Source organism: Caballeronia sp. RCC_10 (genome assembly GCF_041360715.1).
Taxonomy (GTDB): Bacteria; Pseudomonadota; Gammaproteobacteria; order Burkholderiales; family Burkholderiaceae; genus Caballeronia; species Caballeronia grimmiae.
The window spans coordinates 173,015-230,685 of sequence record NZ_JBFUPT010000008.1; the positions used below are offsets into that span (position 1 = coordinate 173,015).

General features: G+C 57.2%; 42 protein-coding genes and 5 pseudogenes (1 of these 47 cut by a window edge). 36 read left to right on the plus strand and 11 right to left on the minus strand.

Annotated elements, in window-relative coordinates:
* The 12 genes from AB6804_RS16640 to AB6804_RS16695 all read left to right on the plus strand — a co-directional run.
* Positions 1 to 149: the 3' portion of an oxaloacetate decarboxylase gene (locus tag AB6804_RS16640; protein ID WP_370887357.1), read on the plus strand. Its footprint begins 742 nt before the window's first position; the window shows 149 of its 891 coding nt (coding positions 743-891); its start codon lies off the left edge, out of view; its stop codon occupies positions 147 to 149.
* A gap of 104 nt (positions 150 to 253) precedes the next feature.
* Positions 254 to 1,717 (plus strand): aldehyde dehydrogenase, encoded by a 1,464-nt coding sequence (locus tag AB6804_RS16645; RefSeq protein ID WP_370887358.1) that lies wholly within the window; start codon positions 254 to 256, stop codon positions 1,715 to 1,717.
* A 153-nt stretch (positions 1,718 to 1,870) separates the two neighbouring features.
* Positions 1,871 to 2,656 (plus strand): SDR family NAD(P)-dependent oxidoreductase, encoded by a 786-nt coding sequence (locus AB6804_RS16650; protein ID WP_370887359.1) that lies wholly within the window; start codon positions 1,871 to 1,873, stop codon positions 2,654 to 2,656.
* 70 nt (positions 2,657 to 2,726) lie between these two features.
* On the plus strand, positions 2,727 to 4,154 hold the full coding sequence (locus AB6804_RS16655; protein ID WP_370887360.1) for an MmgE/PrpD family protein: 1,428 nt from the start codon (positions 2,727 to 2,729) through the stop codon (positions 4,152 to 4,154).
* A gap of 121 nt (positions 4,155 to 4,275) precedes the next feature.
* Positions 4,276 to 5,907, plus strand: coding sequence for a GMC family oxidoreductase (locus AB6804_RS16660; RefSeq protein WP_370887361.1), 1,632 nt, complete (start codon positions 4,276 to 4,278; stop codon positions 5,905 to 5,907).
* A gap of 548 nt (positions 5,908 to 6,455) precedes the next feature.
* A complete protein-coding gene (locus AB6804_RS16665; protein WP_370887362.1) occupies positions 6,456 to 8,468 on the plus strand; it encodes a flavin-containing monooxygenase in 2,013 nt (670 codons plus the stop codon).
* A 636-nt stretch (positions 8,469 to 9,104) separates the two neighbouring features.
* Positions 9,105 to 10,406 (plus strand): MFS transporter, encoded by a 1,302-nt coding sequence (locus tag AB6804_RS16670; protein ID WP_370887363.1) that lies wholly within the window; start codon positions 9,105 to 9,107, stop codon positions 10,404 to 10,406.
* Between the two features lie 63 nt (positions 10,407 to 10,469).
* Positions 10,470 to 11,948, plus strand: a complete 1,479-nt coding sequence (locus tag AB6804_RS16675) for a hypothetical protein (RefSeq protein ID WP_370887364.1) — start codon at positions 10,470 to 10,472, stop codon at positions 11,946 to 11,948.
* Positions 11,915 to 12,382, plus strand: a complete 468-nt coding sequence (locus AB6804_RS16680; protein WP_370887365.1) for a hypothetical protein — start codon at positions 11,915 to 11,917, stop codon at positions 12,380 to 12,382. The genes AB6804_RS16675 and AB6804_RS16680 overlap by 34 nt, the downstream gene beginning before the upstream one ends.
* 48 nt (positions 12,383 to 12,430) lie before the next feature.
* Entirely contained in the window at positions 12,431 to 14,056 is a 1,626-nt protein-coding gene (locus AB6804_RS16685) for an LVIVD repeat-containing protein (protein ID WP_370887366.1), read from the plus strand.
* Positions 14,057 to 14,199: 143 nt separating this feature from the next.
* The gene (locus AB6804_RS16690; protein ID WP_370887367.1) at positions 14,200 to 15,522 is read left to right on the plus strand and encodes a DUF6765 family protein; all 1,323 of its coding nucleotides are present in this window, start codon (positions 14,200 to 14,202) and stop codon (positions 15,520 to 15,522) included.
* Between the two features lie 131 nt (positions 15,523 to 15,653).
* Complete coding sequence (locus AB6804_RS16695) at positions 15,654 to 16,994, plus strand: MFS transporter (RefSeq protein ID WP_370887368.1); 1,341 nt, start codon at positions 15,654 to 15,656, stop codon at positions 16,992 to 16,994.
* A 381-nt stretch (positions 16,995 to 17,375) separates the two neighbouring features.
* On the opposite strand, the gene AB6804_RS16700 is transcribed toward AB6804_RS16695, so the two are convergent.
* Entirely contained in the window at positions 17,376 to 17,531 is a 156-nt protein-coding gene (locus tag AB6804_RS16700) for a hypothetical protein (protein ID WP_370887369.1), read from the minus strand.
* Between the two features lie 47 nt (positions 17,532 to 17,578).
* Between AB6804_RS16700 and AB6804_RS16705 the strand changes: the two genes are divergently transcribed.
* The 3 genes from AB6804_RS16705 (at position 17,579) to AB6804_RS16715 (ending at position 20,111) form a co-directional block, all read left to right on the plus strand.
* A complete protein-coding gene (locus AB6804_RS16705; RefSeq protein ID WP_370887370.1) occupies positions 17,579 to 18,643 on the plus strand; it encodes an NAD(P)-dependent alcohol dehydrogenase in 1,065 nt (354 codons plus the stop codon).
* 103 nt (positions 18,644 to 18,746) lie between these two features.
* On the plus strand, positions 18,747 to 19,388 hold the full coding sequence (locus AB6804_RS16710; RefSeq protein ID WP_370887371.1) for an NADPH-dependent F420 reductase: 642 nt from the start codon (positions 18,747 to 18,749) through the stop codon (positions 19,386 to 19,388).
* 327 nt (positions 19,389 to 19,715) lie between these two features.
* On the plus strand, positions 19,716 to 20,111 hold the full coding sequence (locus AB6804_RS16715) for a winged helix-turn-helix transcriptional regulator (RefSeq protein WP_370887372.1): 396 nt from the start codon (positions 19,716 to 19,718) through the stop codon (positions 20,109 to 20,111).
* Positions 20,112 to 20,808: 697 nt separating this feature from the next.
* Here the strand turns inward: AB6804_RS16715 and AB6804_RS16720 are convergent.
* Together AB6804_RS16720 and AB6804_RS16725 are read right to left on the minus strand one after the other, a co-directional pair.
* Complete coding sequence (locus AB6804_RS16720; RefSeq protein ID WP_370887373.1) at positions 20,809 to 21,390, minus strand: cupin domain-containing protein; 582 nt, start codon at positions 21,388 to 21,390, stop codon at positions 20,809 to 20,811.
* A 108-nt stretch (positions 21,391 to 21,498) separates the two neighbouring features.
* Entirely contained in the window at positions 21,499 to 22,590 is a 1,092-nt protein-coding gene (locus AB6804_RS16725; RefSeq protein WP_370887374.1) for a substrate-binding domain-containing protein, read from the minus strand.
* 715 nt (positions 22,591 to 23,305) lie between these two features.
* On the opposite strand from AB6804_RS16725, the gene AB6804_RS16730 reads away from it, so the two are divergent.
* The 11 genes and pseudogenes from AB6804_RS16730 to AB6804_RS16780 form a co-directional block, all read left to right on the plus strand.
* The gene (locus tag AB6804_RS16730; protein ID WP_370887431.1) at positions 23,306 to 24,055 is read left to right on the plus strand and encodes an SDR family oxidoreductase; all 750 of its coding nucleotides are present in this window, start codon (positions 23,306 to 23,308) and stop codon (positions 24,053 to 24,055) included.
* 113 nt (positions 24,056 to 24,168) lie between these two features.
* Complete coding sequence (locus AB6804_RS16735; protein ID WP_370887375.1) at positions 24,169 to 25,107, plus strand: AraC family transcriptional regulator N-terminal domain-containing protein; 939 nt, start codon at positions 24,169 to 24,171, stop codon at positions 25,105 to 25,107.
* Positions 25,108 to 25,661: 554 nt separating this feature from the next.
* The gene (locus tag AB6804_RS16740; RefSeq protein ID WP_232478093.1) at positions 25,662 to 26,087 is read left to right on the plus strand and encodes a transposase; all 426 of its coding nucleotides are present in this window, start codon (positions 25,662 to 25,664) and stop codon (positions 26,085 to 26,087) included.
* A complete protein-coding gene (gene tnpB / locus AB6804_RS16745; RefSeq protein WP_370887376.1) occupies positions 26,084 to 26,428 on the plus strand; it encodes an IS66 family insertion sequence element accessory protein TnpB in 345 nt (114 codons plus the stop codon). The genes AB6804_RS16740 and tnpB (AB6804_RS16745) overlap by 4 nt, the downstream gene beginning before the upstream one ends.
* Before the next feature lie 30 nt (positions 26,429 to 26,458).
* Positions 26,459 to 27,673 (plus strand): annotated as a pseudogene (locus AB6804_RS16750) (IS66 family transposase); the annotation flags it as partial.
* Between the two features lie 555 nt (positions 27,674 to 28,228).
* Positions 28,229 to 28,444 carry an IS3 family transposase gene (locus tag AB6804_RS16755; protein ID WP_370887377.1) on the plus strand — a complete coding sequence of 72 codons (216 nt, stop codon included), beginning with the start codon at positions 28,229 to 28,231 and terminating at the stop codon, positions 28,442 to 28,444.
* A 48-nt stretch (positions 28,445 to 28,492) separates the two neighbouring features.
* The gene (locus AB6804_RS16760) at positions 28,493 to 29,014 is read left to right on the plus strand and encodes a transposase (RefSeq protein WP_370887378.1); all 522 of its coding nucleotides are present in this window, start codon (positions 28,493 to 28,495) and stop codon (positions 29,012 to 29,014) included.
* Positions 28,990 to 29,343 carry an IS66 family insertion sequence element accessory protein TnpB gene (gene tnpB / locus AB6804_RS16765; protein ID WP_077162218.1) on the plus strand — a complete coding sequence of 118 codons (354 nt, stop codon included), beginning with the start codon at positions 28,990 to 28,992 and terminating at the stop codon, positions 29,341 to 29,343. The genes AB6804_RS16760 and tnpB (AB6804_RS16765) overlap by 25 nt, the downstream gene beginning before the upstream one ends.
* A gap of 31 nt (positions 29,344 to 29,374) precedes the next feature.
* On the plus strand, positions 29,375 to 30,955 hold the full coding sequence (locus AB6804_RS16770) for an IS66 family transposase (RefSeq protein WP_370887379.1): 1,581 nt from the start codon (positions 29,375 to 29,377) through the stop codon (positions 30,953 to 30,955).
* A 59-nt stretch (positions 30,956 to 31,014) separates the two neighbouring features.
* A pseudogene (locus AB6804_RS16775) lies at positions 31,015 to 31,296 on the plus strand (DDE-type integrase/transposase/recombinase); the annotation flags it as partial.
* A 48-nt stretch (positions 31,297 to 31,344) separates the two neighbouring features.
* Positions 31,345 to 32,635 (plus strand): annotated as a pseudogene (locus AB6804_RS16780) (IS30 family transposase); the annotation flags it as partial.
* A 1,351-nt stretch (positions 32,636 to 33,986) separates the two neighbouring features.
* Here AB6804_RS16780 and AB6804_RS16785 read toward each other — a convergent pair.
* The 5 genes from AB6804_RS16785 to AB6804_RS16805 form a co-directional block, all read right to left on the minus strand.
* Positions 33,987 to 35,372 carry a hypothetical protein gene (locus tag AB6804_RS16785; protein ID WP_370887380.1) on the minus strand — a complete coding sequence of 462 codons (1,386 nt, stop codon included), beginning with the start codon at positions 35,370 to 35,372 and terminating at the stop codon, positions 33,987 to 33,989.
* Positions 35,373 to 35,636: 264 nt separating this feature from the next.
* Positions 35,637 to 36,491, minus strand: a complete 855-nt coding sequence (locus AB6804_RS16790) for a D-alanyl-D-alanine carboxypeptidase family protein (protein ID WP_370887381.1) — start codon at positions 36,489 to 36,491, stop codon at positions 35,637 to 35,639.
* Positions 36,492 to 36,852: 361 nt separating this feature from the next.
* Positions 36,853 to 37,191, minus strand: a complete 339-nt coding sequence (locus AB6804_RS16795) for a VOC family protein (RefSeq protein WP_370887382.1) — start codon at positions 37,189 to 37,191, stop codon at positions 36,853 to 36,855.
* A 70-nt stretch (positions 37,192 to 37,261) separates the two neighbouring features.
* Positions 37,262 to 38,005 (minus strand): SDR family NAD(P)-dependent oxidoreductase, encoded by a 744-nt coding sequence (locus tag AB6804_RS16800; RefSeq protein WP_370887383.1) that lies wholly within the window; start codon positions 38,003 to 38,005, stop codon positions 37,262 to 37,264.
* A gap of 12 nt (positions 38,006 to 38,017) precedes the next feature.
* Entirely contained in the window at positions 38,018 to 38,428 is a 411-nt protein-coding gene (locus tag AB6804_RS16805; RefSeq protein WP_370887384.1) for a DoxX family protein, read from the minus strand.
* A 245-nt stretch (positions 38,429 to 38,673) separates the two neighbouring features.
* Between AB6804_RS16805 and AB6804_RS16810 the strand changes: the two genes are divergently transcribed.
* Positions 38,674 to 39,096, plus strand: a complete 423-nt coding sequence (locus AB6804_RS16810; RefSeq protein ID WP_370887385.1) for a winged helix-turn-helix transcriptional regulator — start codon at positions 38,674 to 38,676, stop codon at positions 39,094 to 39,096.
* Positions 39,097 to 39,466: 370 nt separating this feature from the next.
* On the opposite strand, the gene AB6804_RS16815 is transcribed toward AB6804_RS16810, so the two are convergent.
* Complete coding sequence (locus AB6804_RS16815) at positions 39,467 to 39,796, minus strand: hypothetical protein (RefSeq protein WP_370887386.1); 330 nt, start codon at positions 39,794 to 39,796, stop codon at positions 39,467 to 39,469.
* 309 nt (positions 39,797 to 40,105) lie between these two features.
* Between AB6804_RS16815 and AB6804_RS16820 the strand changes: the two are divergent.
* Positions 40,106 to 41,358, plus strand: a pseudogene (locus tag AB6804_RS16820) (xanthine dehydrogenase family protein molybdopterin-binding subunit).
* Positions 41,359 to 41,620: 262 nt separating this feature from the next.
* Here AB6804_RS16820 and AB6804_RS16825 read toward each other — a convergent pair.
* Complete coding sequence (locus tag AB6804_RS16825) at positions 41,621 to 42,514, minus strand: LysR family transcriptional regulator (protein ID WP_370887387.1); 894 nt, start codon at positions 42,512 to 42,514, stop codon at positions 41,621 to 41,623.
* Between the two features lie 544 nt (positions 42,515 to 43,058).
* On the opposite strand from AB6804_RS16825, the gene AB6804_RS16830 reads away from it, so the two are divergent.
* From AB6804_RS16830 to AB6804_RS16860, 7 genes are all read left to right on the plus strand, one after another.
* Complete coding sequence (locus tag AB6804_RS16830) at positions 43,059 to 44,195, plus strand: MFS transporter (RefSeq protein ID WP_370887432.1); 1,137 nt, start codon at positions 43,059 to 43,061, stop codon at positions 44,193 to 44,195.
* Between the two features lie 28 nt (positions 44,196 to 44,223).
* Positions 44,224 to 44,415: a fumarylacetoacetate hydrolase family protein gene (locus AB6804_RS16835; protein ID WP_370887388.1), complete on the plus strand. Its 192-nt coding sequence runs from the start codon at positions 44,224 to 44,226 to the stop codon at positions 44,413 to 44,415.
* Positions 44,416 to 44,966: 551 nt separating this feature from the next.
* Positions 44,967 to 45,662, plus strand: a complete 696-nt coding sequence (gene paoA, locus AB6804_RS16840; protein WP_370887389.1) for an aldehyde dehydrogenase iron-sulfur subunit PaoA — start codon at positions 44,967 to 44,969, stop codon at positions 45,660 to 45,662.
* Positions 45,659 to 46,606 (plus strand): xanthine dehydrogenase family protein subunit M, encoded by a 948-nt coding sequence (locus AB6804_RS16845; protein ID WP_370887390.1) that lies wholly within the window; start codon positions 45,659 to 45,661, stop codon positions 46,604 to 46,606. Before paoA ends, AB6804_RS16845 begins: the two co-directional genes overlap by 4 nt.
* Before the next feature lie 3 nt (positions 46,607 to 46,609).
* Complete coding sequence (paoC, locus tag AB6804_RS16850) at positions 46,610 to 48,811, plus strand: aldehyde oxidoreductase molybdenum-binding subunit PaoC (RefSeq protein WP_370887391.1); 2,202 nt, start codon at positions 46,610 to 46,612, stop codon at positions 48,809 to 48,811.
* A gap of 2,025 nt (positions 48,812 to 50,836) precedes the next feature.
* Complete coding sequence (locus AB6804_RS16855) at positions 50,837 to 51,511, plus strand: hypothetical protein (protein WP_370887392.1); 675 nt, start codon at positions 50,837 to 50,839, stop codon at positions 51,509 to 51,511.
* Positions 51,508 to 53,019 (plus strand): lysozyme inhibitor LprI family protein, encoded by a 1,512-nt coding sequence (locus tag AB6804_RS16860; protein WP_370887393.1) that lies wholly within the window; start codon positions 51,508 to 51,510, stop codon positions 53,017 to 53,019. Before AB6804_RS16855 ends, AB6804_RS16860 begins: the two co-directional genes overlap by 4 nt.
* Positions 53,020 to 54,276: 1,257 nt before the next feature.
* On the opposite strand, the pseudogene AB6804_RS16865 reads toward AB6804_RS16860, so the two are convergent.
* Positions 54,277 to 54,705: pseudogene (locus AB6804_RS16865) on the minus strand (HU family DNA-binding protein).
* 912 nt (positions 54,706 to 55,617) lie between these two features.
* On the opposite strand from AB6804_RS16865, the gene AB6804_RS16870 reads away from it, so the two are divergent.
* On the plus strand, positions 55,618 to 56,421 hold the full coding sequence (locus tag AB6804_RS16870) for an H-NS family nucleoid-associated regulatory protein (protein WP_370887394.1): 804 nt from the start codon (positions 55,618 to 55,620) through the stop codon (positions 56,419 to 56,421).
* The last annotated feature ends 1,250 nt before the right edge of the window (positions 56,422 to 57,671 follow it).

The following is a 57,671-nucleotide window of genomic DNA, read 5'->3' on the forward strand; positions in this document are numbered from 1 at the left end:
TGTCGGAGATCAGGCGCACCGGGTCGGTAGCGGGAATTCTTGAGCGCTGTGCTTCCTTCCAAGAGTACACATCGTTGGGCGGACTGGCAAAGTTCAACGAAGTCGAGAAGCGTTTTGCCACTCTCGATCCCTCGAGACAGGTGTCATAGGTTGCCTGACGCAGAGCGGCGATTGGTCACAGTCTCTATGCGACCCGCGCTCGCGTTTATCTAGCAACTGTTTGCAAGGAATTGGTAGCTTTAAGGAAAACACAATGAACTCGGTAACTAGTGAGAATCGTCTTTTTATAGGTGGTGAGTGGACGACTCCCGCCAGCGACGAACGCATCAACGTCATATCGCCGGTGACGGAGGAGGTCATTGCCTCGGTACCAGCAGGCACGCGCGAGGACATTGATCGCGCCGTCGCGGCAGCTCATCGGGCCCTCACATCTGGGCCTTGGCCTAGCATGACCCTGGAAGACCGCATCGGTATTCTCCGCAGACTTCGAGATCTCATGGTCGAGCAATCCGATCTCCTTGCAGATACGATTACGCAGGAAATGGGGTGTCCGATAAGTCAATCTCGGTCGATTCAAGTCGTCAACCCAGTACGTATCCTCGAAGCGTATCTCGAGATTGCTACCCAGTATCCGTTCCGATCTGTGCGTAGTTCCTCGTATGGACACGCTCTCATTTTGCGAGAACCGGTCGGCGTCGTTGCCGGTATCGTACCGTGGAATGTTCCCTTGTCGTTGACCATGCAGAAGCTCGTTCCTGCATTGCTTACCGGCTGTACGCTTGTTCTCAAACCGTCCCCTGAGACGCCTCTAGATGCGTATCTTGTTGCAAGGATGCTCGAAAAGGCGGGTTGCCCTCCTGGTGTAGTTAACATTGTCCCAGCAGGTCGGGAAGTCAGCGAATATCTCGTTTCTCACCCGGGCGTCAATAAGGTGACTTTTACAGGTTCTAGCGCGGCTGGCAGGCGAATCGCCGAGATTTGCGGGCGCGACTTGCGTCGTGTCACCCTTGAACTAGGGGGGAAATCGGCAGCAATTGTTCTCGAGGACGCAGACCTAGATCAAACTGTAGCCGCATTGCGGCTCGGCTCCTTCCGTAACAACGGCCAGATTTGCACGTTGAAGACGCGAATTCTGGTTCCCGTCGGTTTGCAGGAAGAGGTTGTAGATCGCATAGGTTCACTCATCGACTCGATGCAGATCGGCGATCCGCGGGATACCGCCACAGATATCGGACCGCTCGTAAGCGAGCGGCAACGGAATATAGTTGAAGGTTACATCGCGTCGGCGCTCGCAGACGGCGCTCGACTCACGAAGGGGGGCGGGCGGCCCGACATTGACCGCGGGTGGTTTGTTGAACCCACAGTATTCGCTGACGTAGGCCCCGATACCACGATTGCACAGCAAGAGATATTCGGACCGGTCATAGCCGTGATTCCGTACGGTAGCGAAGAGGAAGCGATTTCCATCGCGAATAATACACGCTATGGCCTCAACGGCTCGGTCTTCACGACAGACATCGACCGTGGTATCAGCGTTGCAAAACGCATGGAGACAGGAACCGTGGAATTGAACGGTAACTCCGCTGGATTCCTTGCCCCAATGGGAGGCGTTAAGCATAGCGGCCTCGGGAGGGAGTTCGGACCCGAAGGACTTGATCCATTCGTCGAATTGAAGTCAGTCGGGATTTCGGGCGAAGTCGCCGCCCGACTGCAATGAATACGAGACACACTGTCGGGGACAAGCTCCGCGGGGCCTGTTGCGGAAAAACGGAATCGAGCCATATCTCATCAGGTAACAGAAGAACTACTTGACACAGCGGAGCATGCTTGTCCGCTAAACAGAAAAGTCGAAATTCGGAGAGAGGTAGCTATGGTAACGGAATCGAAGGTGGGAGTAGTAATCGGAGGTGGCAACGGGATCGGAGCTGCTTGTTGCCGATTGATGGCGCAGCAAGGATGGCGAGTAGTCGTTGTTGATCTTAATAAAGAATCGGCCGAGGAGGTGGCGAAGGAACTTGGCGGATCTTCTTACCCCCTTGATATTAGTGACCTTGCTTCCGTAGAGCGTATCAGCGATCTTGTTGAAAAAGACGTTGGTCCGGTGAGCGGGTTGGTAGTTGCGGCTGCGGCGTTTCAGGATACAAAGTTCGCGCCGGATGAATTCCCTATGGATATGTGGCGCCGTATTGTCACAGTCAATCTGGAGGGTGCGTTCAACGCTAACCGGGTGTTTGCGGCGCGCATGGCGCGATCAGGTCGTGGAAGCATCGTCAACGTCGCTTCGATCGCAGGGCACGGTTCGTCGCCCCAGCACGCTTATGGTCCTACCAAGGCCGCAGTGATCAACATGACGCAAAATTTCGCAGCTCAATATGGCAAGAGTGGAGTACGTGTCAATTCGGTTTCCCCCGGTGCAGTGCTTGTGCCTCGTGTGAAGGCTCGGCCGCCGGGTCGATATGCCGCTGATATTGACGCACAAATGGCGTTGGGAAGGCGTATTGAGCCGGAGGAAATCGCCAGCGGAGTAGAATTTCTGCTCTCGGATCGTGCCTCAGCGATCACAGGCACTGATTTGCTTATCGATGCAGGCTGGGCGGTAGCCAATCCGTGGAGCATTTTCGGCGGAGTCCCGGGACCTGTCAGCCAACAGCAGTAAGTCGTGTGAGCGTCTCGGCCGTAGTTGTGCCGCTCTTTGAACGTTTTGAGTGTGAATCGCGAGATTAGATATGCAGACGAGCATCGCCGAACAATTAGCGCATTTCGTTTCGGGCACTGACTTTGGCGATCTGCCCGAAGACGTGATCTTGGAATCTAAGAGAATCTTATTGGATTCTTTAGGGTGCGCAATCGCGGGCGGGAACGATACGAAAGGTCGAATTGGCATCGAATACGGACGAATCCTCGGGGCAGGGCAACGAGACGCAACGATCTTTGGTGCAGGCCATCGGTCATCGATCTTCGGTGCCGCCTTCGCTAACGGTGAGCTTATCAATGCCTTGGATTTTGACGCCATCCTTCCTCCGGGGCACGTCTCACCGTATGTCCTGCCTGGCGCGCTAGCTGTTGCAGAGGTGGACGGTGTCACCGGGCAAGCACTAGTCAAGGCCATCGCCGTTGCTCACGAGATGTCAAATCGGTTCGGCAAGGCAATGGATTACATCAGGGATACTGTTGATGGCAAGTACACCATGCCTGCCGTCTTGGGATACAACAGCACTATCTTCGGTGCAACAGCGGCCATAATGCAGTTGCGCGAAGCAAGTCCGGACATGACCGCGCATGCCCTCTCAATTGCCGCAAGCATCACACCGGTCAACTCCCATCGGTCCTGGATTGAGCATACGCCAGTTTCAACCATTAAGTACACGATGGCGGGTCCAATCACACAGACCGCTTTGACCGCGGCTCATATGGCCTTGTTGGGTCACAGGGGCGATCCGCGCGTTTTTGACGACGCGGAGTTCGGCTATCGACGTTTTATCGGAAGCACCCGCTGGAGCCCAGAAGCGCTGACCGTCGATCTAGGAAAGAGCTGGAGGTTCCAACGTGAGAACTCGTTTAAGCTCTACCCGCACTGTCGTGCACCGCACGGCCTTATCGATCTCCTTGGGGGCATCCTTGACGAAAATGCGTTGAATGCAACGGAGATCGAAGCTATCCGTGCATGGGGTGAAGGGCACGTGGACCGGCCTTGCTGGACGGTAAGCGAGATCAACGATCCTGTAGAGGCGCAGTTCAGTACTGCGCACGGTCTAGCCGTCGCAGCCCAGCGGCTTCCATCTAGCAAAGTCTGGCAGTCGCGGGAAGTCGTATTTGCGCCGCAAGTACTAGACTTGATGCGCAAGGTTTCATATCAGATCCACCCCGACTGGGCATCCTCAATTGCTTCTGATCCGGCTGCCCGTCCGTCTCGCATCGAAGTCGACGCTCGTGGACGCACTTTTGTGGCTGAGCTTCGGTACCCCCGGGGAACCCCGGGCACCGCCGGCGGGATTGCTATGACGGATCAAGAGTTGACGGACAAGTTCCGGACCAACGCCGACGGAATAATTCCGCCGCATACTGTTGAAGACGCTATCTCGTCAATCATGAATCTGGAGTCCGTTGGCGACGTCTCTGAACTCCTCAAATCGCTCGGAGCGTCCGAACGCTGACCGACTGCGCGCGCGCTACCGGCGGCGACCTCCATGTGAGGCATGCAAGGATCTCCCGTCGGTCCTAAATATAGGCCGCTGAAAGGTCAAACCGTGGCATCTCGTCGATATCGAGCTACGCATGGAAACGTACGATTACATTGTCATCGGGGCGGGGTCAGCTGGCTGTGTCCTTGCGCGCTACCTCTCCGATGACCCAGCCAACAAAGTATTGCTTCTTGAAGCCGGTCCGCAATCGGACAAGTTTTGGGTAAATACACCGGCCGGTATGGCGAAGCTTTACTTCGACAAGAATTTGAATTGGAATTATTTCACGGAGCCGTCACCAACTCTTAGCGGACGCCGCGTGTATTGGCCGAGAGGCAAAGGGTTGGGCGGGTCGAGCTCCATAAATGGAATGATTTACATACGGGGGCATCGCAAGGACTTCGATTATTGGGAAAGTCTCGGAAACAGCGGATGGGGATACGACGATGTGCTTCCGTACTTCAAGGCGATCGAGCACAACGAGCGCGGAGCAGGTAAGTATCGTGGCGTCGACGGCCCTCTCTGGATCAGCGATCCCGCTGTCAAGATGCAGAGCTCATATGCGTTCATCAAATCTGCTCAGACAGTTGGAATTCCGGTTACAGAAGACCTGAACGGTGAACTCCATGAAGGCGTTGGATTCATGCAGCACACTATTCGCGCAGGTCGCCGGCAATCCGCGTACGTGGCTTTCCTGAAGCCCATTTTAGACCGACCGAATTTGACAATCAGAACTGATTGCCTCGTACAACGCATCGTTCTGGAAAACAAGCAGGCGTCAGGAGTTGAGGTCGTTGAGGCGGGGCAACGAAGGCAGATCGCGGCCTCTAGAGAGGTGATACTTTCTGCCGGTGCATTGAACTCCCCGCAGATCTTGATGTTGTCGGGTATCGGCCCTGCGGTCGAGCTCCAGAAGCATGGCATTGAGACAATTGTCGAGTCCCCTGGCGTAGGTTCGAATCTTCAAGATCACCTTGTCGTCCACACTGCATACCGCTCGGCAGAGGCGAGCTCATACAACCGCAACATCCGGGGCATCAGAAAGTACATTGAAGGAGCTCGATATCTGCTAACTAGTGGGGGATATCTTGCACTGGGAGCATCTCAAGTGGCGGCATTCGTTAAGAGTCGGCCCGAGGCAGAATACGCGGATCTGCAGATAAGCTTCAGGCCGATGACTTTTAAGTTTCACGCGAGCGGACACGTCGATGTAGATGCCGAGGCTGGCATTGGTGTTTCCACGTACCTGATGCGGCCGCGCGCTTCAGGGCGCGTGTTGCTTCGATCAGCTAATGCAATGGACGCGCCGAGTTTCACCGCTAATTACCTTGAGAACAAGGAAGACCTCGCCGATATCATTCAAGGCGTCAAGATTATACGGAGAATAATGGATGCGGAGCCCATCTCTTCGCATGTACTCAACGAGCAACTGCCGGGAAAGCACGTTGTAAGCGACGAAGAAATCCGAGCGTTCATCGCAGAGACTGGCAACACTGCTTCGCATCAGTCCGGTACGTGCAAGATGGGCCGAGATGCGATGTCGGTGGTCGACGACCGGCTTCGTGTAATTGGCGTTCAGCGACTTCGCGTTGTAGATGCGTCAATCATGCCGCGGGTGACGACTGGCAACACCAATGCGCCGTCGCTGATGATCGGCGCGAAAGGCGCAGATATGATAAGGAAGGATGCTCTTCCAAGGCGTGAGCTGCTCGAAAGCGCAATCTGAAGACAACTCGCCATTAATGAGTCGGATCGGCGTAGTGAAAGCCGGCTCCGCACGAAATCGCCGCAATCCTGTTACCTGCGTCGGCACCGTCAATCGTGCCAATCACTAAGTAAGGGTAGTTGCGTTGGCGCGGCCGTGAGCCGCCGCAGCAATGAAACTCGCTGAGCGCTGCCAGACGACACCGGAGGCGCATCATCTCTCAATGCTCGAAACAAAGGGCGAGTGTCATTAGATTTGCGCGTCCGACGGTACAAGGACTGCCCAACCCGCGAAGTTTGCAGACAGTGCAAAGATGCTTGGCGTAGCGCTTAATAGGCAGTCCCTCAAGTAGGGCGCAAACTTCACTTGCAGGTTGATGGTCGAGCCCCTCGCTCAGCCGCTGATATCTTCCCTCTAGCGGAGCTTCGCAATACACGCGACAGGGAGACGGTGAGTAAGCAATTGGGTTGAGAAAAGCAAGACTTCACCTACGAGTAAGACGTCTAACTATCCCTCAGTGGTGATGGATTGCACTCTTCATTGCCCTCCGCCGAAAGAGAAATTAAGCGATGACTAGCCCCGAAAACATTGACCCCGACAACTTTCGTCAGCGTTTGGCAGAAGCTCTGCCCTCTGCGAACATCCCCACGCTACTTTTGCTGCTTCACCAATTCACCGGCGAAGAGCGCTGGCTCCAGGCGCCCTACATTGTCGATCGCAGCCGCTGGGACGACAACGACTCCGGGGGGCTGCCCGATGCGATTCAGGACGAGGTCCGCGCGGCAGCACTGGACACAATCACTGCCTGGCGCGCCGGCAAGCCGATTGCCAAACCCGATCTCACGGCCGACGAACTGATTCGGATGATGTCGTTCTCGGAGTCTTCAAAGATTCCGCAGGAATACGCCGACCTGATGATGCACCGACTTAAGCGTTACTCCGGTGCTGCTCCCGAACCGGTCGCCGTGAAAAAAGGATTCCATGCGTTAATTATCGGGGCTGGAATGTCGGGCGTGGTCGCTGCTTTCCGGCTTCGCCAACTTGGAATCCCTTTTACCATCATCGAGAAGCAAGACCGCGCCGGTGGTGTATGGCACTCACATCATTACCCTGGCTGCGGCGTAGACACACCGGGCCATTTGTATTCGTATACGTTCGCGAGTGGCGACTGGTCGATGTATTTCCCGCTGCAAGAGGAAGTCGAGGGTTACTTCAACCGGGTCGCTAGACAGACTGGGGTTGAAGAACTGGTACGATTTGGGACCGAATGCGTCTCAACTCGTTACGACGAGGAAAGCCACACTTGGCATTCTCGCCTTCGACTACCGGACGGCAGCGAAGAAGTGCTGGTAACGAATGTGGTCATCTCGGCGGTCGGTGCTTTCACCACGCCAAAGTTTCCGCCCATTCCTGGCCTGCAAGAGTTCGACGGACCAATGGTTCACACGTCGAAGTGGGATCCGACGATCGACCTGCGCGACAAACGTGTAGCCGTGATCGGCAATGGTGCCAGCGCCATGCAACTTGTTCCTGCCATTGCTGACACCGTTAAGTCTCTTACCGTTTTCCAGCGCTCAAAGCAGTGGGCGGCCCCGTTTCCAAAGTTCCGAAAGAAGGTTCCTGAATCCGTCCGATTGCTCTTTCGTGAGGTGCCACATTATGAATGGTTGTATCGACTGCGTTTGAGCTGGATCTTCGACAGTCAGGTGCACGAGACTTTGCAGAAAGACCCGGAGTGGGCACACCCAGAACGTTCGATCAACGCAACGAACGACGGACACCGTGAGGTCTTTACCCGATACATTAAAGAGCAATTGGCGGATCGTCCAGACCTGCTTGAAAAGGTCACGCCGACGTTTCCTCCGTTCGGCAAGCGCATGTTGCTGGACAACGGGTGGTACAAAAGTTTGCTCAAGCCCCAGGTTGAGTTGATCGATGGACCGGTGAGCAAAGTTGAGGGCAAGACGGTCTATGGTCCTGACGGCGGAACGCGCGAAGTTGACGTACTTGTCGTTGCGACAGGATACGATGTTTCGCGTTTTCTTTCGCCCGTCGAGGTGATCGGTCGGCAAGGTGTCAGTATTCGAGAAGCGTGGGACGACGACGATTCACAAGCATATCTCGGTACCGTGGTTCCCAACTTTCCGAATTTTTTCATGCTGTATGGACCGAACACTGCGCTTGGACATGGCGGCAGCTTCATCTTTACAGTCGAGTGCCAAGTGGACTTCGTTTTAAGTATTTTGCGCCAAATGGGAGAATTTTCTCTCGTTGAGGTTGAATGCCGACAGGATGTGTACGACACCTATAACCAGCACATCCAAGCTATGCACCAGAAAATGATTTGGAGCCACCCTGGCATGTCAACGTATTTCCGTAACGCGCGCGGGCGAATCGTAACCAACAGCCCATGGCGTCTCGTTGATTACTGGAAGTTGACGCAGCAGGCTGATCTTGCGGATTTTTACACGGTACCCAAGGCTCCAAATAGCCAGCACCGTACTGAGAGCGTTCCGACTGAGTTCGAGTACACGGCCGATCCTGAGCCGTATCATTTCCAGCCCGGATCGACCTCAGCGTAAATCATGCAATGGTTGGCCCGAAGCGCCGTCTCCCGGCGGTTCGGCCTAATCGTTTGCGGCAGGGCCGGGAAATGAGGCTGTAGTGGGTCTAGGAAGCAAAGCTATTAGATAGCCGAGCGAGTCCTCGGCAGCCCACTCGATGACGTTGCCTGGTGTGAATCGACGGCGTGAAGCGGGCTCCGTACCACTACTGACACGCGCGGCGCGCAGAGCTGTGGAACGACCGTTCGTCGACGGGCATTCGATTTCGCATCTTCATCCGAATCTGCGCGCCCGCACACGTAATTCGGTGGTCGTCCCGTCAAGCTGGTTAAATCCCGGAGAGAGCGTCAGCACGCCCCCATCGCTGCTTCCGCTCTCATTCTTTGAGGAGCGCTCGCCAACAAGCCGCAAATCATAAGTAAAAAGCTCCGATTCACGCCAAAGATCGAGTAGGTACTACTCGTCAGTAAGCACATTCCACGCTTTGCTCCCAGAGCAACGCTCCTTGCCGTTCCGATAGCTGGCACGCACAGTTCCGGGCTCTTAGACTAATTCTAGCCTTCCCGATTCGACGCGAAGTCCAGAGATTGAATCGCATCTTGCAGCAGAAGACTTGCGGACGGAAACCGCGGGCGAAAACACATCGGAGACGACATGGACACGGTAGAACAACGTGCGATCAGACGCATTTCGAAGCGTCTTATCCCGCTGATTACGATCTCTTTTTTCATAAACTTTCTGGACAGGACGAACATTGGGATCGCTGCCCTGCAGATGAATAGGGACTTGGGTCTCACAGCATCGATGTTTGGGTTTGGAGCGGGGCTTTTTTTTGTTACCTACTGCATCTTCGAGGTGCCATCTAACTTGCTGCTGGAGAAGTTCGGTGCACGCCGTTGGATTGCTCGAATCATGCTAACTTGGGGAGTGATCGCCGGCGGAATGGCTTTTGTGCAGGGATCGACCAGTTTTTACATTCTGCGCGCTTTGCTCGGCGTCGCCGAGGCCGGATTTTTCCCAGGGATGATCTTCTACCTCACGATGTGGTTTCCAGAGGCGTATCGCGGACGGGCGATGAGCTATCTGGTCGTCGCCGCTCCTGTCTCATTTCTGGTTGGTGGCCCACTCTCTGGCTCATTGCTGAATCTTAACGGTCTGCTGAATCTGCGCGGCTGGCAGTGGCTGTTCATTGTTGAAGCTGCACCGGCGATCATCATGTCGGTCATTATTTTGACGATGTTGACCGATCGCCCGAGCGAAGCGAGATGGCTTGCGCAAGAAGAAAGAGACTGGTTGACAAAGCAGCTCAACGAGGAGCGTCGACTCGCCGATGGAGCTCGGAGCCATTCTGTCATTCGAGCGCTCACCTCGCCCAAAGTACTGATGCTCGCAGCCGCAAATTTCAGTGTCGTGCTGAACGTGTACGGCGTCGTGTTCTTCTTGCCTCAGATTGCTAAAGGATTTGGGGTGAGCGACCTACGAGCCGGGTGGATCACCGCGATTCCATTCATTGCGGCTACGTTCGGAATCCTTTGGGCGGGACGCCGGTCCGACATACAAGGAGAACGCCGCTTCCACACCGCAGTGCCCATCATTGCAATGGCCCTTGCAATGGTCGTTGCTGCTTCCGTTCAAAATCCGTATGTCAAGATGGTCGCTTTCAGCGTTGTGGCCTTCGGCGCCTACTGCTCGATTCCTCCGTTTTGGGCATTGCCGACGACACTTCTGTCGGGAGCTGCCGCGGCGGGAGGTATCGCGCTAATTAACTCTATCGGCAATCTCGGGGGGTTTGCCGGTCCTTGGATAATGGGCCTCGCAAAAGACATCACTGGCAATTTCTCAAGTGCTCTGCTCGCGATGGCCGTCATGGATGTAATAGCGGTCCTCATTGTGCTAAGTTTTCGGGCGCCACCGTCAACGATGAACCAGATCAAATTGCGACAAGTGTCGGAGTAGGTGTAAGGGAAGTGGTAGTTGATACCCTTGCCCGATGCTACAGAGAATCGGATAGGAGGCGAGATGTTGCAGGTTTCATCTGTATCGCGTGGATTGATACTTTTTACAGCCTGCTGCTCGATCGGTGCCAGTGAAGCAAAGGCGCACGCGTTTGCTGCGCCTTACACCCTCCCGGTACCGTTCTGGCTATATGCATACGGATCAATTGCAGCGCTCTTATTGTCGTTTCTTATCCTCGCTTTTTTCTCGTCGCCCCGTATTCCGCAACAGGGTGAAAGCGTTGCGGTAGCGCTAGTCGTAACGCATAAGAAAGGGCTCACGCTGCATTCGAAAGTAGAGGCAACGCTCAGATGCCTGAGCTTTGCCTCTATAACGATTTGCATCGTTAGCGGTCTTATCGGGTCGCCCAACCCGATGCTTAATTTCAATATGACTTGGTTCTGGATATTGTTTCTTTTGGTCCTGGTCTATCTCGCGTCTGTGATCGGCGATTTCTATCCAGTAGTTTCTCCATGGTCTTTGCCTTTGAGCTTCATACAGAAGATTTCGAAAGGAAGAAGAACCGAGTATCTGAACTACCCAAAGAAACTGGGGTACTTCCCGTCCGTAGGAATGTACTTTGTACTCGTTGCTCTTGAGCTATTTGGAAATGGAAGTCCGGCGACCTTGAGCTTTTTCCTCGCAGCGTACCTCGCCTGGATGCTTTTCGGATCATTGCTTTTTGGCCCCGCGATATGGTTAGAGTATGCCGACACTTTTAGGCTTATGTTTAAATTGATTGGCATGCTTGCACCTGTCGAATGGATTCACGAGGCCAGCCGGTGGCAAATTCGATTGAGGTGGCCGCTGGCAGGCTTGATGAAACGGACGCTAATGCCTTTTAGCCTCACGTTTTTCATATTGTTCATGATTTCCTCCACCGCTTTTGACGGAATTCACGACACGCTCTTGTGGAATTCGGGATATTGGAGAAGCGTGTCGCCGGTTCTTATGTCGGCCGTTGGGTCGGGTTCGTCAGACATCGACGCTGTCGCAGCTGATATTTACTACGGCTGGCAGTGGCTTTGTCTGTTGTTGTCTCCGTTTGTGTATTTGGTGGCTTATGCCTTTGTGCTTGGCATTGGAAAGTTTATTGTCGGTAGCCCTAGATCCGCTGGACAACTACTGTCGGATTTCGCACTTTCATTAGTGCCGATTGCCTTCTTCTACCACGTCACGCATTACTTTTCTGTCGCGCTTAGCCAAGCTCCCCAGATCTATAGGTTGATTTCCGATCCTTTCGGGTGGGGATGGAACTTATTCGGTACCGCGCAGGGCGCGCTTCGACCATTCATGATTGATGCTAGCGTCGTCTGGCATCTTCAGGTTGTGATGGTGCTGGTCGGGCACGTCTTGGCAGTTTATATCGCTCATGGGCAATCCTTCCACAGCTTTCGAAGCCGCTCTAAGGCGCTCATCAGTCAGATTCCGATGATGACGCTGATGATGGGGCTCACAGCAAGCGGGCTATGGATCCTCTCCTTGCCGATGAATTCGGGCTGAGCGTCAAGGCCCTGTTGGAGAACTTAATGAACGCTTTAGTCGCGGTAAAACGTAGGATGCCACTGCTCAAGCTAACCCTTGTCTGTGGCCTGATCGTGATCTTACTTTTAGGATATGAGTATGCAAAGCCGGTTCGAACCGTTCACGGGCATGGAACTCGTGAGTTCAATGTTACTGCCGTCCGAACGAGACCAGGCATGCAAATACCAGTATTGTCGGTGGCGCAAGGTGACTCGGTGATCGTCAACATTTCATCTAACGAGCCCGGGATGGTCATGGTCCACGGGGTAGACGAAATGCCAGAGGTGGAGCCAGGGCGTCCAGCTCAATTCCATATGACCGGCGAAAAGAGCGGTCGATTCTCGCTGCACCTGCATGCCGCGGACGGAACACAAATAGAAATAGCGACCATCGCGGTTTTGCCTCAAAACTAGTGTCAAGGTTGTATAGCCCGTGAAGGGCATTCTTTTGGAGGAGACGTCATGTATCAGTCAAACAGATTACTATGGCTTTTCGTCAGTGCAGCCGCGTTGGCGGTGGCAGGCTGCGGAGGAGGCGGCAATGACGTTAGTCCAGCGGGTAGTCCGCCTGCAGCGGTCGCCGCTTATGTCGTTCCGAAAGCGACCTGCGGATCGGGCGACCATCCAGAAACCGCACTTCAAGGTCAAGTGCCGGCCTCAATGCGCAACGGTTTCGGTGGCTTCAACTGCAACCTCGAGATCGTCGGGCAATATCAAGGAGAAGGGGCGGACTGGTCCGCAGCGATGTTCAAGGATGCGAGCGGACATATTTGCGCGTATCACGCGATGGCTGCTCCGACGGACTCGGACGGCAAGAGCCGTGGGATAAAGAAACCTGGCGTTCCGGTGATCGACATAACCGATCCTGCAAAGCCTGTCTACATCACGTCGCTGACCTCGCCCGCGATGCTAGACCCTTGGGAGTCCCTACGGGTAAGCATGAAACGAGGACTTCTCGTAGCAGACAACGGTAGCAATGGCGGGGGAGGAGCGCAAGTCGATGTGTACGACATCGCTTCGGATTGTAGACACCCACAGTTGCTGGCGAGTATTGACGTCGGTACCGGCAGTGACGGGGGAGTTGTGGCCCCGAAAGCGCCTTCAGGTCATGAAGGTGGATTGTCACCTGACGGACTAACGTACTATGTTGGTTCTCTCGCGTCAAACGCATACTACGCAATCGATATCTCGGTCCCACAGCACCCAAAGAATGTCGCTTCAGTTGACCTCGCTACATTGCCGCTGGGGGGACTCGCTCACGGGCTCTCAGTGAGCGATGACGGAAAACGTGCTTACTTTGCCTCGATCGGAGCGGACGCCATCGGTCTTGCAAGCCTGCCCCCCCCGTTGAATGATCCTAACGCGAAGGTGCAGAATGGTTTTTACGTGATGGACACCTCACAGGTACAAGCACGCGCTCCCAATGCAAAAATGACGCTGATCGCTTCGGTCCCTGTGCGAGATGGATCCACGTCGCAGCACACGATTCCCATCCGTGTGAAGGGGAAGCCCTATCTCGTGCACGTCGATGAGGGGGGGGCTGGGGGGCTACTTGATCCTGCAACTAAGAATGCGGCAGCCGCCTGTTCCGCGGGCCTTTCTCCCTTCCCGATGGCACATATCTACGATATGTCGAATGAAGCAAGCCCCGTGCAAATTTCAGAAACGCGCCTAGAAACACATGTTACAGCGAATTGCTCAAGAGTCTTGCCGGACATGGTCGGCGTGAACATCTTTGGATACGGCAGTCACTACTGTACCGTCGACAATCGTGAAAACGCCACCGCAATGGCCTGTGGCTTTCAAGATTCAGGTGTACGCGTGTTCGACATTCGTGATCCAGCTGCGCCAAAGGAAATTGCGTATCTCAACCCTCCTGGTACAACCGTCAGTGTCCCCGGTTCGCAGCATACGTATCGGGGATGGCACGCCGGAAATCCTGACTGGTGCAATGCTAGACTGGATTTCGACTTCGAGAACCACCGTCTTGTTACCGCGTGTCAGGACAACGGGCAACTTGTAATGGCGTTCAAGAACGGCGTTTGGCCGATGCCTGAAAGCACACCCGCGGCAGACGCGAGCAACTGAAGTGCTCGTCAAGGGGAAGCTCTATGCGCTTCCCCTGTAGCAATAAACGGAAAGTGGGAGGTCGATTGGTGTCTTGTCTGCACATTCACCACCGAGGGCAGTGGCGTGTTGCGCGAAACAAAACGTTCTTCAGAGGCATACAAATGCTTCTGACTGTTTCGATCGTGCTATTCCCCCGGGTTGCGCCTTGCTTCGAGTCTGACGTTCACTATGGGTTAACGTACTGGCTGGCCCAGAAAGCTGGATTTTTGCCCGAGGAGGCGGAAGCGATTTCACTCGGAAACCAGCGCGTTGATGGCGGGCTGATCGAGAACATGAAATCCCAGCTGCAGTATGCGTGCCTGTTGCCATACGAAGAGGACTCCCTGGCAGTACAAACGCTTCACTTTCCGAGTGCTCGGAAGGTGCCCGTCTCGCCCGAGGGACGAACAGTCACAGCCGGCTCGCGTGAAAGCTCAGCGCAGACTGAGAAGTTGATCGAAACAGCACGAGGGAAAGCCGGGTTTATGCTTCAGCTTTTCGGGAAATCGCTGCATCCACTACAGGACGCGTACTCGCACCAAGGCGTGCCAGTCGCGGTCTCTCTCGAAGAGGCAGGCATAAAGTGCGATGATCAACTCTCGATGAGCGCGCCTAGGGACAGGCAAAGTATCAGCGTTCACGATGCAGAAGTCACGGCAAGTTGGCCGAGTGAGATCCCACCTATGGCCCGCGCCACGTTCGATGCACTTCTTCGATATCCAACGATCGATGGACGAGTACGTATTCCGGAAAAGTGGGAGAACATTTCGTCTCAATTAAATAGCTTTGCAGTTGCTAGGACCAAAGCGAACAAGGCGGACTGGTTTCGAGAGCGCGGATTTGCTGACGTCTCGTTCTTAGATGGGATCAGCTTGCCTGACGGAGATGGATGGAGGTCGATTAGATGGCGTGGGAGAAAGTTGCCTGAATTAAACGACGGTTCAATGCAGCACAATGTTGACCCACAAATCCTTGGATTCTATCGCGGTTTCTTTGAGCAATGGCTAACCGGGTCAATGAAGTTCGGAAGGCTAGCACCATTTATAGCAGATGCAACTTCCAAGAACGCCCAGCATGTGCCGCTGGAGCTTCGTCTTTGGCTATGGCGGCTCCGCGACCACGGTGCCGCGATTCCCTTCCTCTTCGACAGAAGTGGTGGGCCAAAGGTGATTCGTGGCGCAAGAGCTCTTATGGCGAAGCCTGCGGCTTTCGAGCGGTACGCTGTTCCTACCGACGCGGTTTTGCCCGTGTTGTATGAGAGCGATGCTCCGTCTCCAGTACTCCCTTTCATCGTGCTAGATCTGCCTCGTTCGGCTAAAAATCGGCCCAGGGCCATCGCCATTTTGAAGCTACTAGATGCACCGTATGAGACGCTGGGAATTGTGACCGAGCGGGTGGATGGTCGGTGGTTCATCACCTCCGTCGTATCTACATTTGATTACTAGACAGGCAGAAATGAAGTTTCGAGAGGTTGACGTTTCGTTGCTTGTCAAAGGCTGCTGACACGCCCCGGACGAAGGAAGAAGACGCTGCTTCGAAACAAAGCGCCAGTTGATGAGTGAGTTCAGGAGTCTCTATGCAAAGCAGTGGTTCCAAGCGCGCGCTGAGCGCTGCCTCAATCGGAAATTTTGGCGAAATTTACGATTTCGCTGTGTTTGGCTTTTCAGTACCGTTCATTGCAGCGCATTTTTTCCCGACAGGCGACACAGCTGCCGCACTTCTCAATACTTTTGCGGTGTACGCGGTCGCGTTTGTTGCTCGACCTGTTGGCGGCCTGCTGTTTGGCTACTTGTTAGATCGAATAGGCCGGGTCAAGGTGCTTTCGATTACCATTTGGTTGATGGCGGCAGGCACAGCAATCATAGGTCTTCTGCCTACATACGCGAATATCGGCCTTGGTGCTCCTCTTCTCCTCGTCATATGTAGATTCGCGCAAGGGCTCGCGATGGGAGGGGAACTCACGGGCAGCACTAGTTTCATCCTTGAATCGGCACCATCGGCACGACGAGGGCGTTGGGTCGGATTTTCTTATTGTCTTGCCAACATTCCGAACGCTCTAGTCGCTTTGATGCTATTGGGATTTCAATTGGTAATAGGGAAGGAAACGTATCTGGACTGGGCATGGCGAGTGCCGTTCCTGATTGGTGGGCTCATTGGCGTCGTTGGCTACTGGCTTCGTCGAAATCTTGAGGATCCCGACGAGTACAAAGAGGCGTCGCGGAGAAACCGCACCAAGAGTCCGTTAGGGATCCTTACCCGTTCTGGCCTTAGATCGATGATGTACGTAGCAATGATAATGCCGATCCAGTCTGTCGCCGCTTATCTTCTGCTCGGTTTCATGTACACCTTTCTCGTTAAGCAAGTAGGAATGGATTCGACGACCGCATTACTATCAAACTCGGTCGGTATCGCCGCGTACGCCTTTTTCTATCTGATCGGGGGGACGCTCAGCGATCGGTTTGGCCGCAAGCCCGTGCTTATGGCGGGAGCGTCCTGGCTCGTCGTGGTCGCGTACTTTTCGGTCCGGTTAGCTGCGAATGGATCGCTGGTTGGAGCGGTCACTGGACAAGTGTTGCTTGGAATAGGTATAGGTCTGTATGGAGCAGCGTGTTCGGTGGCCGCTGCGGAGCTGTTTCCGACGTCATTCCGCGCAACGGGGCACGCGATTGCGTATCAGGTGACAGTTGCGGTAATGGGCGGAACAACCCCCTTGGTAAGTGCTGTTTTGATTAAGTTCTTGCATTCGCCGCTCGCGCCGGGTTGGTATGTGACGATCGTCGCGGCGACCACACTTATCCTTGTTCAATTCGTGCCGGAGACAAAGGATGTGGACCTCCGAACGTCCATCGACGGCCAGACGACCGATTTGCATGCTCGAGAATTATCGAGCAATGCTGCGGGCCGACCGCGAAGTTGAGGCCGGTCCACGAAAGTTTATTCGGAGGCTTGGATAAACCGAGGCACGCAGCGTGAAGGTCCATAGGATCAGGCAAGAAATCCAGCGAAACGCAGCTATTCGAACGTGGGGCTCGTCGGCACAATGCTTCCCTGAAATGACACGAATGGATCGTGCGTGTGCAAAGCTGCAGCGCCAGCCCCGTCGCCGCAGCACGACCCGTATGGTTCGCTGCCGCACCTCCTATCGGAAGGACGATTTCATGAAAAAACTCTTTCTAGTCTTCGGACTGTTCGTCTTTTTTCACTGCATTAGGAGCCGATATGTCAAGTGGGGCGGACGACTTTTACAAGAGCGACAAGGTAACCACGGAAAAGGTGACGTTCCAGAACCATTACCGCATTAAAATTCAGCGAAGACGCCTACAAGCGCGCCGGTCAACCCAAGGAATTGGTCATCGTACCCGGCGCAGGCCACGGCGACCTGTATGATCGCGTCAATTTGATTCCGCTCGCGAAGTTGACTGAGTTCCTCAAGATCAATTTGAAGTAATTGCATGTCGGCCCACGGCTCCAATAGGCGAGGGCCATTTTCGGGAGCTTTTGATGAAAACTTATGGATACGCCGCGCTTGCAGCCGACAAACCCCTTGCGCCGTTTTCCTTCGACCGACGCGCGTTGCGCGCCAATGATGTTGCAATTGAAATTCTCTACTGCGGAGTCTGCCATTCCGACCTGCATACCGCCCGAAACGACTGGTCTTGGACGAACTATCCGATCGTGGTCGGACATGAGATCGTCGGACGAGTGATCGAGGTTGGCCCGGACGTGACGCGGCACAAAGTCGGCGACCATGTTGCTGTGGGAACTATGGTCGATAGTTGCCAAAACTGCGACCAGTGCCATAAGGGCGAAGAACAACTTTGTCGCGAGGGCAACACGCAGACCTTCTGTGGAGTGGATCGAATTACGGGCGAGCCGACGATGGGAGGCTATGCCAAGCACATCGTGGTGCGCGAAGAATTCGTGCTACGGGTGCCGAAGGGTTTAGCTCTCGCGAAAGCCGGCCCGCTGCTTTGCGCGGGTGCGACGACGTACTCGCCCCTGCGCAACTGGAACGTCGGACCCGGCAGCCGGGTAGGCGTCATCGGCATGGGCGGCCTGGGCCATATGGCGATCAAGCTAGCTGCCGCGCTGGGCGCAAGTGTCACGGTTTTGAGTCGTTCACCTAGCAAGGAGGCGGATGCCAAGGAACTCGGTGCGGACGCCTTCCTCCTGTCCAGCGACGAAAAGGCGATGGTCCAAGCAGGCTCTGCGTTCGATCTCATCATCGACACGGTGCCAACCAAGCACGATCTTACACCCTACCTTCCGCTGCTCGACGTGGACGGGACCCTATGCGTGGTCGGGCAGGTCGGTCCTTTGGACGAGTTGAATAGCCTGCCACTGCTGCTCGGCCGCCGCCGCGTTGCCGGCTCGGCTATCGCCGGTATCGCACAAACGCAGGAGATGCTCGATTTCTGCGCGAGGAAGAACGTGCTGCCAGAAGTAGAGATGATCGGTATCGACCAGATTAACGAGGCTTACGAGCGACTGCTACGGTCGGACGTGCGTTACCGGTTCGTGATCGACATGGCATCGCTGACCCAGCCGCACGTTGACGCGGCGTGAACATGGCGGCTGCGGAGTTGGTTGCCGTCTTTGCCCGATAGCCGGTGCTGGATCGTTCACTGGCCGTTCCAACGTCGAAGCTTGAATAACAATTGGTCTACTAATGAAAATTGGAATTCTAGGCTCTGGCCTGATGGGAGGATCAATCGGGACGATTCTCGCCAGACTCGGGCACGATGTTATTTTCAGCTACGCTCGAAGTGAGAAGAAGCTGCAACTACTTGCCGCCGCGGCAGGCTCCACGGCTCGCTCGGGAGCGCCGCGCGAAGCCGTCGAACAGTGCGACCTAATTGTCCTGGCGGTCCATTGGCGGCGACTCGATGACGTTCTGGCGCAAGCCGGCGATCTGACCGGGAAGATTGTTTTGAGCTGTACCAACCCGCTAGACGCGAGCAATAGCGAACTCGTAGTGGCACATACCGACTCTGGGGCGGAGACTATAGCTCGTAGGAACCCAGGTGCTCATGTCGTGGCCGCATTCCAGGCGACTCCAAGCGAAGTGCTCCAGAGCGTTTTTGAGGCGCGCGGCAACTCACCTCGGCCGAGCATGCTTTTCTGCGGCGACCACGATGAGAGCAAGAACCGAGTGCACGCGCTGCTTGAACAGTTCGGTTTCGATCCTATCGACGCAGGGCCGCTCAGGCTCGCGCGCTACATCGAGCCATTCGCGATGCTTGCCACGGTACTCGCCTATGGGACCGATAAGGGGGCCGAATGGGTTTATCGGTTTGGCCGTCTTCAGTGACGGTATTCCCTCACCGTAGAATGCGATATCCATCTATGGAATTTGCGTTGCTTCTTGGCTGCCGCAGGAACTGCACTCCGCTCCGCTGCTGAGCGCAACGTACTAAGCAGTCGAGGCAAAGGCTCGGTAAGAGTCTGCCGGACCCAATCCTTCTTGACCCGTACAGCGTCGCGGACACGAGATATAGCAGTGCCAGCAAAGCAGTGCTGATCCAGTAAGCGTAAATCGTAACCACGAGCAGGACTCCTAGAGTTGGTTCATATCGACTTTTCTAAAGGATGTCGTCTAATATGAAAGCCATCAAGTAGGATGATAAATGGCGCCTAGATGGAAAACCAGACTAATGAAGCCGACGGGATCAACATGCACGACGAAATGCGCCGTGCCTTTGCGTTGCTGTCTGGCAAGTGGAAGCTAGAGATTATGTGGTTGCTCAACCAGCGGATCTACCGCTTTGGAGAGCTGCGAAAGGCGATCCCAGGCATTACCCAGCACATGCTGACGGCTCAACTACGCGAGCTGGAGGCTGACGGTTTGGTGTCGCGCACAGTGTTCGCAGAAGTGCCGCCTCGCGTCGAATATGCGATCACTGCGAAGGCGCGCGGCTTGGGGCCGACGATCGAGGCGCTGACAGGCTGGTGGAATGAGTACGGACGAAGCCTGCCGGTGAAGCCGACCGCACGCGGGCGGAAAGCCAAAGTTGTCACGCCGAAGTCGGATTGAGATTCGCTACATCTATGCGCGGTTCAGGATGGGGCACGATCGACGCCGCACACTCGAACTCTTGTAGAGCGTGCTAGCTTACCGCTACTAAAGCTGGTTAGGCAAGTCGGGCCAACCGCGATGTTGCCCACTGCGAGATCTTCGCGCTTACCGACTTGAAGCGTCTTTGCGATTTTTTCGCGCAGTTCTGGAAGAAATCGCTGCGCAGATAGTCCCCCGGAGTTAACGTGAGTTAACGACATCACGTGATTCCAACCTTGCCGACGGCCCCGCCCCTGCAAGACGAGCGTGAATCAACTCGACGGTTTCGCCCGCGTCGGGCGAATCGATTATTCTGGTGGGTAGCTCGGGCGCGGCCGAGGCCGCGGCGCAATCGAGTGCCTGTCCGCAGACTGAACCGCCAACGACAATCAATCTGATTGATTGCCCCTTAGCCAATCCGAGTTCTTTGAAGCTTGCTCCCCGGCTGGCGAAGACGAACTTGTGCGTCGGAGCACCAAACCTCGAAGCGACCGCTTTGGCAGCACTCCGGCGGCGACCGGTCAATTGCTGCTCCAATGGTCTCGCCCCTTTGATGTAGAAGCGGACAAATAATGGCCGGGACGTAACTTCGATTCACATTCGAGGGGAGCGCATGACGTTCTGTCGCAAGTACATGTGAAGTACGGCCGCCCTCGGCTGGATCGCTCTCGTTTGGTCACGTACCCTTCCTCCTGGCGCCGACCATTACGGAAACGACCGTGCAAGGACTCTTAGTTTCATTGCGCCAGTTGTGCCAGCCTCCTCGCATTACGATCGCATCACCTTGCTTAGCGACCACCTCACGGTTCTCCAGTTCGAGGACTATCTCGCCTGTCAAAACGAGAACGAAATCCACGCTGTCAGAGATATGCATTCCGGGGCGGTCGGGATCGAAAGCCTCGACAAAGTTTGACAGCCCCTCTCCTTGTACGGTCTCGAGTAGTGGCGACTTGTCTTCCGGACTCGACACACTTTCAGTTGTGGGCATGAAGGTAAAGAAGCGGAAGCGAACTCCGCCGGGCCCGGGAAACCAAGGATCAACGACTTGTGCAGGGTTTACGTTCGTCCCAACAAGCGCCACATCGTCAGCTGTTCCCCAAAGCTGGCTCACCTTGAATACCGGAACCCCGAAGCTGTCTTCTCCAACGTCCGCGTCGATAAGTGCCTCTTGATAGTCCGATTTACCGTCTTGCTCTATCCTCGTAACGATAACCCGGGCCTGGTCAGGGTGGACGATACCGGTGTGCTTCGTTTCCACGTCTTCTCCGCTGTTTGATGGGCCTGTTCGGTCGGGTCGATTTTCGCAGCGATGTGCAGCCTCGACCGTTTGGCCGGTTTAAATGCTCTTACCTTACCCTAGCGCATCTTACTGACAGCTATTCGCGCTGCTGCCAAACACCTGAGCCTTTGATACCCACCCGTTCGGAGCGATCTTAGTCACAAATTCGCACAGGTTCGCCTTCGTCACGCTCACGATCTTAACGTAGTCCGTTCGCGTGCCGTTGACTGTCGCGCTCGGAGCGGGGATGTCCTTTCCCGTCCCAAGCGCATGCGCAAGGTTCGCAGCGTCTTTTGCCATTGTGTCGAAGGGCGTCCAGGTCGTTTGGGATTGCCATCCCTGCGCAATATACGCGAGACTCGGTACCAGAGCGTCCGCCCCTGTCACCCAAACCTCTCCCGGCTTCTTACCTGCCGACTTCAGAGCCTGAACGACAGCCTGAGCAGCGTTGTCCCACATCACTACAAACGCTTTGATGTTCGGATCCTTTTGCAGCGCGGACTCAGCTTCTCTCTGAGCGATCGCCGTATCCCAACCCGGCGTTAGACTGTCGTAGACCACGTTGATGCAGGACTTGTTTTTGATGAGTGAGTCGTACGCTTTTGACATGTCAACCTGGGCAATCGTTGACTGGTCCCCCCGGATAAGCGCGTACTTTCCGCAAGGAACCGCCGTGAGCGCAGACTGAGCTTGCATAGCTCCCATGTCGTAGTTATTGCGCGAGATATGGTAATCAGCCGTGGCGTCGCTAACTCCTCTGTCATAGGTAATTACCTTGATTCCATGGCTTTGCGCCTCTTTGACCAGGCTGCTCGCGGCTCGTGCGTCGATGGCGGTGAGGACGAGCACGTTCACCTGCCGTTGGATCATGCTTTCGACTTGGTTTTTTTGCGTCGCCGCGTTCTCGTTCGAGTACTGAAAGATCGTTTCGTCCCCGTTAGCCTTGGCTTGCTCAGCGAGGACCTTTTGTTCCCACGCCCACCGAGCCTGATTTTGTGATGGGAACACCACTCCTATCCGGACGCCGCCAGCCTGAGCGGATACGGCGGGAGCACACATCACCAGCGCGGCGGTCGCCCAAGCCGCTGCTCGGCGCCAGCAACTACGGGACGCGCGTTTCGGACCGGAACCTTCACTGCCCAGCGTGCTCGCCGCGAGCATATTAACGTTAGCCCTCATGTCTCCTCCTTTATTCATCGGTCGGCGAGACTTCTAAGGACCCCGCCGTTATTTTGAACCGCACGATAGTGCAAGCCGGTGCGTGCATTCTGCCCTCCGCCCATCGGGCGGTATATGGAACGGCTTGCGAAGCTCCTTTGCGCGCGGTGACAAGCTTCTTTCGGGGATCGGCCCGCGTTGGCATCGAGCGTCACGGGCCCTGCGGCGCAAGACGGCGGATCGCCGTGACCGCCCAGGTCCAGTCCCCTCGTAACGGCGGGATCTTTGCTCCTCTCGAAGGCTCTAGGTGGTTTTCGACTCGCGGTGGGCAACTGAGCTGCGAAGCCGGAAGAGCGGCTAGTGTTGGCCGTGCGGCGTCGCTATAGGTTGGATGGCGCCGCTGCCACGGGACGGCGCGTTTGAAACCGGCATGCCTGTCATCGGATTGGGCAAATAATGCAGTGAAATGAGCTATCCGCACTGGCCTGTCTAGAGCGAGAATGGCAGCAGTCGGTATTGTTGGCGGATTTGTCGATGAGCCGCCGTGGCTCGGAATGCTGGGCGAGGCCAATGGTGAGGGCAAAAGGCGTCCAGGCTCACAATGTCGAGAACAGTCGGCGTACAAGAGCCCGAGAATCGGCGTCACTCAGAATTCCGCATCGCGTCGCCGCTTTAGTGGTGCCACGGGATCCGCGGCGCTGTTTCGCACCTGGTAAGTTTCGTACCGGAGAGGAGTATAAATATGATCGAGAATAAGGTTGTTATCATTACCGGTGCTTCATCCGGGATTGGAGAAGCAACGGCCAAGCTGCTTGCCTCAAAGGGTGCCAAAGTAGTGCTTGGTGCGAGGAGAGAGAGTCAACTCAAGCAACTTGCCAGAGAAATTTCTGATGTCGGTGGGCAGGCAGTCTATCAAGTAGTCGACGTCACGCAACAGGCGGACAACGAGAGCATCGTGGCTCTCGCGAAAGAGGCATTCGGCAAACTAGACGTTATCTTCTTGAACGCTGGGATTATGCCTAACTCACCACTGTCTGCGATGAAAACGGACGATTGGCATGACATGGTGGATGTGAATATTAAGGGCGTACTCAATGGCGTCGGTGCCGTGTTGCCGACGTTTATTGGACAAAAATCAGGCCAAGTTATCGCCACATCGTCAGTGGCCGGGCTTAAGGCTTATCCAGGCGGAGCGGTTTACGGGGGAACCAAGTGGTTCGTCCGCGATTTTATGGAGGTACTGCGCATGGAGTCCGCTATGGAGGGCACCAATATTCGCGCCACAACCGTTTATCCTGCCGCAATCAACACGGAATTATTGCAGGCAATTCGCCATGATCAAACGTCAGAGGCGATGCGAGGGGTGTACGAGAAATATGGTATTTCGCCCGATCGCGTTGCAAACGTGATCGCGTTCGCAATCGACCAACCGGAGGATACTGTAATCAATGAGTTCACCGTAGGGCCGACAAGCCAGCCGTGGTAGTTCGTGTCGGTGCTGCCCGTGCCGAAAGCTTGATAAAAGGTCCTCACCATAACTCAAATAGCGGAGCAAATGGTGTCGGGAGGACAAGGTCATTCGGGAAGGATGCGTTTGCAATGGCTCTTAAACACGAATCTACTCTGCAGCGCGGGACGCCTCAGGCGGCGCTCGCCGGAGCAATCGCCGCAAGAGCCACGCGTCCAGGCGACTTTGACACGGCTGTACCAACTTTGAGTTTGTTTCGTCGAGACTCGACGAGCCCCCCGACGGAATGTATGGTTGAGCCGAGCATCGTCCTTGTGGTGCAAGGCTTGAAGCAAGTTTGGGTGGGGGGCGAATCCTTCGCGTATGACGCGAAACGCTTCCTCATCACTTCGTTGGATGTACCGGCAAACTCAGAAGTTGTTGCTGCAAGCAAGGAGCGTCCTTGCCTAGGCCTAACTCTGAAACTTGATATGCACGTGTTGGCAGACTTGATGGCGCGAGGTCAAGGAAACGCGCCATGCGATCGCTCACGCGGAAGGGGGGTTGGAGTCGGAACGTCCACCATGGATCTTTTGTATCCTTTCGTGCGGTTGTTGGACTTGCTGGATGACCCGGAAGCCATTCCGGTTTTGGCTCCTTTAATTGCGCGTGAGATTCATTACCGTCTACTTCGTAGCGATCAGGCAGCGCGGTTACAGCGCATCGCGTCTGTAGATGGACAGGGCTACCGAATTTCCAAAGCTGTCGACTGGCTGAAGGCAAATTTCGCGGTGCGGCTTCGTGTGGAAGAATTGGCGGCGCGTGTGCAGATGAGCACCCCAACATTTCATCAGCACTTCCGCCAACTGACTGCAATGAGCCCCTTGCAATATCAGAAGTGGCTTCGACTGAACGAAGCTAAGCGGTTGATGCTGAATGAGCACCTTGATGCGGCGAGCGCAGCTTTTAGGGTGGGATACGAAAGTCCATCTCAATTCAGTCGCGAGTACAGTCGGTCATTTGGGGCACCTCCAAAACGAGATATTGCTGTCATGCGGGCACAGGCCGAGCAACTGGATCTGCAAAGGTGATTAGGCATCGCTGCCGTCGATCCGGCGGGCGCAAGCAAAACTGTCTCTGCCTCTAGGCTTTGGAGCAGTAACGTCCTCTTCCGGGGCGACCAAGTACGCATGAACCGTCGGGGTCTGTCACATGGATCGGTCTGTGGTCAGCCTGCTGCGATCCGTTGCGACCCATCCGCTCCTGGTCGGCAGTATCTCGCATGAACCCGGCGCGCGATGTGATCACGCCGACGCCACGCTGCCGCCCGATTTTCGTACCCGGGCGCATGATCTTTCGGCAGCCACAACGCGACAACTTTCGCTATGTTCTCCAAAGACACGGAATTGTGACGAAGGGTAAAAAAACGCCGACTGTTCACAGTCGGCGAAAAAGGCCTCTGGGCCATTGATAGAACAGACCCAGAACCTGAGAGAGCGGCGAGGATATTGTCGAGCAATTAACACGCGTTTCCGTTGGTTCATCAAGAGTGCGTTGCAGGGTAAGCGTCTCGCCGCGGCCGTTCTGGCGTGCTGATTGAGGTTTTGGGTAGTTTGGTATCCACCAAATTATGGTGGGTACTAAAGTGGACAAGACATGGGGCGATGGCGCCGCAGACGGCGCATATAAGCGGCCGAACTTTCCGACCGAGTTCAAACGGCAACTGGTTGAACAATCTCTCGAGCCGGGCGCGTCGGTGGCATTGATCGCGCGCAGCAACGATATCAATGCAAACCTGTTGTTCAAATGGCGACGGCTTTATCTGGCAGGAGAGTACGGTTTGCCGACGCTGCCTGAGCGCGCGACGCCAAAGCGGGCACAGGAGGTGCCGTCGCTGTTGCCTGTGAATGTCGTCGCTGAGGCGGCAGAACATACGCCACCGATGGAAGTTGATGCAACACGGTCGCCAGAGAATCTTTGCGAGATCGAGTTCGACCGTGCACGCTTGAGGGTTTGCGGCAACGTGTCGCCGGATATGCTGCGGCTGCTGATCCGGGAGCTATCCCGATGATCGGCTTGCCGGCAGGCACTCGCATCTGGATCGCCGCAGGCGTCACCGACATGCGCAGTGGTTTCCCGGCTCTTGCCGCGAAGGTGCAAGCGGCACTCGAAGAGAATCCGCTCGGCGGAGACGTGTTCATTTTTCGGGGACGTCACGGCGATCTCGTAAAAATTCTCTGGGCAACCGATGACGGCCTATGGCTTCTTGCGAAGCGGCTTTCGCGCGGACGTTTTGTCTGGCCCCAGGCCGATGGGGGCAAGATCTATTTGACGTCTGCGCAGCTGTCGATGCTGCTGGAAGGCATCGATTGGCGACAACCCCGTCGTACGGCCGCATTGTCGATGTTGTAAACCGCATCGAAGGCTCGTAAACTGCAGCGCATGCCTGACCATGCGCCGCTTCCGCAAACCGTTGCCGAGCTCCACGCCCTGGTGCTCGAGCAGCAGGCATCGATGGCAAAGATGCGCCAGGAGATCGCCGAACGCGACCGGGAGATTGTTGAGCGGGACCAGGAACTTGAGCGCCTGAAGGCGCAGGTCGACAAGCTCAGGCGCATGCACTTCGGTCGTAAATCCGAGCAGGTAGACCGACAGATCGATCGGCTCGAAACCCAACTTGAGGATCTGGCAGCGGGCAGCGGCGTTGCCGATGTTCGCCGTGCACGCGCTCGTGCATCGAGTTCGGGCGTGTCTGCGGCATCCCCGAAGGAAGCCTTGGCGCCCCATCTGCCACGCGAAGAGCACGAGCTCGAGCCCGATTCCAACTGCCCGAAGTGCAACAACGCCATGGAGTTGCTCGGCGAGGATGTGTCTGAGCAGCTCGCGCGCGTCACGGCGATGTTCAAGGTCATCCGCACTATCCGTCGCAAGCGGATCTGCACCGGTTGCGGCCATATCGCGCAACCTCCCATGCCCGGGCTGCCGATCGAGCGCAGCATCGCGCATCCCAGCTTGCTGGCCGAGATCATCGTTGCGAAGTATGCAAATCACACGCCGCTGTATCGGCAATCCGAGATCGGAGCGCGCGACGGCGTTCGTCTCGATCGCGCCACCATGGCCCGCTGGGTCGGGGCAATGCGAAGAACTCTGTCGGCTGCTGACTGAAGCCCTGCGTCGCTACACAATGGCGACTGCGAAGCTCCACGCGGACGATACGCCGATACCGGTGCTCGCGCCTGGGAAAAAAAAGACCAAGACCGGTCGGTTGTGGGTCTACGTGCGCGATGATCGCCGCTCAGGTTTGTGCGGCCCGCTGCTGTCTGGTTCGCGTACTCGCCGGACCGCAAAGGCATTCACCCCCAGACCCATCTTGCCGGATTCGAAGGCATCCTTCAGGCGGACGGCTATGCCGGCTTCAACGAGTTGCACGAAGACGGCCGAGTTCGTCTGGCATTTTGCTGGGATCATGCGCGCGGATACGTATTCAACGTGCATGAGACAGCCCCGTCGGACACCACGAAGCAATGGCTCCACATGGTTGGCGAGTTTTACGGAATCGAGGCTGATATCCGCGGCAAACCGCCGGATGAGCGGCGACGCGTCAGGCAAGAAGAAAGCGCCCCATTGCTCGCGGCCCTCGAGACGTCGATGAGGGAACTCGCCGAAAATGCTTTGCGCTGTTGTACGTTGCTGATTTCGACGCGGCCGTCATCACAGAGCAATGTGAGCCCGTCCCAGCGGTTCAGAGAGTAGTTGATCGCTTCGACCAGCGGTGCCTTTGTCCAAAGGTCAGGCCAACCGCATCTACGAACTGTTGCCCTGGAACGTCGCGAAGCACCTGCTCCCATCTGCACCTTCATCGGGTTGATCCCTTCTGCCTGCGGCAGGCTTAGCCTGCCGCATTCTCCGACGCTTGTCCAAAGAGTTCTCAACGGCCCCGGTTCGACCCATACCCCGGGACGCCGGTACACGACTTGATGGGCTCACCACTGCCGAGCGCGAAGAAATTACGCGCCTGCGCCGCAAGGTGCGCCGGCTTGAGCCTTGAGCGAGAGATCCTCTCAAAAGCCGCGGCCTGGTTCGCACGGGAGACCGGAACGGTGCCCGGAAGGGTTCGAGTTCATGAAAGCGAATCGGGCCGCATGGCCCATTGCCACGATGGCACGGCTGCTCGGGGTCTCCGCCAGCGGCTTTTGCGCGTGACTTGAGCGCGTGCCATCGAAGCGAGCGTGCAGCGACGCCGATCTGCTCGCGCGCATCCGGGCGATCCACGCAGGCTCGCGCGGCGTCTACGGCATGCCTCGCATTCATTTCGAACTTGCCGAGCAAGGTGTGCATGTTGGACGCAAACGCGTTGCCCGCCTGATGCGTCTGGCCGGCCTCTGTGGCGTAAGCCGGCGACGCTGGATCTCTGTAAGCGGTCAATAAAAGACGCCCTTCCGTCTAGGGGCAGAAGGTCAGAAGCTAGGTGTCCACGTGGACACCTGCACACTGACACTGATGACAGAGAACAAAGACCTCAAGAGCCGCCTGGTGATTGGCGCGAAACGCGATGGCCGTCGCGAGTATGACGAAGCGGCACGCGACGAACTTGTCAGGATGTGCCTGAAGCCCGGCGTGTCTATCGCGCGCACGGCCATGGAACATGACGTAAATCCCAATCAGCTTCGCAAGTGGATCACTCGTTACCGTCAGCAGCGAATGGCGCAGGCTCAGCAGAACTTGGCGTCAGGGGTCGCAGAGGGCACGCTGATCGATACTCCGACATCGGCGCGCTCGAGCGTGGCGCCGGCATTCATTCCAGTTGTCACCGCGCCATTGGCACCGCCCGATGTGACTCAAGAGCGGTCGCCGCCCCTGCCGTCGATGGTCGTCGCACTTCATGTGCGGCTGCCGAATGGCGTCGAGTTCGAGCTGGGCAACGCGAGTCTCGAAGAGCTGGCGACGATCGTCCAGATGCTCGGGAGCCTACCGTGTTCCGGTTCGACGATGGGCTAAAGGTCTACGTTCACCGCGATCCCGTTGACTTCCGGATGGGCATCAATGGTTTGTCGATCCTCGTCGAGCAGGCGATGTCGCTAAATCCGCTGGACGAGGCCTTGTATGTGTTCGGCAACCGACGTCACGATCGTATCAAGATCATTGCCTGGGATGGCAATGGGTTCTGGCTTCTCATGAAGCGGCTCGAAGGTCATGATCGCTTCGCCTGGCCCAACGATGCGGCCGTCGTGATGCTAAGCACAGAGCAATTACGCTGGCTTCTACAGGGCGTGGACCTCGCCGCCATCAAGAAACACCCAAAGCGATATTATGCTCGTGTGAGCTGAACATCGACGCAGCATGCCTGTCTAACCGGGCATGCCGATCAATGTCACGATCACTGCCGAGGAACTGAAGGAGTTGCTCGCCGCACGCGACGCACTTGGTGCCGTTCAGCAGGAGCGTGACGAACTGCGCGGCACACTACGGCTGGTGACAGCGGAGCGGGATCTCGCGGAAGAGCGGCTGCGAGCGTACAAGCGCGAACTGTTTGGCGCGTCCAGCGAATCGCGCGAATCGGACCAGCTTGGTCTGTTCAATGAAGCCGAAGCGCTCACGGTCTCCGGCGGACAGCCCGCGCAGGATGATACGGCAAATACAGCGGTGTCTGCCCACACACGCAAGAAGCGCGGCCGCAAGCCGCTCGATCCGAGCCTGCCGCGCGAGGTCGTCCGGCACGAGCTGCCCGAGTCCGAGCGCTTCTGTGGCCACGATGGCCACGCGCTCGTGGAAATCGGCGTTGAGATCAGCGAGCAACTCGACGTGATCCCAGAGCATATCCGCGTCATCCAGCATCAACGCGTCAAGTACGCTTGCCCCTGTTGCGATCTCGGTATCAAGGTAACGCCGCCACCACCGCGGATCATTCCGCGCGGCCTGCTTACCGAATCGGCACTGGCGTGGATCATCACCGGCAAATATCAGTTTGGCATGCCAATCTATCGTCAGGCCGGGCTCTTGCGACGCTTCGGCGGCGACATCTCGTCGAACACGGTTGCCGTCAGCGTTGTGCGGGTTGGGCTTGCCACCCAGCCGGTGATCAACCTGATGCGCGACACGTTGCTCGAAGCAGATCTGATCTATGGCGACGAGACGACCTTCCAGGTGCTCAAGGAGCCCGGGCGCCGACCGCAAACAAAGAGCTACGTCTGGGCGCAAATAAACGGTTCGGGACCGCCCATCCGACTGTTCACTTACACGCCCGGTCGCGGTGCAAAACACGCCGCGCAACTATATGCGGGCGTCAGATCGGGGGCTGCGTTGATGACTGATGTATATGAGCTTTATAGCGGCATCGCGCACGACCATCAGCTCGTCCATCTTGGTTGTTGGGCTCATTTAAGGCGCGCGTTCGTCAAGGCGGAAGATACAGTGCCCAAATCCGCTCGCACTCCGGACCTTCTGTCAACGCGCTTCATCAACCTCATCGGCAAGCTGTTCGCGGCTGAGGCGCGAAGTGCGAAGTGGAGCGCCGTTCGCCGGCTGCGATTACGCCGCCGCTATAGCGCCCGCGTGCTCGCCGTCATCGAGCAATTGTTGATTGAGCATCTGCCTGCCGTCGTGCCGGGTAGCATGCTGGGCAAGGCGCTGCAATATCTGAATCGGCAGTGGCACAAGCTGAGCCGCTACATTCAGAACGGCGACTATCCAATCTCGAACAACGCGTGTGAAAACGAGATTAGGCCGTTCGTCGTTGCACGCAAGGGCTTCCTGTTTGCCGATACGGTATCCGGCGCGCATGCGAGCGCGAATCTTTACTCACTGGTCCAATCGGCAAGAGCCAACGGTATCGATCCGTATCGATACCTCACGTGGCTACTCCGAGGCCTGCCGCTCGCGCAGACCGTCGACGACTACGCCGCGCTTCTTCCTTGGAATATGCCCGCCGAAGTGCGGTAAGTCATTGCCCAGTTCAATAACCCTGATGGGCGTCGTTAATTGACCGCATACGGATCTCTACCACACGGCGGCAGCCCAACGCACGGCCCGCGCCGGATCTGGTGCAACGACACATCAGCGCCGACGAGCCCAATCGACTGTGGGTGGCGGATGCGACCTACGTGCCGACCGCCGAAGGGTTCCTGTATCTCGCGGTGGTGCTCGACGTGTTCAGCCGCCGGATCGTGGGTTGGGCGATGTCGAATCACCTGTACACGGAGCTGATGCTCAGGGCGCTCGATATGCCTCTCGCGCAACGACGTCCCGCTGGAGTGATTCACCATAGCGATCAAGGCTGCGAAGGCGGATTCAACTGGTCGTCGCAACACCTTTAATCGAGATGGTGTTGCATGGTGAAAAGCGCGAAGCAGGTGTATCGGTTGACAGGACGAGCAGCGATGTACTCGCCGGGGGCGCCGTCACTTGGGCATGAGACCGAGCGTCGGTTTTGGCAACACATCGCGACCGGCATCACGAGCGAGAAAGCAGCGCAGGCGGTCGGCGCATCTCAAGCGGTAGGCTCGCGCTGGTTCCGCTATCGTGGCGGCACGCCACTATTCATGTCCAAACCTATCGCTGGTCGATACTTGTCGTTCGCTGAGCGAGAAGAGATAGCATTGCTCTCTGTCCAGGGGTTCGGGGTGCGCGAGATCGCCCGTCGTATCGGACGAAGTGCGTCAACCGTATCACGAGAACTAACGCGCAATGCTGCGACTCGAAACGGATGCCTCGAGTGTCGTGCTTCGGTTGCGCAGTGGAAGGCAGAACGATTCGCTAAACGACCTAAGCCATCGAGACTGGCGACTAATGCGGAGCTACGTCAATATGCAAAGGAGCGCTTGGAGGGCAAAGTACGTGACGCTGACGGTCGTAAAGTTGACGGGCCCAGGCAGACGCCGTTCAAGGGGCGTAATAAACCGCATTGCGGGGACCGAAAGTGGGTCAATGGTTGGTGACCTGAACAAATTGCTAATCGGTTGCAGGTAGATTTCCGGGATGATGAATCCATGCGCATCTCTCACGAAGCTATCTATCAAGCGCTTTATATTCAGGGGCGCGGCGCGCTCAAGCGTGAGTTGGTGGGCTGCTGCGCACCGGGCGAGCCTTGCGCGTTCCGCGAGCGAGAGCGCGTGCCAAGGCGTGGGCGCACGTCAGCGAGGAGGTGATGATTTCCAGTCGGCCCGCAGAGGCGGAAGATCGTGCGGTGCCGGGCCATTGGGAAGGCGACCTGCTCATTGGCCTGAACCGATCTGCCATCGGTACGCTGTGGAAAATCAAGCCGTTTCACAATGCTCGTGCATTTGCCTGAAAGGCTATGGGTCCATTCCGCGCACAAAAAACGGGCCTGCGCTAGCCGGCTACGGGGCTGTCACGATGGCCAACGCACTTAAAAAGACTGTAACTGACTTGCCTGCTGAACTGTGGCGATCATTGATGTAGGATCGTGGGAAGGAAGGGTCCGATCACGCCCGTTCCACTATTGAGTCCGGCGTGAAGGTATTCTTCGCCGATCCGCAAAGCCCATGGCAGCGCGGAACGAATGAAAACACGAATGGACTGCTACGACAATACTTTCCAAAAGGTACAGACCTGTCCCGGTGGAGCGCTCGGGAGATCCAAGCTGTTGCTAATACGTTGAACTGAAGGCCGTGGAAGACTCTCGGATGGATGACATAGTGGTTCCACGTGGTGACTAGGCTTAAAATTGGGTAAGGCCGCAGCGTCGCCGCTGCAGCCTCCCCTAAGAACCGTACGTGCAAGTTTCCCTGCATACGGCTCAAGCATTCCAAAGCCGCACGCCTGTGTGACCGGCGTCTACAAACTGACGCCTGCGCATCGTCTTGCGGAGATTCTTCCACCGAAGCGGAGGGCGCAGACACCGCGAACGATGCTCTCTCATGCTTCCCTCTACGAAGTCTTTCGACAGCTTTGCGCTGGAACACCGGACGGAAGTCTGCCCGCTTTCGCGTAGGGTAATGTTGCAACCCCTATCTGGACCATTACAGCCCGGCATTCCCTTTATCCGTCTTCTCACACCCGCACAGTCAACGACTTGCCTTTCGGTTCATCTGCCACGTGGGCAACTGTACGGGCTTACCACGTTCCCGTTTCATCACACGACCGGGTTAGGGTCCGCCTTTTCGCCGGCGGGGATTTCGACGACGTGCTCCGACCTATGAACGGAGCATCCACCCGCGCACCAGTTTGGCTAATGCCTGACAGCAGCTTTGGCATCCTTCTCCTGACGACGTTTATCAGCGATTCACATGTGTTACCCATACCGGTCAGCCTTGCGTCTTAGCCCCGTCGCTGCTCAGAGCCTCTATGCGTCACCTCGCGGCGGCGCATACAGTTGGACTACGTTGTCGAAAAGGCTTCATCCAGCGTCGTTACCAACGAAAGATGCTTTCCTAGGCTACCGCTGGTCGCACAACGGGTCCACTGTCGCGGAAACATGTCCGCACGACCGGACAATGATGAAGCAGACACACACTGCGCTCTCAACGACGAGCCTCATGCTTCGTGTCGCACCATAGGCAGAAGACTACCTCAAAATTAAAGCGTTGCCGCATGTCCGGTGTTTGCGGGGGCCGACCCAACTGGTGCCTGCTGGATCGGCTGGATGGACGATGCGGGTAGAACTCCGCGTCTATCGTGATTCGGCTAATCGCAGCGACTTCCTGGACAGTCTGTGGAACCACTTGCGGACCAACACCCCGACACTAGCCTAAATTCCTTGACTGAAATGATCGTGTAGCAGTCGAGTCAAATTTTTACGCGGCGATTTTGACCTGATCGCACCAAATGTTGATGGCCTGCTCGGTGGTGCGGAAGCTGCGCTGCAAAGACGCTGGCGACTCCGCAGGCGCCTGAGGGCTAACCAATGCAAGGCCCGGGCGCAAGATGCGCGAGTACACACGCGTGTAGAACAGTGCCGTTTGCAGCCCAAGGTTTGTGAGCCGATAGCGGTGGGTCTTGGGCACTCGCTCGATCAGGCCATGCAGGCGCAGGCGTCGCAGCTCATGCGCCCTGGGCCGATTTCGCCGGGACGCAGGCCCAGCAGCACGCCGTAGGCTTGTCGCAGATCTTGATTGGTAAAGCCGCGCGCGACAAAGACGAACATCACCAGCGCTTGTAGCAGTGCCTGAACCTTCGGGTCGGCAAAGCGCAGCGCCGCTGCGCGCTGTCCGTCAACCAGGCGCGCACGCTGCAGCTCCTGAAACGCGTCTTCGCCCAATGCACAGTCGTGGCTGATCTGTTCGATTTCGCGCATGCGCCGATTCGCTGCAAAGCCGATGCGGCATAACTCGGGCAAGTTGCGCAGCATTCGTCCGACGCCGAAGTCGCGAGTGTCGTTAATGGTGGTCTCGGTACGCAGCGCCTGACCTTCCTTTTGGTATTGCTTGATGCGTGAACGCTTGTAGTCCACATGCAGCGAAGGGGCGACACCTTCGGTAATCACCCGGGTGCGAAAGCGCCCCGGGGTGCGCCGATTGACGCGGCGATCGAAGATCAGTTGCACTTGGCCCGGGCGTCCGATATCCAGGTTCTCGCGGATGACCTGCCCGAAGAAGACGCGGCCCGTCACGGGTCGATCGAGCACCTGGGTGAGCGCAAACTCGGCCTGCAGGATCGACAGCGCGTAGCGGTAGCCCGCGGCTCGATCGTGGCGCTCGAACGGATGCGGCAGCCGTGCCAGCCACTTGCGCAGCAGCCGATCAATCTTGCGCGCGTCGAGTCCATCGCAGATTCGTTGCAGCGCCTTGGGGTCTTCGCAAGAGAGGATGCCGTTGTCCAGCGCCTCGAAGGCGATGCCGCGCTTGCGCAACTGACACTTGGCGTACTCGTTGCCATTGATACACAGCTTGGCGTTGTACGGAAAGTAGGAACAGAACTTCAGGAAGAATGGGCCGAAGTCGTCGTCCACGCAGTAGAAGTAGTAGTGGTTCACCATCGCGCTGCCCTCGACCACCCACGGATAGCTCATGCCGGTGCGTGCACAACGGCGCCGCTCGGTGCGCACCACGCGCGCCTTCTCCTGCGCGCGGCCGACGTACAGAATTCCTTCGTCGGCGTCGAACCGCTGCAGATACTGCTGGGTGATGTCGTCCTTGCGCTGGTGCTTGCCGAAGCTCACCAGATCCACACCTTGCTCGGCGACAAACTTCTCGACGCTTGCCACGAAGGCCACGGTCTTGGGCGCCACGGTCGCGGTCGAGGCGAAGCGCTGACCCAGATGCCCGCGGAGGTACCACACCACGCCGCCCATGCGCTGCAACTGTGGCACGTACACGTTCAGGTACATTCGGTCGATGCACTCGCTCTCGAGCACGACGTGAGCGCGCAAAACGTCGCACACACGCTGTGATAACGTCATGACTGGCTCCGGTCGTCCACGGGTCTTCGGACCCATTGAGCTTCGAGCTCGTACATCGCTGGGCTCGTCCCAGCCGGCTCGACCGGAGCCACCTTACACCGCCAGCGCTCCGCAGTCACCCGTACCACTCGTCGGTCTGAGGCGGAGCCTCGTTAGTACATTACATGGTTATGCGGCGTTCAGGGGAGGCGGACGCCCGCATCCTTCCGTTGCGGGCCGTACATGGGCGTCGCTCAGTATACGGATTTACTCGGCAGCGACTCTTCAGATGCGGCTAGAACTGCGCACCGTAAGCAAGCTTCCGTCGTTCCCGCGAGTCACGACGCGCTGACCTTTAGCATCGACAACTGGATAGTCGATGAAGTCGGAAAAACCGTAATCAAGGAGACTCCGTGCGCCTGCTATCCGGTCGGGCGCCGTGGGCGCGCCGAGGACTATTGCGAAAACCCGGCGCATCATTGGTGGGGATGTCTGCTTTCGCTTGGCCGTCGCAACGATGCAATAACCAGCTGCCTCAGTATGCCCTGTCTTCATGCCGTCGACGGAAGGGTCTTGAGACAGCAACCAGTTCTTGTTCCGCTTTTTGAACTTTCCAAAGCTGAAGTGTTTCTCCGACGAGAAGGCATAATATTCCGGGAATTCTTTCGTCAGCCGCACGGCCAAGATCGACAAGTCCCGCGCGGTGGAATAGTTGCCGGGTGTTGTTATTCCGGACGGAGTCGAAAAATGCGTCTGTTCCATACCGAGCTCTCGAGCCTTGGCGTTCATAAGCATCTCAGAGCCACCGAATGAGCCGCCTATCCGTTCCGCCAATACCAGCGCAGCATCGTTCGCAGACGCTGCGATGAGGCCTTGAACAAGAGTTTTGACAGTAAGTCGTTGTCCAGCGTGTAAATACATCTTTGCTTCGTCACCCCCAACATCGCCAACATCAGCTTGGCCCACTGTGACCATTTCATCCCACCGGACGAGACCGCGCTTAAGAGCGTCAAGTACCACGTAGGCTGTCATCAACTTCGTCAGAGAGGCGGGCTGTCGCCTTGCATCCGCGTTGTGCTCGGTGAGCGTCTGGCCTGACTCTCCATCGACAAGCAACCAGGAAACAGCTTCGAGCTTCAACGGCGGTTGACCCATTGCGCTGCCTGCGGTAGTCAGACAGGCAATGGTGGAAGCGGCGAGAAATCGCCGAAGGAACGGAGGGATTGACGCTTGCTTCAAGGGAACCTGCGAATCATGTTTCGGAGCGGGGTTCAACGTAATGCGACGACGTGAGAAAGCGAAGTTCTGAGCTGTTGCAAACAGTCCGCGACTTCAGTACGGATGATAACGCCTGTTGGCGTTTCAGCAGATGCGCGATCCGCATAGGCCCATTCTAAATAAGCAAGAATAGCCTACACTGCCGAAAGGACGCGTCGGGCACGAGTAGGAACCGACAGGCGGGACGGTGCGCCTAATCCCACCCGTTGTCTCTGTATCCCTGCTATTCAGCGACAAGGTCGAACTTGTTGCCGTCGGGATCTGTGAGAGTCGTATATCGGATTTGAGGCAGCTCGAACTGCTCGACAACAATTGCACCGAGCGCCACTAGGCGTTCGGTATCGCTGTCGAGGTCGGGCGTCTTCAAATCGAGATGCACACTGTTGTGCTGCGTAGGTAGGCCGACCGTCTTCTGAAACTGTAGCGGTGGTATAGCCGGGGAGGGCGCTAATTGGACGATCCGGCCGTAATCTTGTGCAACCGGGATTCCGAGGGCATCCGACCACCACGCAGCCAGCTTCTGCGGGTTCGCGGTATCGATGGTGATAGCGTGTATCTTCATGATCATTCTTCCTTGCGGGGCGGTTGCAGAGAGGGGATGGCTCAGCAACATCAGTGGGCTGCACACCAGCTCAACGTGCGCTGTCGATGATGGAGCCGCCATCCGGAGTGAGACTCGACCCCGTGATGAACTGAGAATCCTTACTCGCAAGGAACAGAACGACAGGGGCAATGTCTTCTTCAGGCGATCCGTAGCGACCGAGCGGATTGGTCGGTGCAGGGACGTTCGCGTCCGGCCCCCATGTTTCAGCGACTGGCAAAACGTTGTTCACGGTTATCTTGTCGGCGCCCCATTCACGGGCGGCGGTTCGGCTGAGGGCACGGACGGCCTCTTTTGCCATGTTGTAAGGACCGTAACCCACGAGGCCAATCACGCCAGCCATCGAGCCGAAGTTGATGACCCGTCCTTCACCACTCTTCTTCAAATAAGGGTAGGCCGCCTGCATGGCCCTGAGGTAGGCGACAGGACCTAAGTCGAAATTTCGCTGCAGTTGCTCTGCTGACAGCTCGAGAATGGACGAGAACGGCGCTGTTGGATCGAAGGCGTTATTGACGAGAATGTCGATGCCGCCGTAGGTGGCGGCAACCTTATCCACTGCCGCTTTTACCTCGCCTGCATTCCCGATGTCGCATGGTATGCCAATCGCTGTGCCGCCAGCCGCTGTGATGTCCGCTACGACGGCTTCCACGTTCGCGGGGGTAAGTGAGAGGACGGCCACTTTTGCGCCCTCTGCAGCGAGTAGTTTCGCAGTAGCTCGGCCGATACCGCGACCGGCACCGGTTACTATTGCTACTTTTCCATTCAGTCGAGCCATGAATTTCTCCATTCAGTTGAGGATTATTTGGCTGTGCTGCCACGTTTGCGCATAGGGTGAAGGGGTGTCGCGGGCGGCGTTTTGTGTAGTGAACGAGACGACTAAAAGCAGAAGGCCGATGGCGGAGGGAAGCGCCCCCTTCGGCTTACGAATGCCAAGGTGAGCCGACCCGGACAGCAGGAGGTGAAAAAAAATGCCGGAATAGGCCAGATCACTCAGCGGCACGCTTACGCGCCAAAGGATTGCCAGCGGCCCGAGGACTTTCACGACAATCATTAGCGGCACAAGGTAAGAGGCGGGATAGTTCAGTTCGACAAGGGTCTGCCGCACCCAATCCCTTTTTGCGATGTACAGCGTTGCAGAGGCGAGATAGAGCGATGCGAGCAGAGCCGTGCTGATCCAGTATGCGTAGTTTTCAGGCATGAACGAGCTCACAAAGTTAGAATGCATTGCGAAAGGATGTCTTCTAATATCGAGATGAGCAAGTAGGATGATTAAATGCGGCTTAGTATGAAAAACCATACTAATAAGTGGCTTCGCATCACATTGCAGGCCAGGAGAAGAGAGAGGCAGTAACCGCGCTGGGCACGCCGCGAGAGCAATCGTTTTCCTAACGTTAGTTTGTATCGACCTTCCGTAGGAAGTGTAACTCTGCATCAGGAAGACTTATGTCCCCTATGAAAAATGCGACCGGCGAGACGGAAGAAGTCAACATGCACGACGAGATGCTTCGTGCATTTTCGTTGCTTTCCGGTAAATGGAAGCTAGAAATCATGTGGCTGCTTAACCAGCGGGTCTATCGATTTGGTGAGCTTCGAAAGGCAATTCCCGGCATCACGCAGCACATGTTGACTGCACAGTTGCGTGAACTTGAAGCGGACGGGCTGGTGTCGCGAACAGTGTTCGCGCAAGTGCCGCCCCGCGTCGAGTATGAGATCACGGCAAAGGCACGCGGTTTAGGGCCGACAATGGAGGCGCTGACAGAATGGTGGAACGAATACGGTCGAAGCATCCCGGTGAAGCCCGCCGCGCGAGGACGTAAAGCTGTCGCTGTTGAAGCGAAGGCGGTCGAACCGGGACGAAACACCTAACAATCGCGGTATCGAGCTGCCCAGCGGGTATGAAGCGGATTATGCACAGGCCGACGTTCCATGAGGAACAGGGTGAAGAGGTTGATTTTTTCAGTGAGTGAAGGGCGACGTATTTTTGTGCACAGCATCGCGCTGTCTGATCCGTTCGGAGTGCGATTCGAGCGTCATTCAATCCATTCCGAAACAACCGAAGTGACGGCCTTTATCAAGTCAAGGCGCCGATCAACTGGAGATGCCCGGCGGCTGGAAATGCGAGCACATCGGAAACAGGCTCAATCCGGAACGGATAGAGGCATATTTCAGGCAGCACGGCGGGCGGCACCATGCACTCCACGACGCTCGGGCGAACGAGCAGGCGTACTCCTGAATTTCACTCGTCACCCAGTCTGCTAACCTGCCGCCGCAGGAGCGGGATTTTTTCAATGATGAGCTGGCGATGCTCAACAAATGTCTTTAAAACGTCCTGCATCACGTAGACGAGGTTCTCGCATTCGGCTGCGTCAAGACCAGCTTCTTTCTCTCTCTCAACCAGGCGAATTAGCGTGGCAACGCGTTCATTACTTTCGGCAATATGCCTGTCGGCCAAAATAAGGTCGTCTTCTTCATCGCGAAGCGTGCGCATGGCAGCATTGCCCAGAAGTGGAATCGTCTCCCAGACGGTATGCCCTAAAAAACGCAGCGTCAATGCGGCTTGGTACACACGCGTCCCCATGGACAGGCCGGGACAAGCCTGCGACTTGCCCCACCCTGACCACAGGGCCCCTCGCGACGTGGAGCCTACGGCGTGACTCGCTCCGCTCGCCCAAATTGCACATACGTGCCGCAACCCCCTTTTCTGCAAGCTTTAGGAGGTCACACAAGCCGCTGTAAGGCTTCGCCCGGTGCCCACAGGCACACGGTTGAGCGGCGGGCGGCCGTAGGCCGTCTGGCGCGATTTATCCGTGTCTTGGCGCTTTAGCGCCTTAGACGGGCGTGCCAGGAAGTCAGGCTTGTTGTTCCTCGGGCGCAAATGTTCACAACGACCGGCCATCGTCCGGAAACGCTGCAGCACATGCGCTTGGCGGCAGATGCGCAGGGCAGACTGACCTCGCTTCGTCACGAGGCTATCAACACGACGTCGCTTACTGACGAGTACACGGAGACGTGTGCCGTTGCGTCGCAGAGTCTTTACTCGTGCCCGAACGTGCACGTCACTCACCAGATGACAAAAGTAAATCGTGGCTCGCCAACGTCGATGCGCGCGCCCGGGGCGGCTCCAGGGCTGTTTGCGTTGGGGTCCGCAATGGACGAACTGGCGCTCGAGGTAGGTCAAGATCCGGTGGAATTCCGTCTCAGGAACATTTCCGCCATTGACGAAAGCAAGGACCTTCCTTGGTCCAGCAATCACCTTCGCGAAGCAATTTTGCAGGGGGCCGAGAAGTTCGGATGGAAGAATCGTACCCCCAAGAGTTGCTCAATGCGCAACGGGAACGAGTTTATTGGCTACGGAGTTGCCGCCTGTAATTGGGATGCTTTCCGCACGCCGGCTGAGGCTCGTGTGCAACTACGGAGTGATGGTACTGCAACTGTCACGTGTGCGGTCCAGGACATTGGCACGGGCACTTACACGATCGCCGCCCAGGCCGTCGCAAGCGTAATCGGTCTGCCATTGGAGCGAATCAAGGTGACGTTGGGCGAAACGAGCTATCCGACAGCGCCGCTTTGGGAGGCTCGTGGGTCACGGCGAGTTTGTTGCCGGCGATTGGGGAAGCCGCGCGCAACGCTGTCGACCAACTCAAAACCTATGCGACTTCGCCCTCGGGCCCTTCCCCGAAAGCTAAAGCGGCTGATATCCGATTCGAAGCAGGTCGGCTCACCGACGGCAAGCGAGAGGTCGATTTCACTTCCGTATTGAAAGGGCAACGACTGGCGGACGCGGAGAGATATGCGCATACCCGCGGCACGCCGACTGACAAGTTCTCGTTCCGCTCGTTTGGCGCGCACTTTGTCGAGGTGCGATGGGACCCAGGCATCTCGCGCTTGCGAGTCGCTCGCGAGGTTAGCGCCATTGACGTTGGGCGTGTGATCAATCCGCTCACGGCGCGCAACCAAGTAGAGGGTGCCGTGGTGATGGGTATCGGAATGGCGCTCTTTGAGGCGACGGAGTACGACTCGCGTACGGCGTACCCCTCGAACAACAACTATGCCGAATACGTGGACCCGCTCGCGCAGACCAACGCAGATCGACGTACTGCTTCTGGATTATCCGGACGTAGATCTTAACGAATTCGGCGCAAGAGGCAATTGGGGAAATTGGCATCACCGATCTGGCAGCAGCCGTCGCGAATGCTGTCCATCACGCCACCGGGGTCCGGGTGCGTGAGCTCCCGATAACGCTGGAGAAGGTCGCGACACAGCTCGGCGCTTGATCTTAGGGCGATATTAGAACCGACGGCGCCCATCGCCAGGCGCCCGTTGGGCGCGTACTTTACGGTGCCTGACGTTACTTCGCCTCATCCCCTTTTTGACGACAGTTGTAGGGGGGCTACGCTCGGTGTTTCAACGCGTCGAGTACGAGAGAGAAAGCGCGCGACGTCTGACGGCGGCTCGGATAATAGGCGTGGTATCCAGGCCAGACAGGACACCAATCCTTGAGGACGCTCACGAGCTCCCCCTTCTGAATATGTTCAATCACCGAGTCCTCAGGGATGAATGCCAGCCCGAATCCATCGAGCGCTGCGCGCAACATCTGCGGCTCGGTATTGAAAGTAACTTGACCGCTGACACGTGCTTGCGTTGCTCGCTTGCCCTTTTTCAGTTCCCAGGCGTACAGCGCTTTTGTCGTCGTCATGCGCAGCGTGATGCAATCGTGGTTTAGCAAATCCTCGGGCGTCTTAGGCTTGGTTCGCGTCGCAAAATAAGCGGGTGATCCAACGATGGCCATTCGTATATCTGGGCTAATGCGTACCGCAATCATGTCCTTGGCGACCTGATCACCGAACCTGACCCCTATGTCATAACGTTCTTCCACGATGTTGGAAAGGCCATAGTCGACGGTGACCTCGACTTTTATATCGGGGTATGCAGGCAGTAGTCTTCTCAGCTTAGGCCAGATTATCGTTTCGACTGGATGGTCGGTCGAGGTAATTCGGATCACCCCTGCGGGCTTGTCTCTAAAATCGGCCAAAGCGGTCAGGCAGGCGTCGATCTCCTCAATCCTTGGAGCGACCGCTCGAAACAATTCTTCGCCTGCGGCGGTGGTCGAAACGCTGCGGGTCGTTCGTGTCAAAAGGCGCAGACCGAGACGCGCTTCGAGGTCTCGGATGGCATGGCTCAGGGCGGACTGCGATACACCGAGCTTTGCAGCGGCGCGGGTAAAGCTTTTCTCGCGTGCGACTGCGAGAAAGACAAGAATGTCGTTCAGGTTTTCTCGTGGCATCTCGCGTTACGTAGTCGGGTTATAGGAGATTTCGTGCAAATGAAGCTCTCGGGCGTGGACTGTGGTTGAGGGGCGGTGACAGTCATTACTCGATTTATGAATCCTGCTAATAAGATCAATTGACCACGGGTACTTAATCAGACTCGGGAAAACCCTTAATGTACCTAACGCGGGGATTACACGCAACGCGCAGGGCCCTTACGACTTTGAAGAGTCCGGGGGCGCCCATTGCGGGACATCGATGTTGTGACGCCGGCTAAATTCCCTGCGAGCCAGCGTCTGGACCACTACGTATCTTTCTGAAGCTGCGTATGAACGCCACCGAGATGGACCAAATAGGCAAGGACAACTGAATTAGAAAGGTGGCGTCCGGTTTGCGCCCAGGTGACGCCCAAGTCGTCCGCGAGGGCGAACACGACACCTTATTCTGCTAGAGAATGACTATGAGGATTTGATGAAAGGCCAACAAGCAACCGCCTCGACGAGCATTGACTGCAGTCAAGACCTCGCAGGAGAGCGATCCTACTGGAGCGGCGTCGTCGCAATGTCTCTGTGCGTCTTCGCGCTGGTCGCATCGGAGTTCATGCCGGTGAGCCTGCTGACACCCCTGGCTCATGATTTGAATGTGACAGAAGGCATGGCCGGGCAGGGCATCGCCATATCCGGCGCGTTCGCAGTGCTGACTAGTCTCTCGGTCGCGGCAATCGCCGGCGGTCTGGATCGCAAGACTCTGCTGCTGGCTATGACGGTGCTGATGGCCGTGTCCGGCGCCGTCGTCGCGTTTGCTCCCAACTATTCGACCTATCTAGTCGGGCGCGCGCTCATCGGCGTGGTGATTGGTGGTTTCTGGTCCATATCCGCAGCAACGGCCATGCGGCTGGTCCCCAAGCAGCAGGTTCCTAAAGCTCTGGCGGTGTTCAATGGCGGCAACGCGCTGGCCGTCGTGGTCGCTGCACCTCTCGGTAGCTATCTTGGCTCGCTCATCGGCTGGCGAGGGGCGTTCTTCTGCCTGATCCCGGTGGCGGCGGTTGTGCTGACCTGGCAGTGGATCAGCCTGCCGGCCATGAAGGCCGCGCCTAGGCGCAGTGGATCGGCCAACGTCCTGAGCCTGTTGAAGTCGCCGGCAGTGGCCCTCGGCATGGCCGGTTGCGGCGCCTTCTTTATGGGGCAGTTCGCGCTGTACACCTATGTGCGGCCTTTCCTTGAAACCGTGACCCACACGCCGGTCTCAACTCTGTCGCTCATCCTGTTGACGATCGGCATGTCCGGCGTCATCGGGACGGCGCTGATCGGTGTCTTTCTCAAGCGTGACCTCTATCGCACGCTCATGTTGATCCCGGTCTTCATGGCGGTGATCGCCTTGTCCCTGATTCCCTTCGGGGCAGGCGTCGCCGCGGCGACCGCCTTGCTGGGGATGTGGGGGTTGGTTGCCACGGCTGCTCCTGTGGGATGGTGGACGTGGGTCGCGCAGGCCATGCCAGAGAACGCCGAGCTGGGAGGCGGCTTAATGGTGGCGGTGGTCCAGTTGGCCATCGCCCTAGGCTCGACTGTGGGGGGATTGCTGTTCGACGGCGGCGGCTACCGGACGACCTTTGCTGCGAGCGCGGCCGTCCTGATGGCGTCCGCTGGGCTGACCTACCTCACATCGCGCGCTGTCGCTGCGCAGGGGGCGCCAAGCTGAGGTTCGTCAGAAAGCCAGTCTTTCTGCGTTGATCTTCGATATCCCAACGCTGATAAGAACAATCGGTCGCTCGATTTCCTTTGATCCGGGCGATGTCATCGCCACGGGCACACTAGCTGGATTGGGGCTTGGCTTCACTCCGCCGAAGTATCTGAACCCGGGCGATCGGGTGAGCGTGTCGATTGATGCGATTGGCGTGCTCGAGAGTCCGGTTGTTTAGGCCGAAACTTTTTGTTCGCCACGTCACGCGTAAATTCCTCTGAGGGGGATGCGTCACTCGGGCCGTGACTCCTTTGCTTGGCTGCGGACCCTTCGGACCGTCCGCCGCTCCAGGGCCCTTCAGCGGGTAAGCTGGGGCGCTTCCAGGAGTGGCGCAGAACATCTGCTGTACACACAGCGAGGCTTCCTACCGTCTATCCCGGACCATGTGGGTTCCGTTGCGGGCAAACGTTCTACCGGCGCGGGCACCCTGGGAGCCCGGGTCAAGAGTCGCGCGGGCTACAGGAAGATGGGGGTCTCTTAGTCAGATGGTCTCGCAGAATGCGCCTGATCTAAGGAGGCAATCGCGCAGAGCCGTGACAGCCAGTCGGCCTGTTCATCATTCGCGACTGACCGTCGGGCTCCGCATTCCTACCCCTTTTTGACGGGCCCTCTCTGTCCCCGCGAGTGATTGCTCGCTCGGTTCATGAGGCCTATGCACGGTTCTCACTAATCAGCGACTGATGTGGCCTTATAGTGTGCGTTTGCTCTGGTAGCTTCAAAGGGGAAATCATGATTGAAAAGGCAGGCAACACGAAACCCGTCGGTGACGACGCTGCAGAGGAAAGTGGCGGGTTCCGAATTAGTCGACGAACTCTTCTCAAAATGGCCGGCTCTAGCGCGGCATCGGTAGGCATTATGTCGGTAACGGCTGGAGCAGGGGCGGCTCAAGAGCAACACAGCGGAACGGACGCAGTTGTCTCAACCGTCTCGCTGCTCATCAACGGGCAACAGCATCGACTTTCTTTGGATACCCGCACGACTTTGCTTGACGCGCTACGAGAACATGTGCATCTGACCGGCACCAAGAAAGGCTGCGACCACGGACAATGCGGCGCTTGCACGGTCATTGTCGACGGCCGTCGCATTAACTCCTGTCTATCTCTTGCGGTTATGCATGAGGGGAATCACGTGACGACGATTGAAGGTCTTGGTACCGGGTCGGCACTTCATCCGATGCAGGCCGCGTTCGTTAAGCATGATGGCTTCCAGTGCGGCTACTGCACGCCCGGGCAAATCTGCTCGGCCGTAGCCGTACTTGACGAGATCAAGGCGGGAATCCCGAGCCATGTCAGCGCGGACTTGGTCGCTGCACCTCGTGCGACGAATATGGAGCTCCGCGAGCGCATGAGCGGCAACATCTGCCGCTGCGGCGCTTATTCGAACATCGCGGAAGCAATAGCGGAAGTCGCGGGAGGTCAGCTATGAGGCCGTTTACCTACGAGCGTGCGAATACACCGGCGGCCGCGGCCGCCGCTGCCCGCCAGCCTGGCGCTAGGTTCATCGCCGGGGGAACGAATCTCCTTGATCTCATGAAGCTGCAGATCGAAACGCCGCTTCATCTCATTGACATTAATGGGCTGGCGTTCGACCGTATCGAAACGACGTCAGACGGCGGTTTGCATATCGGCGCACTAGTTCGCAATACCGATCTGGCGGCCGATTCGCGTGTGCGTCGAGATTATCCGCTGTTGTCGCGCGCATTGCTTGCGGGCGCATCGGGTCAGCTGCGCAACAAGGCGACAACTGCCGGCAACCTGCTGCAGCGTACACGATGCCCCTACTTTTACGACACGAATATGCCTTGCAATAAGCGTGCGCCGGGCAGTGGCTGCTCTGCAATCGGCGGAGTAAGCCGGTCGCTCGCCGTTATCGGTGGCAGCGACGCTTGCATCGCGACGCATCCCAGCGACATGGCGGTCGCGATGCGGGCTCTCGATGCGACCGTCGCGACGGTGAGCTCCGATGGGTCGACGCGTGTGATCCCGATCGCTGACTTTCATCGATTGCCGGAAAGCACTCCGCATCTCGAAAACGCGCTTCGTCCAGGCGAGCTCATTACAGGTGTCACGCTGCCGAAGCCTATAGGTGGCAAACAGATCTATCACAAGGTGCGCGACCGCGCCTCATATGCGTTCGCTTTGGTGTCGGTCGCAGCGATTGTGCAGAACGACGGAACTGGACGTGTCGCGCTGGGCGGAGTCGCTCCCAAACCATGGCGAGTGGAAGCTGCTGAGGCACAGATGCCGGAAGGTGCGCGCGTTGTTGCATCGCACCTTATGTCTGGTGCCAAGCCGACTGGCGGCAATGCCTACAAGCTAAAACTCGTCGAGCGCACGCTTGACGCTGTGATGACCGAAGCAAGGAGCTGATTTATGAAGTTCGATACGCCCGCCGGGCAAAATCCAATAGATCAGCTCACGCACGTTGGCCGTGCCACCGATCGCATTGACGGGCGCCGCAAGGTCACAGGTACAGCGACCTATGCGTATGAATGGCACGACGATATGCGCAACGTCGCATACGGCTTCGTAGTCGGCGCCTCGATTGCCAAAGGCCGTATCGCGTCGCTGGATCTTCGCGCTGTGAAATCCTCGTCGGGGGTTATAGCGGTTGTTACTGCGGATAACGCCGGGCCGCTGGATAAGGGCGACTACAACACCGTGAAGTTGCTTGCTGGACCTGATGTCGATCACTACCATCAGGCAGTCGCTCTTGTCGTCGCCAATACATTCGAGCAGGCACGGGGCGCCGCGCAGAAAATCGTAATTCGTTACGTAAGAAGCGAAGACGGCGACTTTGACCTAGCTGCCGCCAAGGATTCCGCGCCGATAGCAGGTAGCGGGTACTGGGGCAAGCCTGCAACGTCCGTAGGTGACTTCGAAGGAGCATTGGCCACCGCACCCGTCCGGCTCGACGCCACGTATACAACCCCCGACCAAGGCCACGCCATGATGGAGCCGCATGCGTCAATTGCCAAGTGGAACGGCGACAGATTGACTCTCTGGACTTCGAATCAGATGGTCTCGTGGGGTGCTGGGGACGTTGCGAAGACGCTCAGAATCCCACGTGAGAACGTGCGTTTAATCTCGCCCTTCGTCGGAGGAGGTTTCGGCGGTAAGCTGTTCGTGCGTGCGGACGCGATCCTCGCAGCGCTCGGTGCGCGGGCCGCAGGACGGCCAGTAAAGGTTGCACTGACACGGCCGCTGATGTTCAACAACACCACGCATCGCCCTGCAACGATCCAGCGAATCCGGATTGGCGCGACCAACGACGGTAAGATCACTGCGATTGGCCACGAAAGCTGGTCTGGAGATCAGCCACATGGCAATCCAGAGACCGCTGTCGGACAGACCCGATTGCTCTACGCGGGACCAAACCGAATGACCGCCATGCGTCTGGCAACGCTTCATCTGCCTGAAGGCAATGCCATGCGCGCGCCGGGCGAAGCGCCCGGTCTAATGGCCCTCGAAATCGCAGTCGACGAAATGGCGGAGAAGCTGAACATCGATCCGATCCAGTTTCGCTCGATTAATGACACGCAGGTTGATCCGGAAGACCCTAATCGGCCGTTCTCCCAACGCCAGCTTGTCGAATGTTTCCGGGTCGGTGCAGAGCGATTCGGCTGGGGCCAGCGCAACCCTGTACCCGGGAAGACTCGCGACGGTCGGTGGTTGGTAGGGGTCGGCACTGCCGCCGCGTTTCGCAACAATATCGCAATGAAGTCTGGTGCACGGGTACGTCTTGACCGGCGGGGAACGGTCACTGTCGAGACTGACATGACGGACATCGGCACTGGAAGCTATACCATCATCGCGCAAACTGCCGCTGAAATGATGGGCTTGCCGCTCGAAAAGGTCGCGGTCCGTCTTGGCGATTCGACCTTCCCAGTCTCGTCTGGTTCGGGCGGCCAGTGGGGTGCCAACAGCTCGACCGCAGGTGTCTATGCGGCGTGCGTAATGCTTCGGGAAGCGGTGGCCAAGAGGCTGAACATTTCAGGCGCCGATGCGGTCTTCGCTGACGGCTATGTTCGGGCAAACGGTCGTCGCGTCGCGCTCTCTGAGGCCGCAGCAGCAGGCGATCTCGTCGCTGAGGACACGATGGAATATGGTGACCTCTCGAAGCGCTATCAGCAGTCCACCTTTGGCGCGCACTTCGTAGAAGTAGGCGTCGACGCCGCGACGCTCGAGATTCGTGTCCGACGCATGTTGGCCGTATGTGCGGCGGGACGAATCCTCAATCCGAAGTCGGCACGTAGTCAGGTAATTGGCGCAATGACCATGGGCGTGGGTGCTGCACTGATGGAAGATCTAGTTGTCGATAAGCGATATGGCTTTTTCGTTAATCACGATCTCGCTGGCTATGAGGTTCCAGTTCATGCTGATATCCCTCACCAGGAGGTCGTATTTCTTGATGAGACGGACCCAACGTCTTCACCCATGAAAGCAAAGGGCGTCGGCGAACTTGGGCTCTGCGGAGTTGGTGCTGCGATCGCTAATGCAGTCTACAATGCAACGGGTGCCCGGATTCGTGACTACCCCATAATGCTCGATAAACTGCTGTCCCAAATGACCTAATGGAGAGAGGCCCAGACTCTCAAAAGGGACAGCATTTGCGACGCAGAAGGGGATCGCTTTCGCGTTGTTGATTGCTGGCGGGACTTCCATTGCTTCAGCGAATTGGGCCGAGCGGCCGTGAAACTTTAGGGGGTGCATCGCGGCCCCCTTGATGGGAGGCGCGGAGTTCTCGTCTTCGGTGGCAAACGAGCCTCGCTGGAAGGTAGGCTCGGACTATCGGATTCCAAGTCCATTGCGGTGAAGGTCTAGTACCGAAATGCCGACCGGACCGGGGTCTTTACGACCGGTCGGTGACTTATTTCTACAGTCGTGCTCACATGAGTGTTCTTCATTGAGGAGTTCTCGTGAAAGCGAAAATCGCAACCATTGCTTCAACTTTGATCGTAGCCGCTGTTAGTGCTTCGATGGCCCAGTATTAGTTTGCGCAGGATACCGGGCCGGCCGCCACCAGGCCGGCGCCAGGGCATCGGCAACAAAAGCGCAGAAAGGCTGCGAGAAAGCGAGCCCGCGCGAAAAAAAATGAAGAACTGAAGAAGCTTGAGGACGCTGGCTACAATCCAGCGAGAGCTAGCGACCCGAACTATCCGCAAGATGTACAGAACGCGCAGAAGAAGGCTGGAGTGGGGGCCGGTGCCAGTCAGTAAGCCCTTGAGCGCTCCGCATGTTGTCGGGTATCGGGAACAAACGTAACAAGGGTGCAATGCCCGTAAAGCCACCATAATGGGGCGCGGCGCGGGACGAGTCAGGTTTTGTGACGACTGTCCCACGCACAATCTTGAGCAGCGCGGCTGCCGGTTGTGGCCCACAGCCCGGTCCGGTCGAGTTCCCCAAGCGTGCGGCTTTCGAAGTGCCTGCCAAAGTCGACGACCGTGCGGCGGGGCCGACCGGTGGACACAATCAAGGCGCCGTATTGTCCGGCAGCGAAGCCGCATACGCTTTTAAGTAGGCTTGCAGATCGAACTCGCTGGGGTGGGTGCCCCATCCGCTCGACCCGCTGACCGACGCGATAGCGAGCCAAGAGTCGGGAGGCTTCAGCGTATGGAGCACCTTCGATCCCTCCGTGACACGGAGCTGCCCGTTCGACGGCTCGAACTTTGCATACATCAACCGTGAAGCGATACGGATGGACGCCACGACAGGGCTAGAGAAGCGCATCACGATCTCCGATGGGTACCAATGCTGCAATGCAGCAAAATATGGGCCCGCTTCATATCAGAGTAGGGCGCCGCGGACGCCTAGCCCTGTCCAACCTAGTGATGCATACCGCGGAAATCTGTCCGGGACTGAGCTGTTGTGGGCACAAACCGCGAGTCCTCCAAAGCCGAATCCGGGTTAGTTCGGCACTCTTTCTGGGAACCGAGCCCGATGGACGACCGCTATCGCACGGGAGCCGTGCATCGGCCGAGGTCGGGAGCTTTGGACATCAATGGATCCTGTTCGTGTGCCCTCAACAGCGCGACACATCGATGGAGTTGCGCTACGCATAGCTCTCCGCCCAACTTCGATGGCGAAAGATGGTCCATTGAGGTTCCCTGCTCGAGCGGTGCGTACCTAGGTCGCTCACCGAGAACGAGACCCGAGCGGCCAGGATGGCGTCTAATCGAAGCAGTCGTGCTCAGTACCCACCCGGCCGCGACTCTGCAGATCTTAATCCGCATCGCGACCCATCTGCCGCGGTCTGCCAGTCGTATTGGCAATTGCCTTTGTACGAGTTGTCGTTCGTGCCACCGCCCCCGCCACCCATGAGCCGCGAGCGCAACGACTCCCACGGTCGCAGGCCTTGCACGGGGTAGACCGAGCATCGTCTTATTGAAGAGGTGGTTTACGGCATTGGCTCAAGGAACTTTAGAGATTTCAAGAGACTTCAGTCCTCGTGGTGGTAGAAATCTAAGCAGAGGAAATCTTCTCAGTACATCGTTGGAAAACTGCCACGTGCATTCGATAGTCAGTTGGTCGTAATGGATATATTATTTGCGCGTTAATCGCGTTCGCATTGAAGATTAAAAAATTTATCCGGGGTAGACCATGAGCATCGTCGAGGGCTTCGAGCGAAAAGCGCTCTTCAACATCACGCGTGGCGTCGCACTGATCTGTGTGACGGCCTTTCTCCTCATCATCGTCGGCGGCGTGTTTTACGGCGTGTCGGTTTGGCAGGAACAGATTGACACAAAGGTACAGCCGCAAGAGATTGTCGAGCCGTTAAAGGCGGCGCAGAGCAAGCCGGAAGAGGTCGCTGGTCCGAGGGGCGCACGGCCACCGGGGCAGCAAGGACCGGACGAAAGTCCGCTCGCAGGTTACAAGATACCCTTCGCGCTTCAGAAGTATGTTTCCGGCGACAATGCTAGGGTGCTCAGGCATCACCTCGACGACGCGCCTGTTGCTGAACGCCAAGCGTATCTTGACGAACTCGGTGCAGTCGTCGCCGAGGCGGAGGCCAAGAAGGTTGACGTCGTTGGGGCGATCAACTCATACATGGAAGTGAAAAGCGACCGGTACAAGGCTGCGGCTGCGAAGAATGCGCAGAAATGGGAGACGTTAAAGGTCGTTGCAGAGGTCACGGCTGGCGGGCTCCTTCTCGTCGCGCTTTTCAGTCTTGTTCTTGTTCTTCTCGCAATTGAACGGAACACACGGTCACTGCGACAATCGAACGAAAAGATCCACGCATCTTCGGAACGTAAGCACGAGGTGGCGACGGCATGAAACTTCTCTCGTCGCCTCGTCGATTCGTTCGGATCGGCTCGACCATTGTCGCGATCACACTTGGGTTAGGTGCTTGCGGAAAGGATGGGAGCAAATCGGCATCCGGTCCACCGAGTGATTCGTATCCCGGATACCAGCAGGTCGGCGCCTCCGGAGATGCTGCCCAGTTGTGGTTTAACTCTTCTGACATCGCCCGAAGCGGGAGCAACTACGTCATCCATGCGTTGAAAGCCTTCCCGCAGGGCTACGCACGCTTTGATGTTGCCACCAACTGCCGAGACGCGACTCGGAGACTTCCGGGTACTCAGTATCGTGCCGACGGCACCGCGGAGAAAGAGTATCCCGGTAACGACGGCACGGTTAGCGCAAAGTCAGAACCAGGCATGGCCGAGTTGATGTCAACGGCTTGCGGAATCGCGATGGCTTCGAGGTCAATCGCAGGCAACTTCAATGTACCTGCGGCGCTCGAATTGCTGTACGGTCCGTACGATCAGTCGAGCAGTGCTGCACGATGGGAAGATGCGGCTGTTCCGTCTGATCTGGCGTGGCGTGAAAACCTCCAGTTGCCCGCTGGAGGCGTGATGCGCGTGAAGGGCGTCGCAACGTTCGACTTCTCAGAAGGCGGGAAGACCAAGAAGGTATTGGTAACCGACTCGATGCCCGAAGACGGCGGCTGTCACGCGTGTACCGGCCTACTCGGTGTCGCCGTCTTCGCGAAGGACGGTGACAAGTGGAAAGTTGAGTCCAATCACCCTTACGTCGCTTCGATGGGAGCAATGGGCTCAGTAGGAGACCGTTTCGATTGGGTACCAGCCGGAGATGACTTGTACGCGTTGGTGGTGGGCGGTGACGACATGCATCAAGGCTATCAAACAGTATCGACGACAGCGTTTGTGCGAAACAAGGAAGGTAGCTTTGTTAGTGTGATAGACGATGGGGATACCGGTACGTCTGATCAGGAAACGTTGCTCGCACAAACGACTTTTATCAAGGGGAAGAACCCCTCACATTACGATGTGAAGGTTGCGATTTCCTATCGCCTGCCAGGAAAGGCCGTGTACGTGGCGGACCACGTTTATCAGTATTCCGGTGGCAAGTACGTGCTCACGAAGAGGGACGATTCGCCGAAGTTTGTCGAGACAGCGATGCCCGTCTCGGATGGTTCTGCGCAATCGGTGAACTTCAACCCGTCCTCCTCAATCGGTCCAACACCTGCGGTCGCACTTGCTGCCGCGACCGGTCCCAGCTTTGACTGCGCGAAAGCTAAGTCAGACGCGGAAAGGCTGATTTGTTCGGACGGTGACCTTGCGTCGCGTGACGTCGAGCTCGCGTCGCTTTTCGTCAAGGCGAAAGCGGCGGTCATTGACAAAAGCGCGTTCAAGGAACGCACGCGACAGCAGTGGAACTATCGTGAAAATGTGTGCCACGACCGTGACTGTCTTGTTCGCTGGTACGTCGACCAACAAGCAGCGCTTTCCCACATTGCGGATACGGGTCGGATAGATTGACGACGGTGCAGCGGTTTTAATGTAGTTGACTTGATTTTTCACAAGCCGCCGGACTTTGTTGACGCCGGCAAAACAAAACTTATAGCTCGAAGGGGACCAATATGATTGTTAAGGCCATGATTGCTTTCGCGCTGTGCGCGATTTCCGTGACTTCCTTTGCGCGCGGTGGAGGCTACTCCGGAGGTCACAGCGGTTACCACTCGAGCGGAACGGGGGAGCACTACGTGAAGGGGTACACACGCAGCAACGGGACGTACGTACCCGGCCACCAGCAGACGAATCCCAACGATACAAAGTACGACAATTGGTCGTCGAAAGGAAATGTGAACCCGTACACGGGCAAGGAAGGGACGGTCGATCCGTCCAAATGAGTTCTTCCTGGTAAGCATCAACGATCGACTCCTAATACGCACGCCGTTGGGCAGTTGCTCCTGCTCGACGGCGTTAGTGTCATGCGCTGAGAGGGTGCCTAGGGAAGTCGAATTCAGTATGAGATCGGTTACAGGTCTGTCGCCAGAACAGAAAGAGATCACAGACGCCGCGCGAGTCACACTATTGCATCGCTACTGCTCTCATTGAAGCGCTCGGCGCGATAGGGGTCCGGCTGACTAACGCGCATCCTGTCGAGCAATTTGGTCGTGGTAAGTTTCCAAAGTCCCGCAGCGAGGGCAATATTCGCGTTCGTTGTGATCGACAGCTGCCCGATAGCGCGGCCGAACGGCTCGCAACAGGCAGGCCGTCTGCGGGATCACACGCCGCGTCTCCGTTACTTTCTCGGACGATGAGTCCTTTTACGCCCCCAATAGCACGCGCGCCGCGGTGAGCGGTGAGCTGCAGTTCGTGCGGATTCGGGGGCTTGGGTCGCCGACGGGCGAACCCAATGAGCTGGGGATTCACGATGCCGCCCGGAAAGATCAAAGTGCCCACCTTGCGTTCTGGGACGGGTAGCCGTGGATACGGCGAGCAGGGACGGGCTGGATCATTCGTCAATCGATTCGCATCGTGGACTGCCATCGCATGTCGAGATTGAATGCGAAGGGCTTGACGAAGCAAACCAGAGTCCGGGCTTGCCGTATCGCGAGGGCCGCGGTCCCCCGAGAGCAGAATAGCAATACCCACTCCGCTGTCCCTGAGACGTTGTGCCTCGGCAACGCTCCAAGTCGGATCGTTCGCAGGAGGTTGCGGGAAACGTGCTTGCACCGTGCGACAGACGAAAAAAGGCCCGCGTGAAGCGAGCCTTGGCGAACGTCATTGTGCTTACGCCGCTGCGTCCTTCAACTTCTTGAGCGCCCGCACCTTCAATCTCACCGTCGCGGGCTTGGCGTCAAACCAACGCTCCTGGCCGGTGAATGGGTCTTTGCCGAAACGATGCTTCTTCGCCGGTACTTGCTGCACGTTGATCTTCAGCAGGCCCGACAGTGTGAACTCGCCGAGGCCCTTCTTGTGCACCGAGCCGAGAATCGTTTCTTCGTTTCTTCCAACGCTGCGAATACGGCCTACACTTGCTTTGGCTCAACGCCTGCTTGGGTTGCCACGTGGGTGTTGAGCGACGACTTCGTCTTTTACCGGCTTGAGCGTGCCGGCAGTGACTGCAGCCTTCTTTGGTGTTGCGGCCTTCTTCGAGGCCGCAGCCTTCTTGGCGGGTGCAGCGGTTCTCTTCGGTTCAGCAGCTTTTTTCGTTGCCATTGAGTTTCTCCTGGGATGAAACGCTGCTTGAGACGAAGCACCTCGAGCTATCGAGCGGCCGGCACATGCGCCGTCCTAAGCTGTCAGCTAGCGTAGCAACGGTTCATGCAGTGCGCAATCAGGACGGCACCATGGAACACGGTATCGGGCGCCACTCGAGGCGGGCAGCCACCTGTCAGGCCGACGTCTTCCCGCCCTGCACGGGGACACCCATGACTGAGGCACGACGTGCTAGCCTCTCCGTGCAGCCCGAACACCCGGCGCACGGAACTATAGGCGCATTTGCCTTGATGTCCCTGTGCCGGGGCTGCAACCAAAAAGGAAAAGCCCGTCGCGAAGACGGGCCGCGTGTTTCGAAAGAGGAGCGCCATGCAGGTGCGCGCGGAAGCATGCCCGCTGCGCCTCAGCGTTAAGATAACGGTCCAACTCGTTTTTCTGTGTTTGGATGCGCGAGACGCCTTCCAATCCTCGGCCTTATCGACGTTTCTCGTATTGGTCGCCCGTGCGCGAGTTCTTGTAGTAGCCGCCTTTGTGGGAAGACACGTGTCCGCCTGCATAGTGACCGCCGCGCGCTTCCGTGATGACCGGAATGACGAACGACGCGCAGATCACTGCGCGATGAGTTTCCTCATTGTATTTCTTGCGTTTGCGCCGCCCCATGGCATGAAAGCGACTTTTGCGACAGATACGGCAGTAGCGCCTGAAGAGGGCAACTGTGGTGTCCGCGCTATCCTTCGCCGCCGTGAACGACGGGCCTTGTCGCGCTAATCAGGTCAAAGAACCACATTTTGATATGTCCCGGCGATTATCTAAGAATCCGTGATTCAATCAGAGAAGAAGCGGCGTTCTCATCACTGACTTTGGCCACTGGCTGTGGCATAGTGCGGCCATAGTTAACGTCAAGGAGGAAACATGGCCACGCTACAAGACTTAAAGGCGCGAATCGCCAAGCTACAGGCCCAGGCTGAAGAGATCGCTAAAAAGGAGTCTTCGACAGCCCTGGCAAAGATTCACCAACTTCTAGAAAAGCACGGTCTGACAACGGCGGATGTCGACGCTTTCCGCGTGCCGAACGAAAGCCGGCGCGCTGGGCAAGCAGATACTTCAAACAAGCCTGCAGGCGCCGCGAAATACGCGGACCCGAAAACTGGAGCAACGTGGACCGGCCATGGACGCGCGCCCGCGTGGATTGCCAACGCCAGGAATCGAAGCCGCTTTCTAGTTGATGGTGACAGGGCTACGCCGCCCGTCGCCGCCAGAAAGCAGGCAAAAACAGGGAACTACCTGCGTGGACCGCAGGCGCCGAAGTACCGCGATCCGGTAAGTGGGGCGACTTGGAGCGGCCGCGGTAAAGCTCCGGCTTGGCTCGCCGGCGCCAAGGATCGAGCTACTTACCTCATCGATAAGGTGACCGATGAGCCTGTGGCGCCAGACACCGCTCCAGCGAAGAAGACGACCGCCAAGAAAGTGGCCTCAAAGAAGGTCGGTGCAAAGAAGGCGGTGACGAAGGAGGTTGCCAGCAAGAATGTTGCGACGGGCAAGACGGCAGGAAAGAAGGCAGCCTCAAAGACAACAGCCGTAAAGAAGGCGGCAGCGAAGAAGGGCAGAGCACCGGGCAGAAAGATGTCGGCGAAGAAAGTGCAGATGACTGCAGAGGCCCCGACCTCGGCTGTTGAAGAGAGAAGCGGAGAGACGAGCGCTACTACGACGGCCTGAGCCGCTCCTCAAAGTTGTCAGTTTTTGCAGCTACGTTCTGCCGTCTCGGACAGTGGAAGGCGGGAGTTGGGCTTAATTCTATGCGCCATAGTAGGCGGATTGACACCTGCGGCGGCCGGAGCTGTACACCCTCAGTGCAACTCGCAAGGTTCACGAGCCTCTGTTTGCGCCGCCGCAGGGGTGGAGGAGGACGTATGGTGAGCCAGCCGTCGAGCCTCATTGTGCTCCCAGCCGAATGTACTGGGGCTCGCAAGCTGGCGATCCAACTCGTACTGCGCAACCACAACTAGCGATAGGTTGCGCGAGCCCGGATGCGTACGCGCTGCCCGCAAGGCGGGGAGGCGATCGCAGCGGGAATCCGTATTGTTACAAAATTGTTGATGCACAGCGTTTCATAGAAACGCTCATCAAATATAGGAAGATTTGGCTGGAAGGAAATCCGAGAGGGAGACTTGGGCGAAGCTTCTAGTGGCGATTAAGCAATTTCGGTGTTATACATCGATAGTCACGCGTTGGCCGAGCACCAAGCCGCCCGACGTAATGCCGCTTCTTCCGACTGAAGAGCTCCGGCGGTGACCTCCAGCGTGGACGGGTGCGACCGGTGGCGCGCTGGGGAAATCGGACTACCACGGGGGTAGGTTGAAATAGTCCGAGCGGTGTCGAAGATAGAGCCGCTACCTCGGAGTCTGTCGGAGCCATTCGAATACTAGATGGTGGAAGGGGAACCTGCGGTGTTTGGCAGGGGCCCTGGCTATTCCTAGCTACCCTAAAGAAAGATATGCTCAGTAAGGATCTGCTTCCGTGAGCGTGTTTTTCTATTCTCAAATGAGCTTGTTTTACTTCAGCATGTGCTCAATCGTGAAAGCATATGTTCGCGTAAGGTTATGCTTTGGTCTGGTTGCGTGCGTCAAATGAAGGCCGCTGCGCGGCTGGCAGCCAGGAGCGGATGCTTGCGGCGAAATTCCTTCTCCCATTGCTCACGGACAAGTCCACTTTGGCGGCGGGGGACGCGCGTGCTTCGTCACTGATCGGCTCCGACGGCGACGATCGTACATTTGTCGCCTAGGTGGGAACTGCGCGGCTGACGGCCATCGAGTGATTGCCTGCGTCGCAACGCATCTCGCAATACCGAGAGGCGTCCCGGGGAGTGCTGCGGCAGTGTTCGCTGTCTTCTCTCGCGCGCTCTGCAATGGCGGGCGCTTTCCTGTCCTCGAACTGCTGTGCCAGCGGTCAACTCCGCTTCGACGCCA

Bases quoted from the DNA above. Each gene is read 5' to 3' on its own strand.
- paoA (WP_370887389.1), top strand. From the start codon at position 44,967: ATGATTGAAAAGGCAGGCAACACGAAACCCGTCGGTGACGACGCTGCA.
- paoC (WP_370887391.1), top strand. From the start codon at position 46,610: ATGAAGTTCGATACGCCCGCCGGGCAAAATCCAATAGATCAGCTCACG.
- AB6804_RS16655 (WP_370887360.1), top strand. From the start codon at position 2,727: ATGCAGACGAGCATCGCCGAACAATTAGCGCATTTCGTTTCGGGCACT.
- AB6804_RS16725 (WP_370887374.1), bottom strand. From the start codon at position 22,590: ATGAGGGCTAACGTTAATATGCTCGCGGCGAGCACGCTGGGCAGTGAA.
- AB6804_RS16785 (WP_370887380.1), bottom strand. From the start codon at position 35,372: ATGACGTTATCACAGCGTGTGTGCGACGTTTTGCGCGCTCACGTCGTG.
- AB6804_RS16855 (WP_370887392.1), top strand. From the start codon at position 50,837: ATGAGCATCGTCGAGGGCTTCGAGCGAAAAGCGCTCTTCAACATCACG.
- AB6804_RS16660 (WP_370887361.1), top strand. From the start codon at position 4,276: ATGGAAACGTACGATTACATTGTCATCGGGGCGGGGTCAGCTGGCTGT.
- AB6804_RS16810 (WP_370887385.1), top strand. From the start codon at position 38,674: ATGTCCCCTATGAAAAATGCGACCGGCGAGACGGAAGAAGTCAACATG.
- AB6804_RS16650 (WP_370887359.1), top strand. From the start codon at position 1,871: ATGGTAACGGAATCGAAGGTGGGAGTAGTAATCGGAGGTGGCAACGGG.
- AB6804_RS16705 (WP_370887370.1), top strand. From the start codon at position 17,579: ATGAAAACTTATGGATACGCCGCGCTTGCAGCCGACAAACCCCTTGCG.
- AB6804_RS16715 (WP_370887372.1), top strand. From the start codon at position 19,716: ATGGAAAACCAGACTAATGAAGCCGACGGGATCAACATGCACGACGAA.
- AB6804_RS16800 (WP_370887383.1), bottom strand. From the start codon at position 38,005: ATGGCTCGACTGAATGGAAAAGTAGCAATAGTAACCGGTGCCGGTCGC.
- AB6804_RS16805 (WP_370887384.1), bottom strand. From the start codon at position 38,428: ATGCCTGAAAACTACGCATACTGGATCAGCACGGCTCTGCTCGCATCG.
- AB6804_RS16685 (WP_370887366.1), top strand. From the start codon at position 12,431: ATGTATCAGTCAAACAGATTACTATGGCTTTTCGTCAGTGCAGCCGCG.
- AB6804_RS16825 (WP_370887387.1), bottom strand. From the start codon at position 42,514: ATGCCACGAGAAAACCTGAACGACATTCTTGTCTTTCTCGCAGTCGCA.
- AB6804_RS16870 (WP_370887394.1), top strand. From the start codon at position 55,618: ATGGCCACGCTACAAGACTTAAAGGCGCGAATCGCCAAGCTACAGGCC.
- AB6804_RS16795 (WP_370887382.1), bottom strand. From the start codon at position 37,191: ATGAAGATACACGCTATCACCATCGATACCGCGAACCCGCAGAAGCTG.
- AB6804_RS16710 (WP_370887371.1), top strand. From the start codon at position 18,747: ATGAAAATTGGAATTCTAGGCTCTGGCCTGATGGGAGGATCAATCGGG.
- AB6804_RS16645 (WP_370887358.1), top strand. From the start codon at position 254: ATGAACTCGGTAACTAGTGAGAATCGTCTTTTTATAGGTGGTGAGTGG.
- AB6804_RS16735 (WP_370887375.1), top strand. From the start codon at position 24,169: ATGGCTCTTAAACACGAATCTACTCTGCAGCGCGGGACGCCTCAGGCG.
- AB6804_RS16665 (WP_370887362.1), top strand. From the start codon at position 6,456: ATGACTAGCCCCGAAAACATTGACCCCGACAACTTTCGTCAGCGTTTG.
- AB6804_RS16700 (WP_370887369.1), bottom strand. From the start codon at position 17,531: ATGCAATTACTTCAAATTGATCTTGAGGAACTCAGTCAACTTCGCGAG.
- AB6804_RS16845 (WP_370887390.1), top strand. From the start codon at position 45,659: ATGAGGCCGTTTACCTACGAGCGTGCGAATACACCGGCGGCCGCGGCC.
- AB6804_RS16770 (WP_370887379.1), top strand. From the start codon at position 29,375: ATGCCGATCAATGTCACGATCACTGCCGAGGAACTGAAGGAGTTGCTC.
- AB6804_RS16670 (WP_370887363.1), top strand. From the start codon at position 9,105: ATGGACACGGTAGAACAACGTGCGATCAGACGCATTTCGAAGCGTCTT.
- AB6804_RS16690 (WP_370887367.1), top strand. From the start codon at position 14,200: ATGCTTCTGACTGTTTCGATCGTGCTATTCCCCCGGGTTGCGCCTTGC.
- AB6804_RS16680 (WP_370887365.1), top strand. From the start codon at position 11,915: ATGGATCCTCTCCTTGCCGATGAATTCGGGCTGAGCGTCAAGGCCCTG.
- AB6804_RS16860 (WP_370887393.1), top strand. From the start codon at position 51,508: ATGAAACTTCTCTCGTCGCCTCGTCGATTCGTTCGGATCGGCTCGACC.
- AB6804_RS16830 (WP_370887432.1), top strand. From the start codon at position 43,059: ATGTCTCTGTGCGTCTTCGCGCTGGTCGCATCGGAGTTCATGCCGGTG.
- AB6804_RS16695 (WP_370887368.1), top strand. From the start codon at position 15,654: ATGCAAAGCAGTGGTTCCAAGCGCGCGCTGAGCGCTGCCTCAATCGGA.
- AB6804_RS16675 (WP_370887364.1), top strand. From the start codon at position 10,470: ATGTTGCAGGTTTCATCTGTATCGCGTGGATTGATACTTTTTACAGCC.
- tnpB (WP_370887376.1), top strand. From the start codon at position 26,084: ATGATCGGCTTGCCGGCAGGCACTCGCATCTGGATCGCCGCAGGCGTC.